This is a genomic window from Tardiphaga sp. P9-11 (assembly GCF_008329525.1).
Taxonomy (GTDB): Bacteria; Pseudomonadota; Alphaproteobacteria; order Rhizobiales; family Xanthobacteraceae; genus Tardiphaga.
Window position 1 is genome coordinate 1 of record NZ_NPKQ01000016.1, and the last position, 57,330, is coordinate 57,330.

General features: G+C 57.7%; 52 protein-coding genes, 1 tRNA gene and 6 pseudogenes (1 of these 59 only partly in view). 34 read left to right on the forward strand and 25 right to left on the reverse strand.

Translation table 11 applies throughout. From position 1 onward, the window contains the following. The first annotated feature begins 701 nt into the window (after positions 1-701). The 3 genes from CIW50_RS27895 to CIW50_RS27900 all read left to right on the forward strand — a co-directional run bounded on the left by CIW50_RS27895 (position 702) and on the right by CIW50_RS27900 (position 1,982). Positions 702-953 carry a hypothetical protein gene (locus CIW50_RS27895; RefSeq protein WP_149534419.1) on the forward strand — a complete coding sequence of 84 codons (252 nt, stop codon included), beginning with the start codon at positions 702-704 and terminating at the stop codon, positions 951-953. 15 nt (positions 954-968) lie between these two features. Then, positions 969-1,130: a hypothetical protein gene (locus CIW50_RS29265; RefSeq protein ID WP_172980496.1), complete on the forward strand. Its 162-nt coding sequence runs from the start codon at positions 969-971 to the stop codon at positions 1,128-1,130. A gap of 648 nt (positions 1,131-1,778) precedes the next feature. Next, positions 1,779-1,982, forward strand: coding sequence for a CsbD family protein (locus CIW50_RS27900; protein ID WP_068738686.1), 204 nt, complete (start codon positions 1,779-1,781; stop codon positions 1,980-1,982). A 119-nt stretch (positions 1,983-2,101) separates the two neighbouring features. Here the strand turns inward: CIW50_RS27900 and CIW50_RS27905 are convergent, their stop codons facing one another. Continuing rightward, a complete protein-coding gene (locus CIW50_RS27905; protein WP_149534420.1) occupies positions 2,102-2,638 on the reverse strand; it encodes a DUF4142 domain-containing protein in 537 nt (178 codons plus the stop codon). A 275-nt stretch (positions 2,639-2,913) separates the two neighbouring features. Beyond that, complete coding sequence (gene katE, locus CIW50_RS27910) at positions 2,914-5,025, reverse strand: catalase (protein WP_149534421.1); 2,112 nt, start codon at positions 5,023-5,025, stop codon at positions 2,914-2,916. 1,146 nt (positions 5,026-6,171) lie between these two features. Between katE and CIW50_RS27915 the strand changes: the two genes are divergently transcribed. Further along, positions 6,172-6,882, forward strand: coding sequence for an outer membrane protein (locus CIW50_RS27915; protein WP_149534422.1), 711 nt, complete (start codon positions 6,172-6,174; stop codon positions 6,880-6,882). Positions 6,883-7,130: 248 nt separating this feature from the next. Here CIW50_RS27915 and CIW50_RS27920 read toward each other — a convergent pair whose 3' ends face one another. From CIW50_RS27920 to CIW50_RS27935, 4 genes are all read right to left on the reverse strand, one after another. Continuing rightward, complete coding sequence (locus CIW50_RS27920) at positions 7,131-7,856, reverse strand: Crp/Fnr family transcriptional regulator (protein WP_149534423.1); 726 nt, start codon at positions 7,854-7,856, stop codon at positions 7,131-7,133. A 1,168-nt stretch (positions 7,857-9,024) separates the two neighbouring features. Then, positions 9,025-9,234: a hypothetical protein gene (locus CIW50_RS27925; RefSeq protein ID WP_149534424.1), complete on the reverse strand. Its 210-nt coding sequence runs from the start codon at positions 9,232-9,234 to the stop codon at positions 9,025-9,027. 278 nt (positions 9,235-9,512) lie between these two features. Continuing rightward, a complete protein-coding gene (locus tag CIW50_RS27930) occupies positions 9,513-9,776 on the reverse strand; it encodes a PepSY domain-containing protein (RefSeq protein ID WP_149534425.1) in 264 nt (87 codons plus the stop codon). Positions 9,777-9,843: 67 nt separating this feature from the next. Then, positions 9,844-10,023 carry a hypothetical protein gene (locus tag CIW50_RS27935; protein ID WP_068738675.1) on the reverse strand — a complete coding sequence of 60 codons (180 nt, stop codon included), beginning with the start codon at positions 10,021-10,023 and terminating at the stop codon, positions 9,844-9,846. A gap of 426 nt (positions 10,024-10,449) precedes the next feature. On the opposite strand from CIW50_RS27935, the gene CIW50_RS27940 reads away from it, so the two are divergent. Beyond that, positions 10,450-10,725: a hypothetical protein gene (locus tag CIW50_RS27940; RefSeq protein ID WP_149534426.1), complete on the forward strand. Its 276-nt coding sequence runs from the start codon at positions 10,450-10,452 to the stop codon at positions 10,723-10,725. 84 nt (positions 10,726-10,809) lie between these two features. Here CIW50_RS27940 and CIW50_RS29270 read toward each other — a convergent pair whose 3' ends face one another. Then, positions 10,810-11,031 (reverse strand): hypothetical protein, encoded by a 222-nt coding sequence (locus tag CIW50_RS29270; RefSeq protein WP_172980497.1) that lies wholly within the window; start codon positions 11,029-11,031, stop codon positions 10,810-10,812. A 201-nt stretch (positions 11,032-11,232) separates the two neighbouring features. Here CIW50_RS29270 and CIW50_RS27950 point away from each other — a divergent pair, with 201 nt between their 5' ends. The 5 genes from CIW50_RS27950 to CIW50_RS29275 all read left to right on the forward strand — a co-directional run bounded on the left by CIW50_RS27950 (position 11,233) and on the right by CIW50_RS29275 (position 13,592). Continuing rightward, on the forward strand, positions 11,233-11,742 hold the full coding sequence (locus CIW50_RS27950; protein ID WP_149534428.1) for a YciE/YciF ferroxidase family protein: 510 nt from the start codon (positions 11,233-11,235) through the stop codon (positions 11,740-11,742). A 393-nt stretch (positions 11,743-12,135) separates the two neighbouring features. Continuing rightward, a complete protein-coding gene (locus CIW50_RS27955; protein ID WP_149534429.1) occupies positions 12,136-12,330 on the forward strand; it encodes a hypothetical protein in 195 nt (64 codons plus the stop codon). Between the two features lie 460 nt (positions 12,331-12,790). Continuing rightward, a complete protein-coding gene (locus CIW50_RS27960) occupies positions 12,791-12,907 on the forward strand; it encodes a DUF3606 domain-containing protein (protein ID WP_149534430.1) in 117 nt (38 codons plus the stop codon). Positions 12,908-13,136: 229 nt separating this feature from the next. Further along, entirely contained in the window at positions 13,137-13,358 is a 222-nt protein-coding gene (locus CIW50_RS27965) for a hypothetical protein (RefSeq protein WP_149534431.1), read from the forward strand. A gap of 57 nt (positions 13,359-13,415) precedes the next feature. Continuing rightward, the gene (locus CIW50_RS29275) at positions 13,416-13,592 is read left to right on the forward strand and encodes a hypothetical protein (protein WP_172980498.1); all 177 of its coding nucleotides are present in this window, start codon (positions 13,416-13,418) and stop codon (positions 13,590-13,592) included. Positions 13,593-14,016: 424 nt separating this feature from the next. On the opposite strand, the pseudogene CIW50_RS27970 reads toward CIW50_RS29275, so the two are convergent. From CIW50_RS27970 to CIW50_RS27985, 4 genes and pseudogenes are all read right to left on the reverse strand, one after another. Next, positions 14,017-14,457 (reverse strand): annotated as a pseudogene (locus CIW50_RS27970) (transposase family protein); the annotation flags it as partial. 13 nt (positions 14,458-14,470) lie between these two features. Continuing rightward, entirely contained in the window at positions 14,471-15,064 is a 594-nt protein-coding gene (locus CIW50_RS29670) for a GGDEF domain-containing protein (protein WP_149534432.1), read from the reverse strand. After that, a pseudogene (locus CIW50_RS29675) lies at positions 15,027-15,544 on the reverse strand (transposase); the annotation flags it as partial. The gene CIW50_RS29670 and the pseudogene CIW50_RS29675, both read right to left, overlap by 38 nt. Before the next feature lie 217 nt (positions 15,545-15,761). Beyond that, entirely contained in the window at positions 15,762-16,655 is an 894-nt protein-coding gene (locus tag CIW50_RS27985; RefSeq protein ID WP_149534433.1) for a dihydrodipicolinate synthase family protein, read from the reverse strand. A 498-nt stretch (positions 16,656-17,153) separates the two neighbouring features. Between CIW50_RS27985 and CIW50_RS27990 the strand changes: the two genes are divergently transcribed. The 6 genes from CIW50_RS27990 to CIW50_RS28015 all read left to right on the forward strand — a co-directional run bounded on the left by CIW50_RS27990 (position 17,154) and on the right by CIW50_RS28015 (position 23,031). Next, positions 17,154-18,722, forward strand: coding sequence for a 2-isopropylmalate synthase (locus tag CIW50_RS27990; RefSeq protein WP_149534434.1), 1,569 nt, complete (start codon positions 17,154-17,156; stop codon positions 18,720-18,722). Between the two features lie 196 nt (positions 18,723-18,918). Next, a complete protein-coding gene (locus CIW50_RS27995; RefSeq protein WP_149534435.1) occupies positions 18,919-19,920 on the forward strand; it encodes a TRAP transporter substrate-binding protein in 1,002 nt (333 codons plus the stop codon). A 159-nt stretch (positions 19,921-20,079) separates the two neighbouring features. Beyond that, the gene (locus CIW50_RS28000; RefSeq protein WP_149534436.1) at positions 20,080-20,691 is read left to right on the forward strand and encodes a TRAP transporter small permease; all 612 of its coding nucleotides are present in this window, start codon (positions 20,080-20,082) and stop codon (positions 20,689-20,691) included. After that, positions 20,688-22,013, forward strand: a complete 1,326-nt coding sequence (locus CIW50_RS28005; RefSeq protein WP_149534437.1) for a TRAP transporter large permease — start codon at positions 20,688-20,690, stop codon at positions 22,011-22,013. The genes CIW50_RS28000 and CIW50_RS28005 overlap by 4 nt, the downstream gene beginning before the upstream one ends. 118 nt (positions 22,014-22,131) lie before the next feature. Next, positions 22,132-22,782, forward strand: a complete 651-nt coding sequence (locus tag CIW50_RS28010; RefSeq protein WP_149534438.1) for a Spy/CpxP family protein refolding chaperone — start codon at positions 22,132-22,134, stop codon at positions 22,780-22,782. Positions 22,783-22,955: 173 nt separating this feature from the next. Beyond that, positions 22,956-23,031: transfer RNA gene (locus CIW50_RS28015), tRNA-Lys, on the forward strand. Between the two features lie 104 nt (positions 23,032-23,135). On the opposite strand, the gene CIW50_RS28020 is transcribed toward CIW50_RS28015, so the two are convergent. Then, entirely contained in the window at positions 23,136-23,690 is a 555-nt protein-coding gene (locus tag CIW50_RS28020) for a sensor histidine kinase (protein WP_149534439.1), read from the reverse strand. Between the two features lie 505 nt (positions 23,691-24,195). Here CIW50_RS28020 and CIW50_RS28025 point away from each other — a divergent pair. Next, complete coding sequence (locus tag CIW50_RS28025) at positions 24,196-25,371, forward strand: tetratricopeptide repeat protein (protein ID WP_246664495.1); 1,176 nt, start codon at positions 24,196-24,198, stop codon at positions 25,369-25,371. 281 nt (positions 25,372-25,652) lie between these two features. Beyond that, complete coding sequence (locus CIW50_RS29280) at positions 25,653-25,808, forward strand: hypothetical protein (protein WP_172980500.1); 156 nt, start codon at positions 25,653-25,655, stop codon at positions 25,806-25,808. A gap of 56 nt (positions 25,809-25,864) precedes the next feature. On the opposite strand, the gene CIW50_RS28030 is transcribed toward CIW50_RS29280, so the two are convergent. Beyond that, the gene (locus tag CIW50_RS28030) at positions 25,865-26,440 is read right to left on the reverse strand and encodes an amino acid synthesis family protein (RefSeq protein WP_172980501.1); all 576 of its coding nucleotides are present in this window, start codon (positions 26,438-26,440) and stop codon (positions 25,865-25,867) included. 16 nt (positions 26,441-26,456) lie between these two features. Next, on the reverse strand, positions 26,457-27,134 hold the full coding sequence (locus CIW50_RS28035; protein ID WP_149534441.1) for a GntR family transcriptional regulator: 678 nt from the start codon (positions 27,132-27,134) through the stop codon (positions 26,457-26,459). Between the two features lie 293 nt (positions 27,135-27,427). On the opposite strand from CIW50_RS28035, the gene CIW50_RS28040 reads away from it, so the two are divergent. The 7 genes from CIW50_RS28040 (at position 27,428) to CIW50_RS28070 (ending at position 33,457) form a co-directional block, all read left to right on the forward strand. After that, entirely contained in the window at positions 27,428-28,267 is an 840-nt protein-coding gene (locus CIW50_RS28040; RefSeq protein ID WP_149534442.1) for an alpha/beta fold hydrolase, read from the forward strand. A 2-nt stretch (positions 28,268-28,269) separates the two neighbouring features. After that, the gene (locus CIW50_RS28045) at positions 28,270-29,166 is read left to right on the forward strand and encodes an ABC transporter permease (RefSeq protein ID WP_149534443.1); all 897 of its coding nucleotides are present in this window, start codon (positions 28,270-28,272) and stop codon (positions 29,164-29,166) included. Further along, positions 29,144-29,938 carry an ABC transporter permease gene (locus tag CIW50_RS28050; protein WP_149534444.1) on the forward strand — a complete coding sequence of 265 codons (795 nt, stop codon included), beginning with the start codon at positions 29,144-29,146 and terminating at the stop codon, positions 29,936-29,938. Before CIW50_RS28045 ends, CIW50_RS28050 begins: the two co-directional genes overlap by 23 nt. Positions 29,939-29,950: 12 nt before the next feature. Further along, a complete protein-coding gene (locus CIW50_RS28055) occupies positions 29,951-30,730 on the forward strand; it encodes an ABC transporter ATP-binding protein (RefSeq protein ID WP_149534445.1) in 780 nt (259 codons plus the stop codon). A gap of 26 nt (positions 30,731-30,756) precedes the next feature. Further along, the gene (locus tag CIW50_RS28060; protein ID WP_149534446.1) at positions 30,757-31,710 is read left to right on the forward strand and encodes an ABC transporter substrate-binding protein; all 954 of its coding nucleotides are present in this window, start codon (positions 30,757-30,759) and stop codon (positions 31,708-31,710) included. 56 nt (positions 31,711-31,766) lie between these two features. Next, on the forward strand, positions 31,767-32,900 hold the full coding sequence (locus CIW50_RS28065; RefSeq protein WP_149534447.1) for an FAD-dependent oxidoreductase: 1,134 nt from the start codon (positions 31,767-31,769) through the stop codon (positions 32,898-32,900). A gap of 101 nt (positions 32,901-33,001) precedes the next feature. Further along, entirely contained in the window at positions 33,002-33,457 is a 456-nt protein-coding gene (locus CIW50_RS28070) for a YbhB/YbcL family Raf kinase inhibitor-like protein (protein WP_149534448.1), read from the forward strand. Positions 33,458-34,349: 892 nt separating this feature from the next. Here the strand turns inward: CIW50_RS28070 and CIW50_RS28075 are convergent. Both CIW50_RS28075 and CIW50_RS28080 read right to left on the reverse strand, forming a co-directional pair. Continuing rightward, positions 34,350-35,075: a FadR/GntR family transcriptional regulator gene (locus CIW50_RS28075; RefSeq protein ID WP_149534449.1), complete on the reverse strand. Its 726-nt coding sequence runs from the start codon at positions 35,073-35,075 to the stop codon at positions 34,350-34,352. A gap of 140 nt (positions 35,076-35,215) precedes the next feature. Next, positions 35,216-36,226 carry a Gfo/Idh/MocA family protein gene (locus CIW50_RS28080; RefSeq protein WP_149534450.1) on the reverse strand — a complete coding sequence of 337 codons (1,011 nt, stop codon included), beginning with the start codon at positions 36,224-36,226 and terminating at the stop codon, positions 35,216-35,218. Between the two features lie 252 nt (positions 36,227-36,478). On the opposite strand from CIW50_RS28080, the gene CIW50_RS28085 reads away from it, so the two are divergent. The 5 genes and pseudogenes from CIW50_RS28085 to CIW50_RS28105 form a co-directional block, all read left to right on the forward strand. Then, a complete protein-coding gene (locus CIW50_RS28085) occupies positions 36,479-37,642 on the forward strand; it encodes an ABC transporter substrate-binding protein (protein ID WP_149534451.1) in 1,164 nt (387 codons plus the stop codon). A 42-nt stretch (positions 37,643-37,684) separates the two neighbouring features. Then, positions 37,685-38,797: an ABC transporter ATP-binding protein gene (locus CIW50_RS28090; protein WP_246664496.1), complete on the forward strand. Its 1,113-nt coding sequence runs from the start codon at positions 37,685-37,687 to the stop codon at positions 38,795-38,797. 11 nt (positions 38,798-38,808) lie between these two features. Further along, the gene (locus CIW50_RS28095; protein WP_149534452.1) at positions 38,809-39,693 is read left to right on the forward strand and encodes an ABC transporter permease; all 885 of its coding nucleotides are present in this window, start codon (positions 38,809-38,811) and stop codon (positions 39,691-39,693) included. Positions 39,694-39,702: 9 nt separating this feature from the next. Beyond that, the gene (locus CIW50_RS28100; RefSeq protein ID WP_149534453.1) at positions 39,703-40,515 is read left to right on the forward strand and encodes an ABC transporter permease; all 813 of its coding nucleotides are present in this window, start codon (positions 39,703-39,705) and stop codon (positions 40,513-40,515) included. A 38-nt stretch (positions 40,516-40,553) separates the two neighbouring features. Continuing rightward, positions 40,554-41,384: pseudogene (locus CIW50_RS28105) on the forward strand (autotransporter outer membrane beta-barrel domain-containing protein); the annotation flags it as partial. Here CIW50_RS28105 and CIW50_RS28110 read toward each other — a convergent pair. Both CIW50_RS28110 and CIW50_RS28115 read right to left on the reverse strand, forming a co-directional pair. Next, on the reverse strand, positions 41,375-41,779 hold the full coding sequence (locus CIW50_RS28110) for a hypothetical protein (protein ID WP_149534455.1): 405 nt from the start codon (positions 41,777-41,779) through the stop codon (positions 41,375-41,377). The pseudogene CIW50_RS28105 and the gene CIW50_RS28110 overlap by 10 nt on opposite strands. 2,124 nt (positions 41,780-43,903) lie before the next feature. Continuing rightward, positions 43,904-44,143: a hypothetical protein gene (locus CIW50_RS28115; protein ID WP_149534456.1), complete on the reverse strand. Its 240-nt coding sequence runs from the start codon at positions 44,141-44,143 to the stop codon at positions 43,904-43,906. Between the two features lie 258 nt (positions 44,144-44,401). Between CIW50_RS28115 and CIW50_RS28120 the strand changes: the two genes are divergently transcribed. Then, a complete protein-coding gene (locus tag CIW50_RS28120) occupies positions 44,402-44,581 on the forward strand; it encodes a hypothetical protein (protein ID WP_149534457.1) in 180 nt (59 codons plus the stop codon). Positions 44,582-45,446: 865 nt separating this feature from the next. Here CIW50_RS28120 and CIW50_RS29285 read toward each other — a convergent pair. Both CIW50_RS29285 and CIW50_RS28130 read right to left on the reverse strand, forming a co-directional pair. Next, positions 45,447-45,617, reverse strand: coding sequence for a hypothetical protein (locus tag CIW50_RS29285; protein ID WP_172980502.1), 171 nt, complete (start codon positions 45,615-45,617; stop codon positions 45,447-45,449). Between the two features lie 250 nt (positions 45,618-45,867). Continuing rightward, positions 45,868-46,056 (reverse strand): annotated as a pseudogene (locus CIW50_RS28130) (helix-turn-helix domain-containing protein); the annotation flags it as partial. Positions 46,057-49,560: 3,504 nt separating this feature from the next. Here CIW50_RS28130 and CIW50_RS28135 point away from each other — a divergent pair. Further along, positions 49,561-49,764, forward strand: a complete 204-nt coding sequence (locus tag CIW50_RS28135; protein ID WP_149534460.1) for a hypothetical protein — start codon at positions 49,561-49,563, stop codon at positions 49,762-49,764. 1,129 nt (positions 49,765-50,893) lie between these two features. Then, positions 50,894-51,289 (forward strand): hypothetical protein, encoded by a 396-nt coding sequence (locus CIW50_RS28145; RefSeq protein WP_149534461.1) that lies wholly within the window; start codon positions 50,894-50,896, stop codon positions 51,287-51,289. A 318-nt stretch (positions 51,290-51,607) separates the two neighbouring features. Here CIW50_RS28145 and CIW50_RS28150 read toward each other — a convergent pair whose 3' ends face one another. From CIW50_RS28150 to CIW50_RS28165, 4 genes and pseudogenes are all read right to left on the reverse strand, one after another. After that, positions 51,608-51,808, reverse strand: coding sequence for a hypothetical protein (locus tag CIW50_RS28150; protein ID WP_149534462.1), 201 nt, complete (start codon positions 51,806-51,808; stop codon positions 51,608-51,610). Positions 51,809-51,908: 100 nt separating this feature from the next. Beyond that, entirely contained in the window at positions 51,909-52,421 is a 513-nt protein-coding gene (locus CIW50_RS28155; protein ID WP_149534463.1) for a hypothetical protein, read from the reverse strand. A 238-nt stretch (positions 52,422-52,659) separates the two neighbouring features. Beyond that, positions 52,660-53,020: pseudogene (locus CIW50_RS28160) on the reverse strand (VOC family protein). An 861-nt stretch (positions 53,021-53,881) separates the two neighbouring features. Next, on the reverse strand, positions 53,882-54,166 hold the full coding sequence (locus CIW50_RS28165; protein ID WP_149534464.1) for a hypothetical protein: 285 nt from the start codon (positions 54,164-54,166) through the stop codon (positions 53,882-53,884). Positions 54,167-55,766: 1,600 nt separating this feature from the next. Here CIW50_RS28165 and CIW50_RS29680 point away from each other — a divergent pair. Further along, positions 55,767-56,027 (forward strand): annotated as a pseudogene (locus CIW50_RS29680) (transposase); the annotation flags it as partial. 1,203 nt (positions 56,028-57,230) lie between these two features. Here the strand turns inward: CIW50_RS29680 and CIW50_RS28170 are convergent. Continuing rightward, the coding region annotated (locus CIW50_RS28170; RefSeq protein ID WP_149534465.1) for an AAA family ATPase crosses the window boundary (this coding region is incomplete at its 5' end): on the reverse strand, positions 57,231-57,330 show 100 of its 375 nt. The annotated region continues 275 nt past the right edge of the window.

The window sequence follows — 57,330 nt, forward strand, 5'->3', positions numbered from 1 at the left end:
AAGGCCGCTATGCAGCTCGCCTTCTGGCTCACGGCTTCACTATTGATCGGCGCTTTCTCTGCCAGCCTGGCGGCGACCGAGGGTGGTGGACTTCGAGACGGAACCTGGAAAACGCGTCGCACGCGATGAGGAGAGAGCAATGCCTATTCTGCTATGGCTACTTGGAATTCCCCTACCACTGATCATTCTGGTACTGCTGCTTCGATGAAATTAGGCCCCCGCGGTGCGGGGCCTTTATTCATCGCGTAGGAGTGCAGGGAATAAGAGCCGGTCGCTTTACTTGACCTCCATCACTGCTCGGATCCTGGCTAATAATCAGTGATGAGAGCATATCTCCCGCCTGAGATGGGAGCGCAATATGTGCACCAAGTGCATCGGACTGGAAGATCAGATCACCCGATATCTTGGTTTTGCCAGGGGCGTAGACGCTTTGACGAGGGGGCGCATCTACGATCTGGTTTTGCATCTCCAGAATCATAAAGAAGTGATTATACACGGCCAGGATACTCTCCAGCCGCGGCTTCTTATGTAGCTCACCTCGCGCGCACGCTTCTCATTAGTTTATCTGACCGCCACGAGATGAGTTTGGCGGGCCGGTTCGGGCATGGCCACGAGGCATTTAGTGGGGCCCGATAAGGAACGAGTTAGCCTGCGCCACGTTCGACTGACAAGGGCGTCATGAACAGATTGGCTTTGGTCCAATGCAAAAGATTATAGCGATCAGCGCTACGGCGCTTCTCCTCGTCGGTGCCACGATGTCGCCGGCGTCCGCCGAAAAGTCCCGCCGGAACCACACTCAGCAAGGCGTCACGTCCGGTCAGGGCATGACCACCGGTACTGGCCGCACATATACTGGCGGCAATGCCGCTCTGAAGGGCAACAGCGGCAATTCGGGGCAAGGGGACAACTCGCTGGGCAACATCAAGGGCGGCAACATCGGCGCCGGCAAGTAACATTACGGAGGGACCATGAGCAAAGAAACTCCCAAAGATGATTCCCGCACGGAGTCAGATTGGGCTCCGACGAAACAGACCGAGAAGCCCTGGAAAGGCGTGCCGGAAAAGGAACAGTTTGCTCAGGACCGGGAAAAGCCGGACCTTGAAAAGTGGAAAAGGACCGACACTCATTGACGATTGCAGCGGACTTGCATCGATCTTTCGATGGTCGGCGATTGAGCCGCCCGAGCAGTATGCTCGGGCGGCTTCTTTGCGAAAATGGTTTCGCGCTTTATGGATGGATGTCCGCTAAACGGCGGCGTCGATCCTCTCCTGCGGTCTGGCCCACGGCTCGGACATGTATCGGTGCCTCCGGCAACGGCATTCGCGACGTCTTGGGTGGGGGATCGTCATCCTCATCAAGGGATCGGAGAGCTGCGAGAATATCACCGATCCTAACAGTCTCATGGGAGCCTGGAATCTGGCGCAGCCACGGCTTCCCTTCGACAGTAAACGCATCTGACGCCCAAGCGGCTAGGATGCATCTCTTTTGCAAGGTGTCTAAGAAGGGATTCGCAAGAACCTCCCGTGGGTGCGTGAAGGTGCTCGCAAGGAGAGAATTTGCGTGGATTTCATTCATCGACATGGCACTGCTTGTCATGTAGGGCCTCCTCACTCCTTTCGTTTAAAGGCGATTGTCGATGTAGATTTTCGCCGCTTTCGGTCAAGGGGGTGAAGCTAGATTTTTTCGCGGCGCTGTTGACTATCCGGCCCTGTCTTAGTGCCGCATGGGAAACAAAGACCCCATCACGACGTTCATCCCGCTAACAAGGGAGAGAAAAAATGGATTGGAACAGGGTCGAAGGAAATTGGAAACAGATGAAGGGCAAGGTCAAGGAGCAGTGGGGCAAGCTCACTGACGATGACCTTGACGTCATCAACGGCAAACGGGAGCAACTCGAGGGTCGTCTTCAAGAGCGTTATGGCTATGCCAAGGACCAGACAACGAAGGAAGTCGACGACTGGTATGGACGTCAGAGTTGGTAATCAGCACGTCTAAATGACGAAAGCCGTCCGGTGTATTGCCCGGGCGGCTCGCTGTGTTGGCCGGTGGCGGCCGGCTCGTCGAGCAGCCGGTAAAAGCCCACCGGGAGGGGCGGAGATTGTTACTTCTTCTTACTTAGATTTTGCGCCATTTCCAGATGGTGCTGCAAGTGCGGGAGCGTTTTACCCGCCCAGTCCTTCAGCTTCGGATTCTCGCCGCCCTTGGCATAGCGCTCGAAGAGCGAGACCGCATCCTTATGTGCGCTAACCTGCATAGCATCGAAGTCGGACGAAAAATCTTCCGCCTTGGCACTCTTCAGCTTATCGACCTTCTTCTGCGAAGCCTCATCCAGTCCGGCCGGAACGTCGGCCTTTATACCACCTGCGACAAGGGCCTTGAGCTCGGTGGACGTCTTTGTATGGTCAGCGATCATCTGTGCGGAAAACGTTTTCTCCGCCGCGTTTCCACGTTCTTGGCCGATTTTGCTAGCGGCAATTTCGGTCATGTCGCTGATAGCGGCCTGTTTGACGAAATCTACTGTGGTCGGAGCGACACCCAGGATTGAGTTAACGCCGGTCTTCTCGCCCACCGATTGAGCGAATGCAGCTGCCCCGAAAGCTATCGTCACGGCGGTGGCTACCATTGCAATTCTGAACATGTCGACTCCTAACGCTATCTGGCGCGGGATCGCGCTCGCTGGAACATGCAATGCCGAATTGAGGAACGAGTTCCACGTCCATATGTTCATGGGAGTTCTTGCGCTATTGGAGATCACGGCAAAGGCTACCTCGCTCGTTCCAATCAGCTCACATTACGCCACTTCTGAGCGCCAACTCTCACGCGTCCTTCTACGAGATTGACGAGACTGACTGCGTCGCATCGAGAGCAGAGGTGGGAACTCCGCTCCGCAATTGCGATCTTGAAAGTGCCAAGCTAACCCATCTTAACCTTAGCTTCCCGCTTCCAGAATCTAAGTTCGGTCAATCGCCCCACGAACGTTGCGATGTCCTTCTTGGCAGCCAACGGGATCACGCCATCGTCGAGCGCGTCCGCAATCCCAGCTTTGGCGAACAGTGGTATCGCGGCTTCGACATAGGCGATGAACTTGCAGTGCGAGAATGCGTCGGCAAGGAAATCGCGCGCCGTCGACTCCTGGAGCAGATCCGCCATTCCCGCTGCGCCCGGCAGCAGCGCCACTGCATCGTAAAGCACCGATGGGCCGCCATCTATCATCTCATCCGCTTCGACGAGGCTTCCGTCGTCAGCCTTCGCGCCCGTTACCTTTGGGGCCACAACTTCGCACACGGCTCCTTCCTTCACGATCGCCGCTTTCAGAGCGGTCAACAGGTTGGCATCGACGCCGTCGGTAACCAGGATGCCGAGCTTACGCCCCTCGAACCGCTGCGGCCCGTTTTTGACGATGCTGAGGGCAGGCGATACATCGAGGTCCTGCCTTGTCGGTACGGCTGCGTCGGCCGGCTTCGGCATCTTCGCTAGACCGAGTTTCTGTCCAACTTTGCCGGCCAGGTCGGTGTCGATGTTGAGGAGATGTGCCACCACGCGCTCGCGGATTTCCGGGAGCTTCACCTTACTGAGTTCGAATGTGAGCGCGGCAGCGATATGCTGCTGTTCGCCAACCGTCTGACTGACGAAGAACTGCCGTGCCTGGCTATAGTGATCGGCGAAGCTTTCTGGCCGCAATCTAGCCTTCTGACCTTCCTCCGCTTCGGCGAAGCTCCTAAAGCCCTTTGCAATCGATTCCCGCGGCCCTATCCCGTAGGAATTGGGCTGATAGTTCGCCCGGCCGACCGGATTGCGCATCGCCATGTGGCCGTCTTGCTGGAAATGGGCAAAGGGGCACTTTGGCGCGTTGATCGGAATATGGGTAAAGTTCGGGCTTCCGAGGCGCTTTAGTTGGGTATCGAGGTAAGAGAAATTGCGGCCTTGAAGGAGGGGATCATTGGAGAAGTCGATGCCCGGCGGGACATTTTGCGTCATGAAGGCGACTTGCTCGGTCTCCGCGAAGAAATTGTCGGGCATGCGGTTCAGAACGAGGCGTCCGACTGGGATCGGCGCCAAGATCTCTTCCGGAATAATCTTCGTCGGATCCAGAACGTCGAACTCGAATTCGTCGGCGAACGCTTGATCGAATAGCTGAACCTGGAGCTCCCATTCCGGATAGTTGCCCGATTGGATAGCGGTCCACAGATCGCGCCGATGAAAATCGGGATCCGCGCCGTTGATTTTCACGGCCTCGTTCCATAGCACCGATTGCAGACCAAGCTTCGGCTTCCAGAGGAACTTCACAAACGTCGACTCGTCCTTGGCGTTCACGAAGCGGAACGTATGAACCCCGAAGCCCTCCATGAAACGGAACGAACGCGGTATGGCACGGTCGGACATGACCCACATGATCATGTGCATGCTTTCGGGCGTCAGCGAGATGAAATCCCAAAAATTGTCATGCGCCGACTGGGCTTGCGGAAACGCCCTGTCGGGCTCCTCTTTGACCGCGTGAATGAGGTCGGGAAATTTGATTGCATCCTGGATGAAGAAGACTGGGATGTTGTTGCCGACCAAGTCCCAATTTCCTTCTTGCGTATAGAGTTTGACGGCGAAGCCGCGCACGTCCCTTGCAAGGTCGAACGATCCTTTGCTTCCAGCAACGGTCGAAAAGCGAACAAATGCCGGCGTCTTCTCGCCCGCGCGTGCGAAGAGGTCAGCGCGAGTGAATTTGGTCAACGGTTTGTAGTTCTCGAAGTAGCCGTGAGCTGCGTATCCGCGTGCGTGGACGACCCGCTCTGGGATTCGTTCGTGGTCGAAGTGGAAGATCTTCTCGCGGAAGTGGAAATCCTCGATCAGGGTAGGTCCCTTGGAACCAATCTTCAAAGTGTTCTGGTCGTCTAGCACCGGACCACCCTGTGCAGTCGTCAACACCTCGTCGCCGGTATCGGCGATCTGGTGAAGCTCTCCACCTTCACCCCGGATCAGCATTTGGTCATGGATCTTCACGCCACCGCTAGTTCGTTTTGCTGTTTTGGCCATTTGTTACCTGCCTCATTGAAGGTGTCGAACTTGTAAACTGCCAACGGAAGCCAACCGGTTCAGTTCCGCCGATCGCCGCAAGCTATGCGAGGTGTCAGCTCAGTCGAGGTGGAGGAAGATGTTTGCGCAGCGGGCAATTTGAGCGCGCTTGTTATTCTAGCGCCTTCAATCTCCCGACGTCGGTCGGGATGGGAACAGCTGGGCAAAAAACAGTACTGCCGAAAACGGCACTGTCTTCGCGAAGTCGACGTCTCAACCGACCCAGCCCCTTACATACGCGACTTAGCCAGCACACCTACCGGCCTTGATCATCATCGCCACTAACAATATGACCAAGACCGGCGAGTGCTTCGTCAATCGCCTCTAGACGCTGCTGTAGTTCCGTGCGGTATCGCTCCAGACGCCGCATAGTGAGGGAGTCCAACGACGCGGTCATGAGTCGATCAACAGTGTCGATATCCCTCATCGGGGATTTACGTTCATCCATGCGCCCCAAAACGCATTTAACTTATTGTCGTTCCGGCTTTCTGCGGCGAGGCCATTCTCCACACTCACTTGGCCTCGATATGGGCTCGTATTGACGCCCTGGAGTTCCGAACACTACCAACGGCTTCCCTCGCTCGCGGGCCTTGTTTTGCACCGCTGTCGCCGGCCGCCCGAGGGCGGCAGCGGCTCGCAGCACCGTTGCGCCGCTATCGGCAAGGCTGATCAATCGAGCAATGACTTCTGGAGTCCAGGTCCTGTTAATCGGGGATCTTGCCTTGGCATCACTCAGGGGATCTTCTGGTATCCGGTCTCGGTGAGCTGCACTTGATCGTTCACTACTTCAACGAGGCCCCACTCCAATAGCTCTCAGTTGGTCTTCCGTGATCGGTGACAGCTTCAGCCTGCCGCCGTGGATGTCGCGGAGCGTCCAGTCGAGCTCGAAATCGTCCTTCCAGTTTCTCAAAGAACTCTCGCTTCAAGGGATGGCTACCCTGCGTGGAGACATTGTTATCGGTTATTGCCGCAGTCGACTTAGCACATCGGTTGGTATTGGGGTGAGGTTGTGGTGCGGTAAAAACTCGCGCGTGTGGCGAAATGGTAACAGCTTCGAGATGCGCGCGGACATAGGATTGTGATCGCCGAACTTTCACAGGAGATCACATGAAACAGATTCTGATGGCCGCTGTCGTTTTAACCTTGGGCGCAGCTTCGGCTTCTGCCGCCGATCTAGCAGCTCGTCCCTACACTAAAGCCCCGCCCGCGCCGATTCCGGTAGGCTACAACTGGTCGGGCTTCTATCTCGGTGTCATGGGTGGTTACGGCTGGTCTGATCGCGTCAACGTCGGCGGTGTCACGACCACGAGCAGCGACCTGCAGGGCGGCTTCGGCGGCGGCACTATAGGCTATAACTGGCAGACGCCCGGTAGCATTTGGGTCTGGGGTCTTGAAGCAGACGCGGCAGCGTCAGACATCTCATATAGCCAGACCGGCTTGTTCGGCATTTTTCCGGTCACGCTTGAGGATAAGATTCGTTCATTCGGGAGTGTCACCGGTCGCGTCGGTGTGACGTCAGGCGCAGCGCTGTTTTACGCCAAGGGCGGTTACGCATGGGCCGATAATCGCTTTTCGATCGCCGGCCTGGGCGGCAGCTTCAGCGAGAGCAAAGTGCTGTCGGGCTGGACCGTCGGCGCTGGCGTGGAATACATGTTCGCCCCCAACTGGTCGCTCAAGGGTGAGTACATGTACGCCGACTATGGCAGCGAACGTTATCTGACTGCATTTGCTCCGGGCGGTCTGGAGCTTGGTGCCACCACCCACACTGTGAAGGGCGGCATCAACTATCACTTCAACTGGGGCGGCTCAAACTTCTAAGTCCGAACACTGAATTCAGCAGACCGGGGCCCGGCGAAAGCCGGGCCTTTTCCCTGCCTACGCATAATCTCCGCCAATGCCGGGAAGGCGTTACCGGGATTTGGTCAGAGGCTAGTGTCGGTCAGACCGCGACGACCGCCGAGATGCTAAGAACCGTGATCGCGTTGTGCAGCCTCTCTACAAACTCGACAGCGGTCTTGAGATTGGCATAGGTGCCGCCATTGTGCTGTTCGTTGACATTCGCGATGTCAGAACGGCTCGCGTCGCAGATGCAAGTAGCGAGGATTGAACTCGCCGCAGTCCGCCAGACCCGCCCAATTTCTGATGGTGAGAGACCCGCTCTTGAAGTCGGCAAGATCGGTGTCTCGAAGGTTGGCCAAAGCGCGGTTTACGGTAGCTAGCGACAGCCCGAGAGCCTCTCCCAGCTGATTAAGACCTATCGGCAGAATACACGTATCGTCACGCGTCAAGCCGAAAGCCCGCGATCGGTAGAAGAGTTCGCAGAAGAGATGAGCCATGCGGGCAGGGGCGGACCGCGCGCTGTTGTTCGTGATCGCTTCACGGAAGATGGCTGCGTCGATCAGGGTTTCACGCCAGATTGCAGCGCCAACCTTTGGTCTACTATCGAATAACTTCATCAAGTCCCGATGCGGGACCGAGGCGACGACGGCCTTGCCGATCGCGCAGACGGCATGATCCATCACCTCGATGAAAAGACACTGTGAATCCGGCATGTCGCCAGCGAGATGAAAGGACAAATACTGGCGTGCGCCGTTCGGCAGGAGATGATAGCGAGCCAGCATTCCTTCGACGACGATTGCGGACACCTTGGGTCGATCGCCTTGCCGAATGAAGTCCTCATGACTATCCAATTCGCGGACAGAGCACGGCAGCCGGCGGATCTCCAAAAGGTCCTCTTGGCTCAGGTACGAGTGCTCTTTCAGTTTTTTTATAAGGACGACTAGAGGGTCGATTTTAGCCTCCTACGCGGCTGAACCTGTTCGGCTGCGCTGATCATCCTAGTCATCTTGACGGTGGCTTCAACTCGCTCGAAAGCCAACCCTTGCTGCGCTCCATCGGATCGACCTCGCACCTCGCGCATCTAAACTCCGAATCTCCCTTTTCAAATGACGTCATCTTGCGATTGCACTTCGGGCATTTCGGCGCTGTAGACCCAATAACTGTCATTGGGTTTGCTCGCGAGCGCTGATCTCCCGCCGAACTTCTCGAACACTTGCGAAATGCTGGCCAAGTTCACGAGCACGTTTTTTGACGGAAGCCCTTGGTCGCTTCATAGCCGCACATGCTCGTAGAAGCGTAGCCCCCTCTGCATGCAACTGTTTGAGCTTCTCCAAGTCCGCATCTTGCCATGCGCGGGTTATCAGCTGACGCTCATTCATGTCGGTTCCTCCGACGGTTCCTCGGGAGGGAACCACAAGCCAGGAGGTGGCGTCGTCTCATTTGAGACGAATTACCGGAAAGCGGTCTCGATGTTGGTGCACCTTTCGCCCGTTTGCCACCCTGGATCCTTGCCACCCGCGGCGCCGTCTCCACGATGCTGGCGATGTAATCGCGTCAGGTGCCTTCCATGTCAGGCTTCCGAAGTGTCCTCGACCGGCTCAACGCGGAAGTTGAGGCAACAGAAGCTTGCGATCGAAGAGTGACGTCCTTGGAAGGTAGGCATTGCGCGTTGAGCCTTACTGGCTTGTCGATACTGGGGATGCTGTCTGGTTGCTCGAACAGCAACGTTAGGGAACATCGTTGCTTAAAGGCCCGGCGAGTAGGTCGCTCTACCGCCGGGCCGACCAAAGCGAGGCTTCTGGGGTCAAGATTCGGTCGCTATCATCCTGCGTTAACTCCAACCGTAAATCCATCAGCCGTTAGATTGAGGCAACTCGCTCAATCCTGTTCTCGAAAAGTGAACGTGGAACAACTTTGGAGCGAAGCGCCGTCGCCAACATCTTGCAGACGCACATCGGTTCGCCTTTGACGGTAATGCACCTGCATGTGTCGCCGTATGCAAATTTTATCAATCTATCGATGTCCTGATCTGCAATCGCTGTTTCGATCTGATCGTCATAAGTCAAAAACGTGCTCCTCGCGGTATGATCAATCCGGATACGACACGGGCGCAAGAAAGTTTCAGTTCTTTTCTGGATCGGGATCGGGCATGCTGCGCGGCAGATCAGTTTTCGGCGAAGTCTCGCCATCGAGCCAGTCCTCTTCTTCGGCCAATGCGAGCCATGCCGTTTCCATGCGCATGAACCGATTCCTGGCCGGCTCGTTGTCGGCTGCCGCAGCCATCTCGGCGCAGTTGTGTGCGTTCGCGCGGTAAGTGTCGGACTGTTTCATCCCGGAAGCCTACGCTGTCCGGAGGGCGTGCGATAGGACCGCCCAGCAGGTGGAACTACTTCCCGGCTTGCGGCATAACTTCCGTATGAAACCAACCAAGTCGCTCAGGAAGCAGGCTGGGAAAGCCGAGGCCGCCGCTCATCGCACGGAAGACACCGGCATGCTGAGCGGATGCACAACCTGGCTGAAGCATTCCGCGCGCAAGCCGAGGCTCTGAAAGCTGAAAAGAAAAAAGGGAAGGTGAGGAAGTAGCTCCCCTTCACCGCAGACCGCGAAGACTAGTCATCAAGCTTCTCAGAGACGATCACGCCAGTCTTCGGATCTGCGCGAAAGTCCATCCTTCGACCTTTCTTGATGCCTTCACCTTCCCATCGGCCATCATCAGCCTCGAGCTTGGTAACCTGCGAGTAGCCGGACTGCAGGACTTTCGCATTTACTTGCTCAATGGGCATCCAATCCGGTCCAGGCTGATCAGCTCGCGCCATAGTCGATGCGCCGATTAGTATGACTCCACAGAGAACAACTGCAGCAAGCCTGTTCATCGCAACCTCCCTTGTTCTGTGTGAGCCAAATTAGAACACCGGAAGATCGTCCTTCGGTGGGAAGGCTTCACTGGATCTTCCGATTTCCGGCCTCCGTCAGTTTGACCTGGTCGTCCACGATTTCGACGAGGCCCATCTCCAAGAGTTCGCTGAGTTGGTCTTCCGTGATCGGGGACAGCTTCAGCCGGCCGCCACCGATATCGCGGAGCGTCCAATGGAGCTCGAAATCATCTCTCCAGTATTTCATCTAGTTGAGCCGTTGCCGGCAGAGGTTGAAAAATTAAAAGGCCGACGGATCGTCCGCGGGGGCTTTCACTATCTAATGCCGAAAGCCAACGTAGAGACCAATCATGGTAATGGCCGATACCAAGATGAAGCAAAAAAGCCCCCACGCAATAATAGTGGCTTCATCTGGGGGATTCCGATTCGTCTTCTGAAGAACGTTCAATGGTCTCTCCCTTTAATCTCTATCGTCGGCGCTCGCATCTCGAGGCGAACTTGTGCAAAGCGTAGCGACGGTAGATCGCAGGGTCCAGAATGAATTGATGGTGCGCTGCAGCGTGGCGCGTAATCAATGGGCTGCCAGGTCGGTAGGTGCCGCAAGCACCGCAGGCCCCATTGAAGGAACCAAAACACCGAACGCGCGATATAGGAGAAAACAAGGGAGGTCGTCATGTTGATGGAAGATGGAAGTGCCGGACGGCCAGTCGCCAGCGCACCGCCATTGGTCGCGCAGACGGTCGACAAGCGAACAATTCTCGAGATGGAGATAGCCCTTACCAAAGCGTGCGAGGTCTTGCCGCGCGAGTTGGACAACCACAAGAACCGCTGCTTCGTCGCCAAGAAAATACTGAAGCGCGTGAATGCGGGTGAGCGCACGTTCGGCGGCATGGTGTCCGCGGGGATGGCGGCAGTGGAGACGCTACGGCGCAGGCAACAGCAGGTTTGAGGGCGTTTCCTGAACAGTCATTCAGGAAATTTATCCTGAGACGACGGAACGGGCCCTACAGTCGCGCATTCAATCTCCGCTCGTTCAAAGGAGAAGATAATGCGCAAAGTTCTTTTGGCTATCGCTGCCTTCGCTTCGATCGGCATCGCTGTTCCTGCCGCTACTCCACAGGCTGATGCTCAGACCGTAGTGGTTCGGCATGGCGGCGGCCATCACGGCGGCTACCATCGCGGTCATCGTGCCAACAAGGTTGTTATCGTGAAGCGCGGTCATGGTCACATGCATCGTGGAATCCACCACGGCCATCGCTGAACGCGTCGCTCTTCAAATCAAAAGGCTCCCTCCCGGGGGCCTTTTTCGTTGGGCGCTAGAAAGGGCAACTGAACAGAGGCCATCGCGTTTTGGAAAGAAGAGCGCAGCTCCTCATCGGAACTTAAGTTCCAGCGGTCTGTTGGGCTGGCGTGATAAGCCGCCCCAGCTCACCGGGGCTACTGGAGGAAATTTCCCATGGCCAAAAAGCCAAAGCTTCTTGCCGACCTTTTCCATGACACGCTCAAGGATGTCTATTTCGCCGAGAAGAAGATTCTCGCCACGCTGCCGAAGATGGCAAAAGCCGCACAATCGAAAGAACTCAAGGCCGCCTTTCTGAAGCATCAGAAGGAGACCGTTGGTCAGATCAAGCGGCTCGAAGGCGTGTTCAAGATATTAGGCAAGAAGCCGACCGCCAAGAAGTGTGAAGCCATCATGGGTATTACCAAGGAAGGCGCAGAGATCATGACCGAATACAAGGGCATGCCTGCTCTCGATGCCGGTCTTGCTGCCGCGGCACAGGCGGTGGAGCACTATGAGATCTCCCGCTACGGAACGCTGGCGACCTGGGCGAAGGAGCTGGGGATGCCTGAAGCTGTCTCGCTTCTCGATGCCACGTTGAAGGAAGAGAAGGCCACCGACGTTGCGTTGACCGCGCTGGCAAAATCTGTCGTCAACGTCGAAGCAGAGCAAGATCTCCAAGGCTAAATGTCCGGCTCCGTCACTGGAGCCGGACTATGTAAGTCCTCCCACCCGTCGAAGAAACCTTTAGCGCAACAGTGGCTTATGTTTTCGCTGAAATGGAGAGCGAAAATGCGCCAAGGTACGTCGTTTCGGTTGATGGCATCCGATGCAGCGAGACAGGCAAAAGAAGCCACGGACCAGGCTGAAGCTCTCCGGCTTTTACAGATGGCACACTACTGGATCTCAGCTGCAGACAACGAGGACTGGCTGAATGCCAACTCGATCCATCATCCGGTAAGATCACCTGGCTCCGACTGAGAACGGTGAAACTTGGAACGATCGGAAGTAGCGGGACTTGACTCCGACAACTGTCGCACAGGGCGACGGTGAACGGCTGTGGCCATCAGAAAGCTCGCCATGAACATCCCGGCCCTCGACCGCGCCATCGATATTTATGGAGCCCTCTCAGGACATTCAGAAGCACCGGGCGTCCGCGCCCAGCTTTCCCCGCATCTTGACCAACTGCACAGTGAGGGGGAGACCGATCATCACCGCCTTACGGTGCATGGCCTCTCGTTCCTTCGGCAGAACGATCTTCAGCGCAACAGCTAGCCGCGCTGCATGGCTCGCTGCTTCTGCAATGACTTACGGAGCGTCGCTTTCGCAGAGTGAGCGCGCTCCTTTTCGCTCGCCGATTTCTTGATCGGACGAAATGGGCCGGTCTTGGAATTTCCGGCCATCGGCATTGCTGGCATCATCTGGGAGCAGGATTCCGACTGGGAAGGTTGAAGGCCCATAGGGGCCGATGTCCGTGTGCGCTTGGGCATATTTCTCAACCCGCCACTCAACCCAAAGTTCATTCGTGCAGATCAAGCGGCGGCAAAAAGACACCTCGTCCCTCTAGAAGGCCGGCATCAGTACCGCGAAGAGGCGCGGCGACCTACCGCGGCGGCGGCCATACTGGCCGCGCAGGAACAAGAAAGTCAGAAATGCGTTCCTTTAGGCATCCAACACTGGAGGATGCCATGGACGATCTGAAGAACAAGGGCAGCCCGATCGCAGCAAGATCAACATGCACGAGGCGCATGAGGTCAAGTATTGGACCAAGGAGCTCGGCGTGGATAAAGACAAGCTGCAGAAGACGGTCGGCAACTCAGCCGCCGCAGTTCGCAAGGAGTTGGCAGCCTGAGCCAGTCAACGGAATCCCTGCACGAGCAATCTGTAAAGATCGCGCTGGATTACCTGGCGGGGGTTGGCCGCTTGCGCGACCCGCAAGAAGCGTTTGAATTTATTGGAAAGCATGTCGCGTACCAGATCGGGCAGGGAGTCGTCAGTCCTCTGCTACTGTCGAACCAGGCGATTGCAGCCTACGAGCGCCATAGGGAAAAGACGCCGCTTCGATTGGTGGAGTATGAGTGATGATGCCGCTAATCCGGCCTTGGTCGGCCGAAGAAAGTGAAAAACTTAAAGCCATGGCTGAAGCGGGTGCATCGCCGATCAAAATTGCTGCGGCCATGAAACGTAATGTGCAGGCCGTGAGACGTCAGGCGAATCGATTGGGGATCTCTTTGCCCACAACGCGAGAGACGCGCAAACGACAGCGTGCGTTAGAGGCGGAAGCCATAAGGTCTTCAGCATGACATCGCAATTAGGAACAAGCTGCGCGTTCCGTAGTTGCTAGGGAAATGGAGGTTCCCATGCTTACAGACGATCAACTGATGGTTCTGCGGGAAATCGATAACGCCTTTGCTTTTGACGATACAGCCAAAGCTGAAGAGTTGGTGCTGGACGGCTATGTCCAGAAGGACGGCGATCTTTATCAGCTTACGCCAAAGGGTGAGAAAAGCCTGCTCGACAATGGCGTCTCGGCATAGACTGCATCGTGAAGGGATTCCAGACCTCACACAGAAGCTCAGGGAGGACGACGAGGCGCTCCGGGACCGGTCGTCGCTCCAGAGGCGTCAAATTATATCGCACAATTGAGGGACATTGAGCCAACCGAAAGCTGCCGGGTTCTGCGACTATGGCTAAGCACGATGTTGCCGACGATAGGTTTAGTTTGCCCCTTGCACCGTATCGGTCACAACTAGCCCTCCGCAACTTCACAGGAGGCTGTGAGATAGCATAGATCTCGGTAAGCAAGCATGACAGCCGCCATGCCCGCCGCGACTCATTGTTGTGGCTGATGCGGTCAGTGAAAATTCTCTCCGGATATGCTCGAAAAGTCCGTCGAAGTACGCTGTTGTACGCGAGGGCCATCGGTTGTTCGCATTGACGTTGCTCGTCGCGCGGTCAGCCACGCCTTCGAACGACCCTGAGCAACGTATCATTGCTAACCGGCAGCATCAGCCGACGGGCGATGTTTGCCGCCGGCCGCCCGCCCAATGCGAGGCCTAGCTGATGGACGACGTAGTCGAGTCGGGCTGTTCGCCGCGCCCAGGGCGCCAGGATGCCTTCAACGAAGCGCTCGGTGAAGACACGTCGCCCGCACAGAACTGCATCGCAGCGGAAACGCCGCGCCGCGACCACAAGCTGAACCCTCCGTCCAGCCAGAGGCAAATCCGCAAGGCATCGCCGATATCGGCTATGGATTCGTCTCGATCCTGCTCCACACCCCGGGCAGAGACTCATGTCGCTGGTGGAACGGACGGTGATCACGGTCGTGTCGCCGTCGCAGATGGCGCTCTCTACATCGAACCCGCGAGGGACCAGCGCCGATGGAGGTAAGGCTCGCTGCATCATGTTGATTCCCTTATGAAACCAACGCGAGCCGACTCTCGAACTTCATCAAAAGTGAGTCAGAGCCAAATTTGAACGCCGATTGACACCCCGAGGCCTTCGCGCGATACATCGCATCATCTGCACTTCGCAGCATTCGGCCGGCGTCTTCAAAGGCATCGCTTGCCACCGCGATTCCGATGCTCGCTTCAATTCCGAGGCTGTCTCCCGGCCGACCATTAGGCTCGCCGAATGCATCGAGTATGCTGGCTGCGAGGTCGCGGGCCTCGGCGGTAACCGAAATGCCGCATTGAAGTACGGCGAATTCATCTCCTCCGAGCCGTGCCACCAGATCTCGTTCGCCTACGCAGCTGCGAAGGCGGCGGGCGACAGTTACCAATAGCTCGTCGCCTGCCGAATGCCCGAAGGTGTCGTTCACCGCCTTGAACCCGTCGAGATCGATGAATAGCACCGCGAAGGTAGGACCGCCGCGTGGTCGGTCACACTCTGTTTGCAGCCTGTCGAGAAAAAGCGCGCGGTTCGGCAGCCGTGAGGGGATCGTGATGTGCGAGGTGCGCCACCCGCTCGTCCAGACGCCGCAGCTTCTTGTGATTGATCGAAACGCCATCGATGCGCAACAGCAGGAGCAGGCGACGGTAGCCAAACCGCCGCCTGATATTGGCCAGTTCGCGCAACCTCGCGCGAATGACAACATCGTCGGGCCGCACGCTGCGATAGCGTACCGAGGTTCGATCCGCTCCGATGACCGCACACGCCCGCCGCTGGCTGACCTCAAAACTTGAACAAAGGTGAGCCACAGCTTGTCGCTTCGCGACGGGCGTCGCCATTTTTTTGAAGTGAGATCCTTCAACATGGCGTTGTCGAGCATCGCTTCGGCCAGCAGCTTCTTTAGCTTGGCATTCTCGTCGGTCAGAACCTTCAGGCGGCGGGCCTCGGACACATCGAGCCCGCCGTACTTCGCCTTCCATTTGTAGAACGTCGCGCTGCTGTTCCCGTACTTGCGACAAACGTCCCCGGTCTTCGAGCCTGCCTCGTGCTCCCGCAGCACCGCGATGATCCGCTCTTCCGTGAACCTCGACTGCTTCATCTCCGTCTCCCTTCAGGTGACGGATTCTACCTATTTTTGGCGGAAGTTCAGGGGCTCAGGTCACTCCGTGCAGCCAGTCGACATTGATACATCCGAGTGATACCCAGAGCTGAAATGCGGTGGCCTTAAGTCATTGTTTTTACTGAGCTTGAAGGGCTTGTGAGACAACCCGCCCTTGGGCACTCCAATTGGTGTACCGGGGAATGACAGTGTGGGCTTAACTCAGCTTCAATTCCTTCAACACTGCCGCGACCTTGTCCTGCGCCGCATCGTTCAATGGCAGCACCGGACGCGGTGGCTTTGCATCCGTCAGCCCTACGATATCCGCAGCCGCATACATCACACGCAGGCTGGAGAATTGCTTGAACAGATCCCAGAGCGGCTGCATGGCGTTGTTGAGGCGGCGTGCTTCGTCCGCATTGCCGGCTTGTGCAGCGCGGGTGATGGCGAGGCAGCTGTTGGGAAATAGGCCGGCAGCGACGCAATACCAGGCATCGCCGCCGGCAAGCAGCGTCTCCATCGAATTCCAGTCCCCGGCATAGCCCACCGAAAAGCCTGATGGTACGGCGGCGCGCATCTGCTTCAGGTGACCTGCGGCGAGGCCGGCTTCGGGGGAAGTGCCTTTCACCGCGACAACGCCGGGAATCCGCGCGATGCGACCGACGAGGTCGGGCGTGAACTTGAAATGCGTGGTGGCGAAATTGTCGTAGATCACGATCGGCAATTTGCTCTCATCGGCCACCACCTTGAAGTGCTCGAACACCTCGTCCTCGGTGAGCGGCGTATAGGACACCGGCGCCAGCAGGCCTGCGGCAGCGCCTGCCGCCTTGGCATCGCGGGCGAGTTCGATCGTCTCGTCGGTGCGCAGCGCGCCGATACCGACCAGCACGGGAACCCGGCCGTTGACCTCCGCAATGGCGGCTTCAGTGGCGCGCCGGCGCTCGTCACGGCTGAGAAACGGATACGATCCGGTGCTGCCCAGCAACCCGATGGAATCGACCTTGGCGGTCGCCAGCGGCGCTACCATACGTCGCAGCGCAGGGGTATCGACCCTGCCATTCGTATTCATTAGCGTGATCGGGAAAGCGGATAATCCCTTGGCGAAAGTCATCGTTCTGTCCTTGCGATTGCCGTTCGGTCTTAGGGTAAAAGTCTGGCTGGGAAAACGTCCAGTTCCGCTGTTCTGGCTGGGCCAGTCGGCCAGGCGCCCGAACGTCTCCAGGATGGATTTAGGTCAGTCTTCCTGACCCTCTTTGCCGTTGCAGGCCCCCGCATTTGTCGTCTAGAACGACCCAAGGCTCTCGTCGGCAACGAACCATCAAGGGTTTTCCTTGAGACTGGTTTTGGCCGAGGATGAGGGCCTGAAGGTGTGGCAATGCTGATTCGCAGCGATATGGTTGGAATTTCCGGGGGAGTGGCTGTTGCCGCTGGTCCCGACGCGATTCCGGCTGCGTTGCGCTCCAACCTCCTTCTCGGCGGGCTGCTTCTGCTTATCTGCCCCTGAGCGCCGTCTGGGCCATTTGGCCTGGGTACTCAGGGGATCATGACACGCAGACCATCAGCTTCCCCTGGCGCCACACAGACCGCGCCCCGACTTAAGGAATATTCCATGACCGCGACCACGAAGTCCGACAAGGACCGCGTCTTCATTTTCGACACCACCTTGCGCGACGGCGAGCAGTGCCCCGGCGCTACCATGACGTTTGAAGAGAAGCTGGAAATCGCCGAGATGCTCGACGACATGGGCGTCGATATTATCGAGGCCGGCTTCCCGATCTCGTCGGAAGGCGATTTCGAGGCGGTGCAGGAGATTGCCAAGCGCTCGAAGAACTCGGTCATCGCCGGCCTCGGCCGCGTCAATCCGAAGGACATCGATCGCTGCGCTGAAGCGGTGAAGCCCGCCGGTGATCGCGCCCGCGTCCACATGGTGATCGCGACCTCGCCGTTGCATATGCGCGTCAAGCTCAACATGACCCCGGAGCAGGTGATCGACGCCTCGGTCGCCGGCGTCACCCGCGCGCGCAACATGGTCAGCAATGTCGAATGGTCGGCTGAAGACGCCACCCGCAGCGACATCGATTTCCTGTGCCGCATCACCGAGGCCGTCATCAAGGCCGGCGCCACCACGGTGAACATTCCCGACACCGTCGGCTACACCACGCCGGAGGAATACACCCGCATCATTCGCACCCTGCGCGAGCGCGTTCCGAATTCCGATCAGGCGATCTTCTCCGTCCATTGCCATAACGATCTCGGCATGGCGGTGGCGAATACGCTGGCCGGTATCGACGGTGGTGCGCGCCAGGTCGAATGCACCATCAACGGCATCGGCGAACGCGCCGGCAATGCGGCACTCGAAGAAGTCGTGATGGCGATCAATGTGCGCAACGACAAATTCCCATACTGGAACAGGATCGACCCGACGATGCTCACCCGCGCGTCCAAGGTGGTCTCGGCCGCGACCTCGTTCCCGGTGCAGTACAACAAGGCGATCGTCGGACGGAACGCCTTCGCGCATGAGAGCGGCATCCACCAGGATGGCGTGCTGAAGGACGCCTCGACCTACGAGATCATGACTCCGGCCTCGGTGGGCCTGAAGCAGTCGTCGATCGTGCTGGGCAAGCACTCCGGCCGTCATGCCTTCATCCATCGCCTGGAGGAGCTGGGCTACAAGCTGGGCAAGAACCAGATCGAGGACGCCTTCATTCGCATGAAGGCCTTGGCGGATCGCAAGAAGGATATCTACGACGAGGATATCGAGGCACTTGTCGATCAGGAGATCGTGCAGGCCCATGACCGCATCAAGCTGGTCTCGCTGACGGTGATCGCCGGCACCCATGGTCCGCAGCGCGCGACCATGAAGCTGAATGTGGAAGGCGTGGTGAAGATCGAGGAGGCCGAAGGCAACGGCCCGGTCGACGCCGTCTTCAACTGCATCAAGGCGCTGGTGCCGCATGAAGCCAAGCTGGAACTGTATCAGGTCCATGCCGTGACCGAAGGCACCGACGCGCAGGCCGAAGTGTCGGTGCGGCTGGCTCATGAAGGCCGCTCGATGACCTCGCGTGCCGCCGATCCGGATACGCTGGTCGCTTCGGCCAAGGCCTACCTCGGCGCCTTGAACAAGATCGTCATGAAGCGCGAGCGCGACATGCCGACGCCGGTTGCTGCCGCGAGCTGATCGCTTCCCAAAACCTATACGCGCAACGAAACGCGGTGCCGCAAGGCGCCGCGTTTTTGCATTGCAGTAAAGCTTTTGCTCCAACCCCTGCGAAGGGAGCGATGGCGTTTGATCGCCGATGACGATAAAGCTGCCCGTGGCATCCAAGCGCAGCGACTTTTTGAAACAGCTCCGCGCGACCAACAGGGAGAACATCATGCGCAAGTTTATTTTGGCGGCAGCGTCGATCGCAGCGCTCGCGCTGGCCGGCCCGGCCTCCGCTCAATCGCCCGTCGTCATCAAATTCAGCCACGTCGTCGCGCCGAACACGCCGAAGGGGCAGGGCGCGGAGAAGTTCAAGGAACTCGCCGAGAAATACACCAATGGCAAGGTGAAGGTTGAGGTCTATCCGAATTCGCAGCTCTACAAGGATAAAGAAGAGGTCGAGGCGTTGCAGCTCGGTGCCGTGCAGATGCTGGCGCCGTCGCTCGCCAAGTTCGGCCCGCTTGGCGTCAAGGAATTCGAGGTGTTCGATCTTCCGTACATCCTGCCGGACAAGGCGGCGCTGACCCGCATCACCACCGGGCCGATCGGCAAGGGCCTGCTGGCAAAGCTCGAGCCCAAGGGTATCAAGGGTCTCGCCTACTGGGACAACGGCTTCAAGATCATGACCTCAAACAAGCCGATGCATAAGGTCGCCGACTTCCAGGGCATGAAGATGCGTATCCAGTCGTCGAAGGTGCTCGAAGCCGAAATGCGTGCGCTCGGTGCCATCCCGCAGGTGCTGGCCTTCTCGGAAGTCTATCAGGCGATGCAGACCGGCGTTGTCGACGGTAACGAGAACACGCCGTCCAACGTCTATACCCAGAAGATGCACGAAGTGCAGAAGCACATAACGCTCTCGAACCACGGCTATATCGGCTACGCCGTGATCGTGAACAAGAAGTTCTGGGACGGTCTGCCGGCGGATGTGAAGCCGCAGGTCGAGAAGGCGATGGATGATGCCACCACCTATGCCAACGGCTTGTCACAGAAGGAAAACGACGACGCCATCGTCGCGATGAAGAAGGCCGGTACCACCACCTTCTACGAGCTGAAGCCGGAAGAGCGTGCCGAATGGATGAAGGCGCTGGAGCCGGTGACCGCGGACATGGCATCGCGCGTCGGCAAGGATCTGATCGCGGCATTCCAGAAGGAAGCCAACGCGAAGACCAATTGAGGCGCAACTTAGCTGAGACCTTATCCTGAGGAGCGGCCTGATTGGGCCGCGTCTCGCAGGGTGAGTGAACGATATTCATGGTTCGAGACGCGCGCCAGGAGGCGCGCTCCTCACCATGAGGCCGCCGCCAGGCGGCCCAGGGGGAAGGGGACATATTCCGTGCGGTTCTTGTTACGCATCCTCGATCGGCTCGAGGAAACCCTGATCGCGACGCTGATCGGCGCTGCGACGGTGGTGATCTTTGTCGCCGTGGCGCATCGCTACACTACCGATTTCGTGGTGTCGTATCGCAATCTGCCCGGCGCGATGGCGGCCTACAAGTTTCTCGCCGGCATCCATCTGTCCTGGGCGCAGGAACTTTGCATCTACATGTTCGTGTGGATGGCGAAGTTCGGCGCCGCCTACGGCGTGCGCACCGGCATCCATGTCGGCGTCGACGTGCTGGTGCTGCAACTGCCGCCGAAATGGCGCAAGGGCACCATCCTGTTCGGCCTGCTCTGCGGCGCGTTGTTCACCGGCATTATCGGCACCATGGGCGCGAGCTTCGTGATGGGTCTGTCGCAGACCGACCAGACATCGCCAGATCTCGAGCTGCCGAGCTGGATCGTCTATCTCTGCATTCCGCTTGGCTCCTATCTGATGTGCTTCCGCTTTCTGCAGGTCGCCTACAGCTATTTCCGTTTCGACGATCTGCCGCATCATGATCACACCCATGTGGAGGGCATCGACGTCGACACGGCGATTGGTCCGACGCCGGAGGGCGTCCGATGACCACGTTGATTATCTTCGCGCTGCTGATTGCGCTGATGCTCACCGGCATGCCGATCTCGATCGCGCTCGGCCTGACGGTGCTGACCTTCCTGTTCTTTCTGACGCAGGTGCCGATCGAGGCGGTGGCGCTGAAACTGTTCACCGGCATCGAGAATTTCGAGATCATGGCGATCCCGTTCTTTATTCTCGCCGGCAACTTCCTGACCCATGGCGGCGTCGCCCGCCGTATGATCAATTTCGCGACCTCGATGGTCGGACACTGGTATGGCGGCCTCGGTCTCGCGGGCGTGATGGCTTGCGCGTTGTTCGCGGCGATCTCCGGCTCGTCGCCGGCGACCGTGATTGCGATCGGCTCGATCCTGCTGCCTGCGATGGTCGCGCAGGGCTTTCCGAAGCGGTTTGGCGCAGGCGTCATCACGACGTCTGGCGCATTGGGCATCCTGATCCCGCCGTCGATCGTGATGGTGATCTATGCGGTGGCGACCGGCGGCAGCGTCGCGCTCGGCCCCGATGGCGCGCGCGTCACCTCGGCATCCGTCGGCCAGTTGTTCATCGCCGGCGTCATTCCCGGCCTGATGCTGGCGACGCTGCTCGGCGCCACCACGGTGTATCGCGCCTGGAAGTTCGATTATCCGCGGTTGCCACGGGCGTCATGGGGCGAGCGCTTCAGGGCGTTCCGCGAATGTATCTGGGGCCTGCTGCTGATCTTTCTCGTGCTCGGCGGCATCTATCGCGGCTGGTTCACGCCTACGGAAGCCGCGGCGGTCAGCGCCGTCTATGCCTTCATCATCGCGGTTTTCGTCTACAAGGACATGGGCCTGAAGGACGTGCCGCGGGTACTGCTCGGCTCCGCCAGCATGAGCGCGATGATCCTCTACATCATCACCAATGCAGTACTGTTCTCGTTCCTGATGACGTCGGAACAGATCCCGCAACAGCTCACCGCCTGGATCGTCGACATCGGCGTCAACTGGTGGACGTTCCTGATCTTCGTCAACATCCTGCTGCTGGTCGCCGGCAATGTGATGGAGGCGTCGTCGATCGTGCTGATCACTGCGCCGATCCTGTTTCCGATCGCCGTCAAGCTCGGCGTGCATCCGGTGCATCTCGGTATCCTGATGGTGGTCAATATGGAGGTCGGCATGTGCCATCCTCCAGTGGGCCTCAATCTCTATGTCGCTTCGGGCATTGCCAAGATGGGCATCACGGAACTCACCATCGCGGTTTGGCCGTGGCTGCTGACCATGCTGATGTTCCTCGTTGCGGTGACCTTCATCCCGGAGATCTCCCTGTGGCTGCCGCGCATGCTCGGAATGCTGTGACGAAATCTCGGCGCCGGAAATATTGCGACAACATATCGCGACACCACATGGCCAAAGCGTAAGTTGAACGCACGGCAGTGCGGGATCATCTTCAGGCAACTTTCCAAAGGAGGTTGCCATGAAGAAGATCTTGCTGGCCGGTGCCGCTGCCGCCGTGATCGCCGGTTCCACCGCGGTCTATGCCCAGCATCGGCCTTGGATGCATCATCAAACCCGGATGAATCCGGAAGACCGCGCCGCGTTCGCCGATGCGCGCATCGCTGCCGTGAAGGCCGGGCTCAAGCTGACGCCAGACCAGGAGAAGCTGTGGCCGGCGGTGGAGAGCGCGGTGCGCGATTTCGCCAAGCTGCGCATCGACCGCGCCAACGCGCGCATGGAAGAGCGCAAGAGCCGCGACGACGACGCGAAGCGGACCGACATGCCTGACAATCCGGTCGCCCGCCTGCAGCAGCGTGCCGGCGACATGGCCACGACGGCCGCCGCGCTGAAGGAGATCGCCGATGCCGCCGACCCGCTCTACAAGACCCTCGACGATGGCCAGAAGCGCCGGCTGACAGCGCTGACCCATATGGGCGGTCGCTTCGGTGGCGGGGAAGGTTGGCATCATCGCGGGCCGCGGTCTGGCTATGAGCGCGGCAGCTTCGAGGGCGAGGGATTCGGCCCGCGCGGCTTCGATCGCCCAGGTTTCGGCGACGATGATGACCGCAGTCCAGGCCGCTCCGGCGACAGATTCGGCCGCGACGCCGCGCCAGGCGCCGAGCGGCTCTGACGCGACGCAGTTTTCCACTGTCGCAATGACGAAGAAGCCGCTGAATTTCAGCGGCTTTTTCGCATTCTTGCGATTGCGAAAATCGGTGCAATTTTTGTGACAGCGTCGCTGGACATCCCGGGATCGCTTTGCTAAACGACGCCGTCCCCACGGGGATATCCGGATCTGGATCCGGGCGCATAGCTCAGTTGGTAGAGCAGGTGACTCTTAATCACCGGGTCCTAGGTTCGAGCCCTAGTGCGCCCACCAAAAATCTCAACAAATCAATCTGTTAGAATTTCGGTGGTCAGTCATTCCAACCGGGTTTCGGTTTTCATTCCGACCCATAACCTGCTTTTGTTCTTGGACAGGCCCTATTTGCTCATCGAAACAATGGGTACTTCCAGAGTGTAAGTGAAGCCCGATGGCGGGTAAGCCAGATGGACAGACCCGCTCAATTGCTGCCCGAGCAATTCCATCATGCGAGTGCCGAAGCTTCGGCGAGTGGGCGAGTAGACATGCGGGCCGCCGGTTTCGATCCATCTTAAAGTGAGCCGCTGAGATGGATGGTCAACCGGCCATTCAATCTTCACGCGACCTGCAGGGTCTAACAGAGCTCCGAATTTCGTGGCATTGGTGCAAAGTTCGTTGATCGTCATCGCAAGTGCGATCACTGCAGCCGAAGCAATATCAAGTTCCGGCCCTGATAAAACGAAACGGCCAGCAATCCTCGTGGCAAAAGGCTCTATAGCTTTGCGGAGTGTCATTCCAAGCTCCGCGCCGGCCCAGCTCACCTGCATCAACAGATCATGCGCTCGACCGAGAGCGAGAAGCCGCCCCTCGATGGCTTGCTGTGCATGCTGCACACTCGTGGCGGTTCGCAGGCTTTGAGACGCGATAGCGCTGACCGTCGCAAGCGTGTTTTTGATGCGATGACCCGTTGATGCGCGGCTCGATCAGGTGCAGATAGGCGAGGTCGAGTGTTTAGATCGAGGTGTGCGGGGCCGATGACGCCATTGATCTGTAGTAAAAGAGACATATAGCGATTACGAAACATGGAATAACGAGGGCCGTGACACTCCAGGTGCCAAGCGCAATCAACGTCACCTGACTTACTATCGCTAGAGACGTGTAAGCGATAATGCTCCATCGCCTCATCATCCAAAGACCTCCAAAGCAAATGAGCCCAAGAGCGGCGCTCAGTAGTAGGAATAGCGGATACAGGTGACCGATTGCTTGGGCTTGTGGTGAAAGCGCCATAGGCATGGCAGTAAGTCCGCCTACAAAACCGATGCAGCAGATGATGGTGATAGCTAATGGCCGCTTACGGATCATTGATGCTTTCTCTCACTTCAACATTCTTCTGACTCTTAACTTCGGCCCTGCGCGTTCGACATGCATTTTCGGAAACCAAAAAGTGTTTCGAACAAACGAATGATCGGGGAAGACGGACACGGCCATTCGAACGACGGTGAGGCCACACAGCACGAGCTCGCAGTAATTGGACCCGATGTGTTTCATGTAGATGTCGTCGGATTGAGAGTTTCGTTTCAAACCGGAGCTTTGCGTTGCGTGAACCTTTCTGACCTTCGAAAGCACAAACGGGGCATCGATCCCAAAACCGTAACAGAGGAGCGGGCTGTGACAGCGTCGAAAACACCAGTTTATATGATTGTCGTCGCCATGGCGCTCGGACTACCGCTCGGCGCACCGTCCTATGCGGGAGAGGACGAGGCGGGCATTTTGAGCAATAAAGTGGAAAAGCTCTATCAGACCGGGAAATACATGGAAGCGCTGCCGCTGGCGCAGAAGTCCCTAACTCTCCGCGAAGAACAATTCGGTCCCGACGACGCGAGCGTCGCGACGTCGCTCATTGACCTCGGTATGCTTCATTATCAGTTAGCGCAATACGCGGTTGCAGAAGCGCTGTACAGGCGCTCGCTTCCAATTATTGAGAAGACTGTCGGCCCTGATAATTTGAAAGTCGCATTGGTGCTCAACAATCTAGGCGATCTATATCGAGCTCAAGGACGCTACGGTGAAGCCGTGTCGTTCCTAAAACGCTCCATAGCCATGAATGAAAAACTAGATGGTCCGAGCAATCTGTCAATCGTCACTGCGCTCGGCAATCTTGCCGCGGTCTACAGCATGCAAGGTCAAAATGACAAAGCCGCGCCAATGTTCGAAAAGGGGTTGATGATCATTGAAAAGGCGCGTGGGGCTAACGATCCCGAAGCTACTAATATAATGAGCAACTTAGCCGTCGTGTATATTCAGAAAAACCGGTTGGATGATGCAGCGCGCTTGCTCAAGAGATCGATTGTCATAAATACCAAAGCGTTGGGTTATGAAAGTGCCGATATCGCACAGGCACAGAACAGTCTCGCCGAGGTGTACTCCCGACAAGGGCGAAATGCGGGCGCTGAGTATCTTTTCAAGAGATCGGCTGCGGTGTACGAGAAGACGCTTGGACCGGATCATCCGGAGCTCGCGGGCGTACTATCAAACTTGGCAGGCTTTTACAAAGATCAGGGGCGGTTTGCCGAAGCGCAGTTGTACATGAAGCGGTCAATGGCTATTCGAGCTAAAGCGGAATCGAAGCCGATTTAGTGTTTATATGAAGAAAGCGGGATTGCAGCATTCCGCCGACGCTCGGTCAGATGCTGCACCGTGTTCGCTATTTCACGTCGGCGTGAAGCCAGCATTGAGATAATCACAACATTGACTCGACTATCCGCCGATACCGAAAGCTGCTTGCATCGAGGCCGCCTCAGGGGGGGGCGATCTCTTTAGTTTCCGAAGCCGATAGCGGGGAGGGCGTCTCGTTGGGGTCTGCTTACTGGCGGCTTTGGCAACTTGAACCGGTCAGGCCGTATTCGCGACCTAACGGCATGAAAAATATCATCTGCACCATCTGGCATAAAGTTGCCGACTGGATCGATGCTGTCATCGAACTTTATGACTGGATCACTGATATGCCCGGTCCTAACAACAGATTCGCCAAACCAGATAAGATTCTGGCTTCTCCAAAGAAGTCAGCTCAATGAGTCACATTGTTGATCGCGAAAAAGCACTGGTGCGTTGAGGACGGTAAGCAATAAGCCTATTCTTGCTTCATGACTTCCTCATGTGTGAGTCCGCCGACACGGGCATTCAGCCGCGCACCGCTAGTCAAGCAGAAGATGATGGCGATCTCATCCGGCATCGGAGTGTCCTGCAGTGACAGTGTCACCCCATCGTAATGCGAGCGGACATAGACGTCGTCAATGTGGTTCATTGGAATGTCAATGGTAGCGCCCGGCGCGGCCTGTTTCACCATTGACGAAATCCAGGCTTTACCCCCACCGATCGCTGCGCGGATCGGGCCGGCAAAAGCCGTCGTCAGGAGAGCGCTTGCATGCTCGGCCTCACCTTGGAGGCCGACGAGGCCACCTTTTCCGTAGCCCTGCGGCTTGTGTGAGCCGAGCGCATCGAGTGCCATCTGCGCCATTAACTTACCGAGATCGACGCTTGCCTCGATCAAAGGGCCGAGGTCCTCGACATAGCGGCCGACATAAGGATTTTCGAGAACGGTGACAACCGATATTTTGCGGACGGGAGAGGAGATACGGCGTCCTGCTAATTCGTTCTTGTCTTCAATTTGAGAGTAGGAGCGGCGGATATTGAGTATTGGGTGCATCGATGAGTCCTGTAATTTAAGCTTCGTTGTCTTTCTGGCCTTCTTTGAAAGCCTCACGAGCTGCCTCGCGCGCGTTCTGAACATGCTGTTGCGCAATCTTCCGCGCCGCTTTCGGATCACGATCCTTGATAGCGAGATAAAGCGCGTTCATCTCCTCGTAGCTCGCCTTGGTGCGGCCGGGGAGAGACATAGATCTGGCGCGGAGAAAGTTAATGCGCGCGTGCAACCCATTGAGCGTCTGCTTGATCATCTCGTTCCCGCAGTTGTGCAGCAGCACGTCATAGAATGCCGTCGCACATTTCAGTTTGTCTGCCGAGTTGTTCGTCTTGACGACGCGGCGTAGCGTATGAACCGTCGCTGATAGCGAGCTGATGTCGTGATCGCCGATTGCAGAAGCGCAGCGTGCCGCCGCCTCGCCCTCGAGGAGCGCGCGCAGATCGTAAATGTCTTCTGCTTCCTTCCAGGACAGGACCGGAATCTGCGGCCCGCGGTTTGGAATGAAATCGATCAGCCGTTCGGACTGTAAGCTGCGTAATGCCTCGCGGAGCGAGGCGCGGCTGACGCCGAGTTGCTCGCACAGGTTGGCCTCCACCAGCCTTTCGCCGGGCTGAAAGACGCCAGCCAGGATTGCGTCCTTGAGCTTCTCGAACGTGCCTTGTTGAACGGTTTTGCGGCTGACGCGCAGGTCCATCATCAAATCGTCTCGGTTGTAGATCCGTTACCAGTGAAGAGTGGACGCGAAGTCGCACTTAACTGGTCGCAAGCGAGTCTATAGCAGTGCGCGCATCACGTAGGGCGAAATTTCTTGCGCTACGCTGAAAATATGTGCAGCATATCCACATAACGTCCGATTGTCGGACAATAAGAACATAATCAGCGTTTGTCTAGTGCGCTGATTTCTTTGAGGAAACGTCTCCATCTCGCGCTTTGGCGGCTTTGGCACGTGCCTTGCTGTGAAGTGGAGGAGACTGAAGAGGGATAGACGACATGCCCACGACTGCGTCTGCATCAACCGCGCCGTTCATCAAGGAGCGCGTCATCGATACGCGACGTATCGCGCTCAACGTCCGCGAGGTCGGTGACGGGCCTGTCGCCATTTTTCTCCATGGCATCACGGCTGCGGGTGCTGTTTGGGATCCGGTCCTGCAACTCGTCGCGTCGAAATTCCGAGCAATCGCGGTCGATCAACGCGGGCATGGGCGCAGCGACAAGCCGGATGGCGAATACTCGGCGGATGCATTCGCGCAGGACGTCGTGGCTCTGATCAGGACGCTGGATTGCGGCCCTGCTGTAGTGGTCGGTCATTCGCTCGGTGCGCGAAATGCCGTCGTCGCTGCCGTTCAACACCCGGATCTCGTGCGGGCAGTCGTCGCTGTCGATTTCACTCCCTTTATCGAGGACGAAGTGTTCGAAGCCCTTGAGGCACGGGTGAACGGCGGCGATCGCCCGTTCGCTTCGCTTGAGGAAATCGAATCCTATTTGCAGAACAGATACGTCAACCTGCCTCCCGATGCCGTGCGCAGGCGCGCGCTGCACGCTTATCATCGAGTCGGTGAGCAATTCCGCCCACTTGCGAGCCCGTCGGCTATGGCCGCGACGGCTCGCGGTCTGCGCGAGGAACTGGCTTCGGCGTTAGAAAGTGTAAAGGTGCCGGTGCAGCTCGTCAGAGGAGCCGAGAGCAAATTGGTCTCTCCGGCGGCCTGGGACCGCACGAAGAAGCTGCGTCCGGATCTTCCTGCCATCGAGGTTCGGGGAACCGACCATTATGTTCCAGAAGAGGCGCCTGCGGCGATCGCCACGACTGTACTGAAGGCAGGAGCGGTCTGATCGTGGTCGCGGTCACTCCTCCGGGAAGCGTTAGGGGATCAGGTGCACCGGCGCCGTTGATCGCATCGTTTGAGGCCGCAGCAGGACTCGGCCGCCATCATCCTGGAGGCGCTGTATTGCGAGTGTTGAATCATAAAGTCGCCGGCAAGTACGCCGGAGCGCTGGGCGGCTTCGGTGTGTGCATTATCTGTTGGGAGATTGTTCGCGGTCTACAATTGATCGATCCGCGCGATCTCCCATCAGTCGTCGCCATCGTACGGACCGCGATCCGCGAGTTGATCGGCGGCCCGTTAGCGCTGGCGGTGCTAACCAGCTTGCTCGCCTGGGCGCCCGGACTGCTTCTCGCTGCAGTGATCGGGACGGTCATGGGCATCGCTCTGGCAATGCTCCCGAATCTGGACGTGGCGTCGCGACCGATCCTGGAATTCCTGAGGCCGATTCCATCCGTTGCACTCATTCCGATCGCTCTGCTGACGCTGGGCGTCGGCATCGAGATGCAACTAACAATGATCGCCTTTGCGAGCGTCTGGCCGATCGTGTTCAGCGTCAAGGCCGGCGTCGAAGGAATCGATCCGCGCTTTCAGGAAACGGGCCGGATTTTCGGAGTGACCAAAGGCACGGGCATCATAAGGATCGTCATTCCGAGTATGTTGCCATCGCTCGCAACCGGCGTCCGCACAGCATCGGCAATTGCGCTCGTGCTGACCATCACGGTCGAAATGCTGATAGGACGCCCCGGCATCGGCCGTTATCTCGACGAAGCGCGCCTCAATGGTCTCGTCACCGAGATGTGGGCGGCGATCTTCGTCACCGGAATTGTCGGCTACATCGTCAATGGAGTGATGCTGGCCGCCGAACGTCACCTCCTGCCTTGGAGTGCTGAAAACCGTGACCAATAGCGTACAGCGGATCCGCGCTTTGTCATTGCAGATAATGTTGATCGCCGGACTGCTGGCGATATGGCAATGGGCCGCGGTCACATTCCCGGGGCCTACGCTGCCCCCACTGCTGGCGGTCTGGCGATCCTACTGGCGGCTGGTGCAGGGCGACCTCCTTCACACAGCCGTCCTGCCCAGCCTGTATCGGTTGCTTATCGGCTTTCTGATCGCCGCCGTGGGAGGCGCCCTTATCGGGCTGGCGATCGGCTGTTCGCGTTCGCTCGATGCCTGGTCCCGTCCGGTGCTTGAATATCTTCGTTACATCCCAGCCATCGCAATTCTTCCGCCCGCGCTTCTCATTCTCGGCCCGACCGATACGATGCGCATCTTCGTGATCGCCTTCGGGTGCATATTCCCCGTGTTGCTCGCAGCGATCGACGGCGCCAAGCGGGTTGAACCTACGTTTCTTGACACGGCACGCGTCAACGGCCTGGGAGCAATTGCGCGCATTCGCCGTGTCGTTCTCTTTGCGGCGATGCCATCGCTTTTCGCCGGGCTGCGTATCGCGCTGGGGCTGGGTCTCATCATGATGGTGATCTCGGAGCTGATCGCGGCCGATAACGGCATCGGCTTCTTCATCCTGCGCAGCCAGCGCCTGTTCCAGAGCGCTGGCGTCTATGCAGGCGTACTGGTCATTGGAACCATTGGCTGGCTGCTGACCGCTGGCCTGTTGTTGGTGGAACGACGGGTCCTTCATTGGCATCGCGGCTGGCGCGGACTGCCGGTCGACTAGGGAGCGTGCAACATGATTGCGGAAACAGACGGCGCCATCCTCACGGTCGACAACATTTCGCGCAGCTATCCCGGTGCGCCGGTGCCCATTCTCGATGGACTGACATTCCGGCAGAAGCGTGGGGAGTTCGTTGCCATCGTTGGCCCATCAGGATGCGGCAAGACCACATTGCTGCGATGCTGTGCCGCCCTAATGCAACCCGACGCCGGCAGCGTCCTGCATGCCGGGCAGATCCTCAGCGATCCGCCGCCGTGGTTGTCAATCGTGTTTCAAGATTACAACCGCAGCCTGTTTCCGTGGCTTTCGGTGAAACAGAATGTGGGCTTCGGTCTGGCGCATGTCGGCAAGCACGAGCGTGACGAGCGCGTAGCCGCCGCATTGCGCGCGGTGCGCCTCGACCACGCAGCCGAGCTCTATCCCTGGCAACTGTCGGGCGGCATGCAACAACGATGCGCGCTTGCACGTTCGATCGTTGTCAGGCCGAAACTGCTGTTGCTCGACGAGCCGTTCGCCTCCGTCGACGCTCAAACGCGTTTCGACTTGCAGGATCTCGTCATGGAAATCTGCCGCGACATGTCGCTATCGACGTTGCTGGTCACCCACGACATGGAAGAGGCGGTGTTCATGGCCGACAAGGTGGTCGTGCTGTCGACGAAGCCGGCACGGGTTGTCGATGAAGTTGCGATCAATATCCCATATCCGCGCGACCAACTCGCGACCAAGGAGACCCCCGAATTCCTGAGGCTGCGGCATCAGGTCTATACGCTGGTACGCCAGCAAATCCGTCATTGACATCAATCTTCAATCTGGAGGCTATTATGACTCTGAGAGCATTTGGCGTAGGTCTCGCCTTGCTGGCGTCCGCATTCACCACCGCGCCAACGCAAACGGCGCGCGCTCAGGACGCGGTCGTGACGAAGTTGCGTGTCGGCTACATCCCCATCGGGATCTACTCGTATTTCTGGCGCGCCCGTGACGCCGGATATTTCAAGGACGAGAAGCTTGAAGTCGAACTCGTGCCCATGGCCGGCGGCGGACAAATCATTCCTGCCTTGCAGTCAGGTTCGCTGCAGTTCGGCATCTCCGATGCGCTCGGTGTGCTGAATGCGCGCAACGGCGGCATTCCCGCCACTTACGTATCGTTCAATTTCTCGCAGGCGGCCGCAGATCCGGTTCATGCCGTCCTTACGACGGACCCTAATATCAAGACAGCGGCCGACCTCAAGGGCAAGTCCGTGGCGACCAATCTCAGCTACAATACGGATTGGACAATGATGCGCGCTTGGCTGCGCAAGAACGACGTCGACCTGAAGTCGATCACGTTCCGTGAGGTACCGTTCCCCGACATGCTGTCCGCGTTGCGCAACAACGCGGTGTCGGCGGTCGGCGCGAGCGAGCCCTTCATCACCATGGGTAAGGAGCAGGGAGCACGGGTGCTCGGCTATTACTTCACAGATGTCCAGAGCCCAGTCGTCCTATCAGGGATCGTCGCGCTCACCCCCTATATTGAAAAGAACAAGGACGTGGTGAAGCGCTTCGTGCGCGCCATCAACCGCGCGATCGATGACTACAACAAAGATCCGATGATCGCCCGTAAGACGATCGAGGCCAACACCAAGATCCCGCCAACCGTGGTGGAGAAAATGGGTCTCGGTAAGTGGCAGACCAGCGTTCCTGCCGAGCAGATGCAATTTTGGGTAGATGCCGCCAAGAAGGAGGGCGTCATCAGCGACGCCGCCGATCTGAACAGCCTAGTCTGGCAAGACAAGTGACCGCCAATGCCGCGCTCAGCGCGGCATTCCGTTCCATATCTGGGTGATGAAGAGTGATGACAAACATAAACAAGCACAGCGGCAAGACACGGCATGCAGAGATCGCCGGCGCAGGCTTTGCCGGTCTGACAGCGGCAATTGCACTCCGGCAGCGGGGCTGGAGCGTCCGACTTCACGAAAAAGGGCCAGAACTCCGTGCCTTCGGCGCCGGCATCTACCTTTGGCATAACGGGCTTCGCGTTCTTGAAGGCCTTGGAGTGCTTGAGGACGTACTCAACGGAACGCATACGCCGCCGACCTACGAAACCTGGATGCATAACAAGAGCGTTTCTCGGGAGACGTTCAATGGTCTGCCCTGGCGGATCATGACCCGTCAGCACCTGCATCACGCTTTGGCGAATAAGGCGCGTGCAGAGGGCGTCGAGATTTCAGTGAACTCTGAAGTGATCAAGGCTGCTCCGTCCGGACAGGTCACCCTCGCTTCGGGTGAGGTGAGGGAGGCGGACCTCGTCGTCGGCGCGGATGGCGTCGGATCCAAGGTGCGGGACTCGATCGGCTTCGAGCAGGACCGCTGGGTCTCGACCGACGGATTGATCCGCCTGATCGTACCACGCAAGAAGAAAGAGCTCGGTCATGGCGAATGGGACAACACTATCGACATGTGGAACTTTTGGCCACGTGTGCAACGCATTCTCTACTCGCCCTGCAACGACGAAGAACTCTATCTCGGGCTGATGGCACCGGCTGCAGATCCCAACGGTTCGCGGGTGCCCATTCACCTCGATTGTTGGGTCGAGATGTTTCCATTTCTCGAGCCGGTCCTGGTCGAAGCCGCGAAACTGCAGACCGCGCGTTATGATCGGTACGAGACCACCAAACTGGACGTGTGGACGAAGGGCAAGGTTGCCTTGGTCGGCGACGCTGCGCACGCAATGTGTCCGGCGCTTGCACAGGGCGCCGGTTGCGCGATGGTCAATGCCTACAGCCTGGCCATGGAGCTCGACGAGATCGCCAATGTCGGCGATGCCTTGCCGTCGTGGGAGAAGCGCATTCGCCCGATCACCGATCGGTGTCAGGAGATTTCCGGCGAATATGCCGCAAACCGCTCGCTGTCGAAGGGCAATATGTTCACCCCGCGGGCGTTGGAGGCAGCGCGATACGATCCGACCCGGCGCGTCTTTTCTTGGTGAGCCTGGCCGTCCGCCGCTGACCCCAATCCCCAAGAAACGCATTGATCTATCGCCGTTTCGCCGGCCGATACATTTTACGCGTCCACAACAAGGAGTGCAGAGTGCCTCTCAACATCAAAGACCTCAAAATCGAAAGTCCCGATTTCAAAATGCTCGGGCTAATGGACGACCGACATGCTGGCGACAAAGGTAACGTCATCCCTCGTCTTATGATTTCGGGCGTACCGTCCGGCACGGTCGAGCTCGCGGTCATCTGTCACGACCCCGATGCGCCACTCGCCCATGGTTTTACACACTGGACGCTGTACAACGTTCCACCATCGGTAACGAACCTCGAAAACGCCGAGGAACGCTACACGGTCGGTCCCAATGGGGCAGGGCAGCACAGCTATTTTGGCCCCCAGCCCCCCGCCGGTCACGGACTGCACCATTACTATTTCTGGGTCTATGCTCTTGATACGAGGGTTGACGGCACGCCGACTCGCGAGCAATTTTTTGATCGGTACGGTGCGAATGTCATCGAGCAAGCGCGGTTAGTCGGTACATACAAGAATTGATGGGATTAGCGAAGCGCGAGCATCGCGCTGGCAAACGCGTCGCTTAGAGGACCACAACGGAATTGCTGCCGTCCGAGCAATTGCTCGGGCGGCTTTTTGCATTTCCTGAAGTGTCGGCCTTATGGATGAATGTCCGCGAATCTTCGGCGTCGATCCTCTAGTGCGGTCTGACCCACGGCTCGGACACGTATGGGTGCCTCCGGCAGCGGCATTCGTGAAGTCTTCGGCTGGGGATTGTCGTCCTCATCAAGTGAGCTAAGAACTGCGAGAGTATCGCCGATCCTGACAGTCTCGTTGGAGCCCGGGATCTGGCATAGCCATAGCTTCCCTTGGACAGTAAAAGCATCCGATGCCCAAGCCGCAAGAATGCATCGCTTTTGGAGCGTGTCTAAGAAGGGATTCGCGAGCACCTCCCGCGGATGCGTAAAGGTGCCGGCGAGCAGCGAATTTGCGTGGATTTCATTGAGCGACATGGCAGACGTTGTCAGGTGGGCCTCCTAACTCCTTTCGTTTAAAGGCGATCGTCGATGTGGATCTCCACAATCGTCGGTCAAGATGGGACCAAAAATTCTTGGGATGTTGTTGAATCGCTTCTACCCGCTCAACTGCCTCTAAAGGCCGCGGCGGTACAGCATAGTGGACCTACGAAGGCGTGGGCTTCGCAAACCAAGAGTCGCATAACTTACATTATGGGAGAGAGCCCGCAGGTAAACAGAGCTCGCTCGAGCCTTAGCTGCCGTCGTCGCAGCAGCGATGCGTTTCGCCGCTGCGGTTTGCGGAAGCAGCATACAGATTCGCTAGCTCAGAACCGCCAACTCAGCGTCTATCGACGCGCCAAGATGCAGCCGTGGCCGCTGTTGCGCAAAGCAAGCGTGTGGAAACGTGCACTTTGCTACCCGCCTTCGAACACTCTCTTGCGCGCGTTCTCGATGTGCGACCGCATCGCTTCGCGAGCTCGGGTCTCGTCCCTTGAGACGATTGCATCCAGCACGGCACGGTGCTCCTTTTGCCCACGCAGAAGGCGATCGCGAGGTTGGATCAAGGAGAGATTTCGATTGAGCGAGATACCCACGCTCACCTGGGACTGAATCGCGGCGAGAGTCGCTGTGAAGAAGCGGTTGCCGGTGGCCTCTGCGACCGAGCGGTGAAACGCAATGTCTTCCTCCACGCCGAGCGCGGCATCCACGATCACTTGATCAAGTGCAGTGATTGCGTCGCGGATCCGGCGCAGTCCTTCGGAGTCGTGATCGCGCGCGGCAAGCGCAGCGGCTTCTCCTTCGATGCCGATCCGAAATACGAAACAGCGCTGTATATCGGCAATGCTTCCCACGGGAGCGTAGTTGTAAACGTCTGCCGCGGGACGTCGCATCACGAATGAGCCGGCACCCTGCCGCGACGCGACGACGCCGTCATCGCGCAGGCGCATCAGCGCTTCACGGACGACCGGGCGTGAAACGCCAAGCTGATCTGCCAGGCGTGTCTCAGGAGGAAGTCGCGAATTGACTGGGTAGATTCCGACCGTGATCTGGCTGAGGACATGATCGTAAACCCGGTCGCTAAGCTTTCCCGTCACAGCCGGGCGCTCCGGAATGTCGTCCGGTTTGACCGTTGAGCCCATGTTCACCTCGTCCTTGCTCCGAACACGCTCCAGTCCTTGGCAACATTACATCTTTTTGACAAGTCGGTCACTGCTGCTGACAATCCGGGATTACAGCGCCGGTCAAACTGCTTAGCAGCGAGCGGCCGTGAGGGCGTCGGTCAAGGGCGGGCAGCGGCTTCTGACAGCCAGGCTTCGATAAGCCGCTGCACGTGAAGCGCAGAGCGCACGCTATTGGACGGCTCGCGTTGTTGTTCGATTGCATCCAGCATCTCGGTGATCACGCCCCGATGTGGCCCGTGATCGAATGCCATCGGATCGGCGCCTCCGCCGCCCGATTGCGCGGTCCCAACCGTCTCAGGCGGGCCTTCGTGGCGATGAATGGCCAACTGGAACGTCTCGAGATAGGCCGAGCCGCGTGTGCCAGCGATTTCAATGCGCTCCGGATAGCCGGGCCGCGCGACACTGGTGGCATCGAGCACGCCGATGGCACCGCTCTGGAAGCGCACGGCCGCCGCCGTCACGTCTTCAGTATCGATCGTTCGGAGCGACGAGGTCGATGCAAAGCCCGCGACGTCCTTGTGCGGCCCCACGAAATGCAACAACAGGTCGAGCGTATGAATGGCCTGCGTAAGCAGTACGCCTCCGCCGTCGCGCGCCTTCATGCCGCGGCCGGGTTGACGGAAATAGGCAGCGTCGCGCCACCAGCGGATCGATGCACTCGCCGACAGAATATCGCCCAGATCTCCCTGATTGAGCACCGTCTTCAGACGCTGTGACGCTGGACGGAAGCGATGTTGCAGGCACACACCGCATCGCACGCCGGCAGCTTCGGTAACGGCCGCGAGCTCCTCGCCCCGCGCCACCGATATCTCGACGGGCTTCTCGACCAGAACATGCTTTCCCGCTGCGGCTGCAGCCTGCGCAGTTGCGAGATGCGTTCCGGGCGGCGTCAGTATCAGGACCAGGTCGAGATCCGCGTGCGACAGCAGATCGTCTTGTCTCTCGAAAACCGGAGCGCCCCACTGCTGTGAAAATGCTGTTCGCCGGTCCGCGGACGGCGCGAATCCACCGATGATTGTGATCCGTCCTTCTGCCTGCAGTTCTAGTAGCGACAAAATATGCGGCTTCACCGCCATTCCCAGCCCAATCAGACCGACACCAATTGGCATGCGTCTCTCCCGATGGCCCACCTGCTCAAGGCGCCGAATGGTTGGCTCCCGGCGGCGGTATGAAGTCACAGATTGATATGCGAACGAGCAAAACCGGCAAGGTGCGACATCGCGACCTTAACAAGTGCTGCTCATGATCGGCTGATTGCGATCTCCCAATGCTTGACAGATGTCGTCCAACTCGTCGATGCTGTGTTTACAAATAAATGACAACCGCGCACGACGCGGGTGCATGCCAGGGAGGAATCGGAAATGCGGATCTGTCCGAATGCATTGTTGCGCCCGTTTGCTGGCGCCGTGGTTGTCTTTGCTGCTTCGATGCTATCCGGCGCGCCGCTGCGAGCTGCCGAGCCGATCGTTCTCTCGATCATCGATACGGGAGGTGACCTCGCCTCTACCCAGGTCATCATTGAGAACTACAAAAAGGCCAATCCGGACAAGATCAAGGAAATCAGAATCCAGCGCGCGCCGGCGCCGGAATTGCCGGCTAAGATCAAAGCGCAGCAGGACGCCGGACGGCTGGACATCAACCTCGTGCTGACCGGCCAGGATGGTGGTGCATTCCTCGCGGCCAATAACCAGCTGATCAAGATTCCCGACTTCCAGAAGCAGTTTCGGCGCGACGAGATGACGCCTGCGGGCAAAGCGCTTTATGATGAGGGGGGCGAGTACATGGTGCCGTCGGTGGGCAACGCTGGCGGACCGGTCTTCGTCTATAATCCCAGCAAGGTCCCGAACCCGCCCAAGACGGCCGAAGAACTGCTCGCTTGGGCAAAGGCAAATCCCGGTCGGTTGATGTATGCGCGGCCGGCGAACAGCGGACCAGGCCGATCGATCGTGCTGGGCATGGCCCACATTCTGAACGACTCCAAGCCACTCGATCCCGACAAAGGGTGGGACAAGACCTGGGCTTATCTGAAGGAGCTCGGGCAGTACGTCGAATACTATCCGACTGGCACCGCGATCACGTTGAAGGAATTCGCACAGGGGCAGCGCTGGATCATCGCCGGCATCATGGAATGGGACATGAAGCCCCGTGCCCAGAGCGTGATCCCCCCGGATTCCAAGATCACGATCCTTCAGAATACGACCTTCGTGGTCGACGGGCATTACTGGTGCATCCCCACAGGCGTGCCGAAAGAGCAGGTCGATGTCATTCTCGATCTCATGAAGTTCATGCGCCAGCCCGAGCAGCAGGTCCTTTCCTGGCCGGGCTTCATTGGGCCGACGATCACCGCCGCCACCATGGAAAAGGCACCCAAGGAGATCCAGGAACTGGTGAAGGAGTTTTGGCGGCCCGAATACGACGAAGTCGGCACCAAATGGAAAGTATCCCCGCCGCTCGGCGTGAAGGAATTGAGCTACGCGATGGATCGTTGGGACCGGGAAGTGGGCGCAAACCAGGTCAAGAAGTAATCAATTCGATGAACGCGCGGGTCCCCACGTACGGATCCGCCGGTGGCTTTGTTGCTTCTTACTCAGAAACGGGACGACATGAACGGGCCGGGAGATACGTTGGACTCGCTGAAGCTTGGAATCACCAAGCGCTATGGCAACAAGACCGTGCTGGACAACCTTGAACTCGATATCCAAAAGGGCGAGTTCGTCACCTTCCTTGGGCCGAGCGGATGCGGAAAGTCGACGGCTTTGTCGATCGTCGCCGGCCTTATTGCGGCCACCGAGGGCGAGATCAGGCTTAATGGAGCGCGGGTCGATCATCTGCCGCCGGAGAAGCGCGCGTTCGGAATGGTGTTTCAAAACTACGCGCTTTTTCCGCACATGACAGTGTTCGACAACGTCTCGTTCGGACTTACCTTGAAGCCGTTGTCTAAGGAAGAGATCAAGAAGCGTACCGATGCTATGCTCAAACTGGTTCAATTGACCGGCTACGAGGACCGCTATCCCGGTCAACTCTCCGGTGGTCAGCAGCAACGCGTTGCGATTGCGCGGGCTCTCGTGCTGCATCCGCGCCTGATGCTGTTCGACGAGCCGCTTTCAAATCTCGACGCCAAGCTGAGAGTCGAGATGAGGGCGGAGATCAAGCAGATCCACGCCGCGCTGGGATTGACGTCGATCTACGTGACGCACGACCAGGCTGAGGCGTTGTCGCTGTCCGATAGGATCGTGGTGTTGCGCAATGGCGTATTGATGCAGTCGGGCACCCCGCAGGAAATTCATGATCGGCCCAAGAACGTCTTCGTGGCAGACTTCATGGGATTCCGGAATTTCTTCAAGGTCAGGATCGCGTCGGTGTCGGACGGGATCGCCGAGGGCGTCGGCGACGGAATCCGTATTCGAGCACGGGCAGGGTCCGTTGTGCGAGCGGATGCCGATATGGTCATGGCCATACGTCCAGACGATATTCGAGCCGGCACTGAAGTCGCACCGGGCACCGAGAATATTAGGGGGCAGGTCGAGGTTGTCGAGTATCTCGGCCGGGAACAGGAAGCCGCCATAAGGATCAATGACAACACGCGTGTGTGGCTGCGTACCGCTCAATCAATTCGAATGGCTGATACGATTGGCCTTCAATTTCCGATCGATAAAGTCGTCCTTCTTCCTGCGGAGTAGTTGGGAAAATCATGCGCGCCGTAGCGAATGACGAGAAGAACGAATTCGACGCGCTGGCATTCTTCTGTCTCCTGCCGTCGCTGCTCTATGTCCTGTGTATGTTCGTCTATCCGTTCCTGTACGGCGTCTATCTGAGCCTGCAGCCGCAAAAGATCGACGGCTTCAGTTTCGCGAACTATCTCGCGTTCTTCAGCGATCCCTATCAGTACGGCACGATCTGGATCACCTTCAGTCTGGCGATCCCCACCACGATTGTCGTTCTTCTTTTGGCGCTTTGGCTGGCCTACGGCATGCGCCGCGGCATCTTCATGGAACGGACCGTGACGACGATCTTGATCATGCCGATTTCGCTTGGCGTAATCCTGCTCTCGGAAGGCATTTTGGGTTTCTATGGCTCGCAAGGCTGGTTCAATCAGGTCCTTATCGGGCTCGGCATCATCAAGGAGCCTTTCATCCTGACCCATAACTACGCTGGCGTCATGCTGGCGTTGTTCATGCAACAATTCCCGTTCTGCTTTTTGATGCTGCTTGGATATATATCCGGTATCGATCCGAGCCTCGAACGCTCTGCGCGCATGTTGGGCGCGACACCTTCGATCGTTTTCCGGCGCGTGATGCTGCCGCTTATTGCGCCCGGTCTCGCCATCGCATTTGCGTTGGTGTTCGTCATGAGTTTTGCGGTCTTTCCGTCCGCCATCATGCTTGGGCAGCCGGCCGGAACCACACGCACGATCTCGATTGCGGCCTATCAGAAGGCCTTCGAACAATATGACATGTCGGCTGCTTCCGCGATTGCGGTGGTGATGGGCCTGTGTCAGCTGGCGGCGTTGCTGGTCATCATCCTGTTTCGTCGCCGATTGTCGCCGGCAGCAACCATGGGCGTCGGAAAGAGATAGGGCCGCGCAATGCGAACCAGAATGTGGAAGCTCTCGCTCTACCTCTTCATCGTGGGCTTCATCCTCAACATGCTCGGGATCGTGTCCCATGTTGTCGTGAGCTCGTTCGCCAAGCGGTGGTTCGGCGGTCTGCTGCCGCCGGCCTATACGACGGACTGGTTCGCTTATGCATGGAAGAATTTCGATTTAGGGCAAGTCTTGGGCATCACGTTGCTAATCGTGGTTGTCGTTGTCTTCCTCGCACTAGCCATTGGATTTCCAGCCGCTTACATTCTTGCGCGACGAAGTTTCCGGTTCAAGTCGGCTATTCTGCTGCTGTATTTTCTGCCGTTGGTAATCCCGCAGATGACCTATGGTATCCCGCTCGCAACCACACTCTACCGGTATGGAGTCGGCGGATCCATCGTTGGCGTGATTCTGGCGGTCCTGGTGCCGATGGTCCCGTTGGCGGTCTTCGTGTTGATGCCATTTTTCGAGCAGATCAGTGTCAATCTGGAATGGAGCGGGTCGATGCTTGGCGCAAGCCGGGCTCAGATTTTTAGGCGGATTCTGTTTCCTCTAATGATACCGGGAATACTGACCGCCGGCGTCCTTGTACTCGTCAATACGATATCGAATTTTGAGCTCGCCTTCCTGCTCGGAGGCGGTGGATCCCAGACGCTTGTGGTCGCGCTGTTCTACAATATGTTCGCTGGTGGCGTTCGACCGGTCTACTCGATCGACGCCATGGCCGTCATCTACATGGTGATGGTCATGACGCTGCTTCTGATCGCATTGCGGTTCGTACGCCCGACGCAGATGGTGTTCAAGCTCGACAAATAGGTTCCAACTGTCACGCTTCACGTCGCGCGCAACCCTTGGCGGCCGGCTACGGTGGCTCGCAGACGACCAGCGGCAGCAGCACACTCGGTTCCAGCAACGCCACCTCGCGTATCGGCGGCCTCGCCGTCGGGGCCGACTACTGGATGGCACCGACCACTGTGGCTGGCTTCGCGCTCGCTGGTGGCGGCACCAGCTTCTCGGTGGCAAACGCCGGCAGTGGCCAATCTGATTTGTTTCAGACCGGCGCTTTCATCCGGCACAACGTAGCGTCCGCCTATATCACCGCGGCTGCAGCCTATGGCTGGCAGGACATCACCACCGACCGCACGGTAACGATCGCCGGTACCGATCGCCTGCGTGCCGAGTATAATGCCAGCAGCTACTCGGCGCGTGTCGAGGGCGGCGACCGTTTTGTCGTGCCATCTTTTGGTGGCGTCGGCGTCACGCCGTATGCGGCTGTGCAGGTGACTGCATTCGATCTGCCCGCCTATGCGGAAAGCGCCAACGGTGGCGGGGGCACGTTTGCGCTGAACTACGCCGCGAAGACGGTGACCGACACCCGCACCGAACTGGGCCTGCGCTCGGACAATTCCTTCGCCGTTAACGACGCGATGCTGACCCTCCGCGGCCGTGCCGCCTGGGTGCACGACACCAACACCGACCGCTCGGCCTCTGCAACGTTCCAGTCATTGCCCGGCGCGAGCTTCGTCGTGAATGGTGCGGCGGTCGCGCATGATGCAGCCCTCACGACGGCCGCTGCCGAAATGACGTTCCGCAACGGCGTCTCGCTCGCTGCGACCTTCGAAGGCGAGTTCTCCGACGTCACGCGATCTTACGCCGGAAAGGGTGTGGTGAGGTATCAATGGTAACACCCCGGCGGAAACACAAGAGATTCATTTTCCGGATATTGGCTTAGCTCGACTGGCCGTTTCGCTTTTTCGTAGGCGGGCGTCGAAGAACTCAAGTACTCGCGCGAGATGAACGGGATTGAGTCGGCGACGAACGGTGTTTCTTTCGCTCGACTTTGAAGAAAGCAGCTGTAGGCGCTGACCTCACGATTGAGGGCCGTGAGACTCATCCCGTCCTCCCATGCCCTAGCCCGGATCTCGTCGAAATAGGGCTCATCCCAATGCACGGGTGGTTTTCGCCGGATCACGACTGATAGACCGAGATGGCGTCCCTGCGCGCTGATTCCGGCTTGAGGTCTGTTCGGCAAAACAGATTCGACATACTGCCAGTCCCGAGATCGAAACGCGTTTTTCAACAGTTGGATCTCGTTCTGGCTCCAAAATTTGTTCGGCCGGCTTAAACGAAGTTTCGCTTATCGCGCGTGAATCGCGCCGACAGTATGCCTCGGAAAGAGCGAACGAATAGGATCACGCGACGAGCAACTGCCTCTGTGATGTTTCCATCCTTTGTTCGCTTTCGATCAGCGTTCCTCGAACAGATCCGACAACGCTGCTTCTCACCCGTCGAAGTATTAAATATGACAATTTTTCGCCGACCATGGCATGGCCATCGATACAAGCACTTTGGCCTGTCGCAGGCAGGTATTGCGAATTGCTTGACGTTTACGCCCGGTGAGTGCGTCATGCGGGAATGGCCCAAGCGCCGCGTCTTCTAGATGTCCAAGTTTCCGCTCGCGGTGCCGAGTGGGAATGGCAACTGCTTCATCAAGCGGTCGTCATTATGAGCGGCGTCAAACCAAGCTGTGAAGAGGCTCAGAAGGAGGGCCACAGCGCCTTATTCGAAGTATTGTCGGCTGGCTATGCGCAGCCCTTCAAGAAGGATCGAGAATGAAACTAGTAATTGTGGCTACCGCGATGCTGGCGTTTTGCTCGGCGGCACAAGCGGCTTCCGAGTGCAGCGCTCTTAAGAACGGAAAAGCTCGTCTGGCTTGTTTCGACAAAGAGTACCCGGCGAATATGAAAGCGATGCCTGTCGCTGCTGGGAAAGCGAATCCATTCGCCAAAGAGGACGCCTTGACCACCGCAAAGCTCAACGGGATATGTCGCGGGTGCTAGTGGTGGCCTTCGCCCCTGTACCTTGCCCACTCCGTCCAGCGCATCACTGCAGCACCTTCGGTTCGACCTTTAAGGCTGTGAGATACGCCGACGTAGCTGCCGCTGGCAATCCAAACGCACTTTGATTTCTGATCAGTGACGACTTCACACGGTACGCCCCAGACCAACACTGAAAAAGAAGCCACCCAAACCTCATCTTAAAGAACTGACCATGTCACGGGAGCGACTGCTTAGCCGTCACCTAAACAGGTGAGGCGGGATGACGCATTGGGATCCCCAACTGGAAGCTTTGGCGGTTTGCAAAAGACGTAACCCATTGATGTCGTTTGCCGTCAGATGCGGTTAGTTTGAAAAAATCTGAAATGATTTCAATGATGCCAGCCGGCTCTTAATCACCGGATCCTAGGTTCGAGCCCTAGTGTACCCACCAAAAAATCTCAACAAATCAATCTGTTAGAATTTCGGTGGTTATTCATTCCGACCGGGTTTCGATTTTCATCCTGACCCGTCACCTGCTTTTGTTCTTGGACAGGCTCTATTTGTTCATCGAAGCAACGGGCACTTCCAGAGTGTAAGTGAAACCTGATGGCGGGTAACCAAAGCTTCGCGGCGACTTATCGTTCCCAAGTCGCGAGAGCGACAAAGTGATCGATGTGCAGCAGTCCATATTTCTCCGTATGACGCGCGCACGATGTTCTATGATTGAGCGCTTAGTCCTCCAACGTATAACGTTCCGAGAGAAGAATGCTCGCCGATATCACGTTATTTCTGAAGTCGGGCTGGTCGTCGTGGCGAGCAGACATGGCACGCCAAGTGTCGTTCAAGGCGAGTATCTTGATTTGCTCGGACCTGTGGTCTCCGAACGGCATACCAAGCCATTCCGATACGAGCACTTGGAGCTCACGAGCTGTCTTTCCCTGTTTTGCCATCGCCCGCCGCATCCTTCCAGTTCTACCGCCTTGCGCGCGAGGTCTATCGATCATGAACGTTAAGCCAAAGTTCGACTGCCCGCATAGCTCTCAGCCACTCGCTAGAGCCTTGGAACGCGCTTCTCCCATGCTGATGTCCGGCAAGCTCTCGGATCGAGACCAGAGCGGCTCGCTCTGCCTGAGCCATCGGACCGGACGTGTCCAATGTCGGTTGCTCGGTGGCAAGACCGTTCAGCAGAATGCTGACTTCCTGATCCGTGCTGATCGCAGCGACTTTCAAAATCGATCTGCAGTGGCGCGCCTTAATAAGGCTCTGGCCGTCGCTCATTCAATTGAAGTCATTCGTCATGTTCACAATTCGATTTTGGTCATAGGGCCTTGCAACAAGCGAACGGCGATTTCGTTCCGAGGGACAATCGCGCAGTCCATCCAATGTCAATCGTCGGACAGCTCGTACTTCCGCCGAAGCTCAAGGGTGAGAGCTCCAACGATACGAGCGCACTTGAAATAGGCCAAGCTATCGGCTGTGCTCGTCACCGCGCTCCAGCCAGGGCCTTCGGAGGTCCTCACCTCTCGAATCTCGACGGATACTGTCGCCGGACATTCCGGATGCTCGTCCATGCGCTCGCGAAAAAGCGTCGCAAGCTCGGCTTTGCAAATCGGCTTCTTTCCCATCGGTTTCTGCCTTCTGGCAGAAAGCATAGCAGCAAAAGGACGCAGCCGGCGGAATTAGCATCGCGTGACCCGAACAGTCCCTTTTCAAACTGTAGCGCTCCCGCAGCAGCGCTTCTATGCTGGCACTCGCAAATTTTGGAAATTGCCGGCACTCCCTTGCATTCGACAGTGTTCTCCAATCCCCGGTGCCGGGAACCACTGCTATCCGGGCATTGCACATGTTGGCGCCAGCAAGCCTCTCATCTGTCAGATTTTCGGATGCGTGCCGAGAAGGACCATGACGATCCCAAGGAATTAGTCGGCCGCCATGAAGCCCAGTTCGACTATCTGCGCGAGGATTTGCCAATGGTCGATCGGTGCGGTCCGGATCGCGGCCCGTTCATCGAAGGGTGCTATACTGATCTGTCGCGAGCACGCCATCGCCATCGGCATCGATAGCATAACTAAGGTGGCCGTCCCGTAACGCCCTAGGCCTAGCGACGGCGTGAGAGGCCCGCAAATTTAATCGAATTAAATGGTTACTTGACCCGCGTGAATATAGTTTATATATTTAAAATATGTCTTTTGTGATAAACATTGCACTCTTGCGAAGGAGAGGTTGATGTCGAATCCAGTTGAACGAGAGACAGCCTCAATAGAGGACCGACGGAAATTTTTGGCTGCTTGCGGAAGATTCGCTGTGGTCACACCACCGGCGGTTACAATGTTGTTGTCTACCTCACTGACTTCTACGGCGATTGCAAAATCGGGAAGTGGCAACAATGGCTGGGGAAACGGCGGTGGTGATGGAAGCCCCAATGGTAAAGACGACCAAGGTCGATAGCAGTCCAGATATGCACGGGTCGTACGCGTCACCGTCAAGCAGCCCCTGATAAGCCGCAGGGCGACCGCACGACCCGGTCCTATTTGTCTCTGTATATTTGCCCGTCCCGGAGCTCCGCAGGGCGGGCTTTTTATTGTGAGTAGGGCCGCCGCTTTGCTGTCGGTCTGGCGGACACCAGACGTGTGGATTCAAGCTGGGCGATCTGTTGCCGGAGCTCTATTACGGCCTTCAGTTCGCATCCAAGTCTTCTCGTGGCCTCAAGAGCAGCGGCCAGCCGGGCAACGCAGACGCTCATCGATGCTCCCAGATCATTGCTCATCCTACGATCCTAAGTCTCCCGTAGCCCTTGCGCAGCCGTTCTTGCGGCGACGACCTCCCGTTCCAGCAGGACGGCCAGCGGATCGAGAGGCCCAGACTTGACGTAATCGTGGAGCACCCTGAGGGTCTTCCGTCGCTTTCTTATGATGTCGATTTCGCACATTACCGATCCCTCACCGGCTTGGGCCGGTTGCGGTACTTCGGGTCTTTGTCGACTGAGTGGTAGACCGGCGTTCCTTTCGGGAAGAGTGCTTGCAGCATGCCGAGGCGGGCAAACTCCATCGGGCCGGCGTGATCCGCGCTCGGATGAGGACGTGCATCGCGTTTTGCCATGGCGCACTGTCGTGGATCTGCTCGGCGATTTGGCGATGCAAGAGCCGGCATTCTGCAGGGTGGTCAGCTTTCCGCCGGTGGGCAGGGCTGTGGGCTCGGAAAATCTGGTCGACCAGGACACAACACAACTCCGCGGCTGAACGGCAGATTCAAGCGTCGAGAGTCCGATTCGTTCCTGTCCTTTACGAGCGGTAGCTGGCTCCGAAAATATGCCTTCAATCAGAGTTTCGAGTGCCTGATAGATTGCTTACAGCGTGCTGGCGCTGATCCGGTTAGCGGCGCGTTCGTACTTCTGAATCTGCTGGAAGGACACGCCAACGGCTTCTCCAATCTCGGCTTGGCTGAGCCGCTTCTCAATGCGAATCTCGCGGATGCGCTCCCGGATCAGGACGTCGATATCTCTTATGCTACGCGCAGGAGCTCGGGTCGATTTTGGCATTTTCTATCCTTGGCTTCGACGTAAGCAGCATCTTTTCTTCCACATGGACATGCTGTCGCATTCATGCATTACGATGATGCCGTCAGCGTCCCGGCCAAAGGTGTACTGCGAGGTCGTGGATGCAAGTGGTGTCCACATGCGGGAGTTCAGCCAGGCTGCCGTCGCGTTTTGCCCGGCATCTTGGGCATTCAATTTCGAGCCATGGGATGCCGCCGTTCAAGGCTCGGTCGACGGTCGGAGAGGGGGCGATCGGCGCGTCATCCGCCCGCATGCGTTCGTTTCAGCTTTCACTCGACGGCTTGTCGGCGTCCTGGGTCAGAGCGTCGCCCTTGGCACGCAGGTCGTCCGATTGCCGGGCCAGCATATCCGCGTTAACTACCAGTCATGATGGGCCTCCGCATCGCCCAAACGGGGCATTTTCGTTTTTCTGTGGCGTGGTACTTGCATCGCAAACTCGCGATAAAGCGAGAGCTGGGGTGGTAAATGAGTGTGAGTATTGAGCGGGCCGTCGCAGCCGCGGAGGCTGCTGAGTTGCTTTCTGCTAGCCTGAGAGATTTGGCGATACTTCGTGAACGCGTCGCGCTAGCCGAGTCGATCAGCCCCGCCGCGCGAGCATGCAGACGAGCTCGACATCCCAATCGATATGAACAGAAGCGCAGTCATTTGTATCCGCGAGCGGCGTGGCAGAGGTAGTAGCCGAAGCGGCACGAATGCGTCACTAGATTCTGCTGTAGCCTGCGTCTGTCAGTTCGTCTGATCGTCCACGACTTCGGCCAAGTCCATCTTAGGAGTTCGCTCAGTTGCTTTTCCGATCGGGGAAAGCTTCAGCGCCGCCGATATCGCGGAGGGTCCAGAGAAGCTCTATATCGTCTAACCAGTTTTTCACAACGACGTGCTTGCTAATCGCGTTTGCCCCAAGGGTAGCATCAACTCCTGGCGGCAATGTCGCAAGGATAAATTACGTCCGAACGTCGGTCGCATAGTGTAATCGCGTGTGTGTTACCGATGTGGGCGATAGTGAAGCCGCTAGCGGCGGGTAACCCAATTGGGTGATGCTTCTTCGGTGGCAAAGGAGCCAGCACGCTTCATTAAGTTTTGGGGTAGAGGCTAGCCTCAAGCGGCCCTCGTATTCGCCCCGCGACTGAAGACCCGCCGGATTCGTCCCCGGCGGGTCTTTTCTGTCCATAGTGCATCCTGTTCAGCGATGAGGTGCGTGCGATCGGATCTCAAACAACCAGATTAAGAGCCCTGCGCAAATTCCAAGCATGAGCACGCTCGCGCCTAGCGACGCCAAGTCGAAAGGCGGCCAGCCTTCAGGCACGGCACTGATGATTTGCGCTATGGACAAGTTCACCTCCCTTAGAGCTCTCGGCTATTATAGCAGTGAACAATGTCCAGCGGATCTTAACGGTCTATTGCGATAGAAGAATACCAAGAAGGTATCGGACGGCGCCTCGGACAGTTCGTGACGGCGCGTTCCCCGCCTTTGGGGCGGACGCCACCGGGACTATCGATTGGTCACCCTCGGAGGGCGAACACGCCGAGCGCCGCTAGCCGGCCTTTGAGCGGCCAAAAGACGAGTCCAATTCAGGAGTTTGGCTGGGACGGGCGCGTGATCGGCCTGCGGATTGCCGTCATTGATAAATGAGCGGTTTGCAGCTCCTAACGTTCCCGTCACACCATTTGAGCGGATAACGAGATGCCGAAGCCTATTCTGGCACCGGCGCATGCTCTTAACGATCCGACAGGGAACGCTTTGCCGACTGCTTCCATCACCGTTACATATTTAGCACGCTAGATGCATTTATCCTGCTTGCAGAAAGCTCGATGCGCATTCGAGCACTTACGCATTCGAGCAGTATGATAGGCATTCCTCAACCCGCAAGCGGGATGGGGCAGCATATGCAGATGCAAATCGACAAGCTTAAGTCAGCGCTCGAAACGGCAGAACGACTTTCGGCCGAACTGGAGCAGTTAGTAGAGCTGCGAGACCATCTCAGATTGGTAGAAGCTATGGAAGTGGCCCGACGCAATGGATACGGATCGCGTAAATGTGCGCCATTCGCGTATTGAATTGTGTCGCTGGCCGCCAATAATTCGGTCATTCGTTTGCTTCACGCAAACGCGAATAATGACCCACCGCATGACGTCGCGGTGGAGATCGAGTGCTCTGAAGTGCATAGATAATTTCTCTAGCCCTTTTCAGAAGTTTTTCGCGCTCATCCCCCGCTTCAGGGTACGGCAGCAGATTACTGCCCTCGGTCTGAAGCCACAGAACCTTTGCGACAGCTTCGACTTCCGTTCGGTTCATGCATGCCCCCCCTCGGTTCATGCTAGGTTTACGCCCGGCCCGCTCGCAGAAGCTCTGATTCCTGCCAAACGATCAACTACGATCTCTGTGCCATCTGCCCGCTTGTCGATTGAGGTACGCAGGTAGCGTGGTCTCGTGACTTACTTCGTCATTCAAGCCTCGCTCAAAGCCCATCCACGATTTCTTCGAAGCACTGGATTATCACGTCAACACGCGAGACGTCGCTCTTTTGGTCAGGAACGCGTGGGTGCGGCGCGAATGGCGGCGAGCGTTTCATCACAAGCGCTTTTTATGCTCGGCGCTATCTTTGCGCCTGAAGCCGACTAGGCAGTCCAGATCGTTCGCTCCCAAGTTTCGAGCCGCGACCCAAACATCGACCTCGCGGACAGGATCGCCTGACTTCCGAGCCACGTTCGTGTCTGCATTAGACTGCTCCTCGCTATTGGTTGCGATAGGTGACCCGGCCGCGCTGAACGGCCTCGATCTTGTCTTCCGCATCGCGGCTGACGTGATAGTGCAGACCGAGGAGCGACGACACCCGATCGGCGTCGGTTTAGTCTGTCCGCGCCATCGGTAAAGCCGCCGTGCTTGGACGACGTGAAGGGCAACTCGTCACGTAGGCCGGCGTGTAACATGATCTCTTTGACATCCCGCATATTGCGAAGATCGCCCTTATCCATGATCCACGGTTTTTGACACAGCGTGGCTGCTTCGGGCACGCTCCCGCTCAGGCCAGCACGCGAACGGATGAGGACGCCGCTGCGTCACTCATTCTCAGCGGATCGTGCTGCAGCTGGTTTGAGTAACTAACAAAGCGCTTGCTTTGGGGAAGATCATCGATATGGCGCGGATAGTCTAGATTTCTCTGAAACAGCAATCCGCCCGGCGCTCGCCGAGGCGGGTTTCGCATTTGTTGGCCGTTCGTCTTTCATCAGGCAATGAAGGTTCACGCATTCTATGCGTCAAGGGATTGTCGTGGTCAGGGTAGATGACCTACGCCTTGATGCGCTCGAACGTCAGTTTCTTGTGAACGTCGGCGCCAAGCTCTTCAGATTGAAGGTAAGCGGAGGCCGCGGATAGTAAGTCTCTACCGCTGCTCACCGTTTTCGTCACCAACACGCCGTAATCCTATCGTGAGAACGCGCGATTTGGTCCGTACGCGATTGCCGTGTATCGGCTCGTTAGGAAGAATAATGATAAAGAACGTTGTTGTGCCATTGGATACCGAGTATCTCGAAGAAGCTGCCAAGGTTCGCGGCATATCGCGGACGCGGCTTGTAAAAGTAGTGATGGACAAGGTAATCGCCGATCGGTTGGTGCCGGTTGTCTTAGATGACGGCGATCAAAAGATGTCCGTACCGAAGCCGGTGAGGTATCGGCGCTACGCGAAGAAGTAATCGCTGGCTATGCTGTAGCTCTTGGTGATGTAGAGATGCAAGGCAGTGAGCCGGCAGATACGAACGTCATCCGTGCGGCATTCACGCCCCAGGTCGTGGTTGGGGCAAGGCTAGGCTCAAGGCCATCGTCACCCATCTTCCGCACAAAGGCGCCTGCGACCTGTCCATGATATGTGCTGAACTGTATCTTGTGATCGTACTTAACTGGATGGATATAGTCGATTCAAAAGACTGCAGAACGCCTTGGCGCGCTCTTCGCTCGTAGAGCGGAGCAGATGTGTTCCGACTTCGGCGAAATTGTCCTCGATCCGATCCCAAACTATCCAGTTGTTATTCGGGTCGGGAAACACTTCGAACCGTTGATCAACCTCGTCCATTCGCGCCTCTTATAACCGGGTGCTTGCGGACTTGATCGTCAAGAAAAAGGGCGGCACTTTGGCCGCGAGCGCAGTTGCCCACAACCTTGGGATCCATGCGGCGCTAAGCTTGGTCTATCCGTCTCTGCGACGATCGCAACGAACCGACTTTGTCAGTCAGGTGAAGAGTTCTCTGTCTACCGTCGGAACTTGGCGTCTGCTGCACGGTTGGAGAAGAGGCCCGCATCCTCACAAGGAGTTTTCCATGCAGGCCTTTCCTAAGGGAGAGACAGATGAAACTAACAAGGAAAATTGTGCTCATTTGTGCAGCCGCACTTGGGCTCGGTAACGCGACGACTTACGCTGGCCCCTGTAACACTGACAAAACGACGGCAATGCGTGACGCAGGTTCCGGCCCAACACAAGGCAATACAGGCTCGACTGTCGGTGCAAATTCCAAGACTGACCAGCACCCGCCGACGAGCGCCATGAACCAGCAGTCCGGGGGTACGCCTGCCTCGTCAGAAGATGCGCAGAAGCAGATGCAGGGGAAGCCAACTGCAGCAGAACAGGCCGAAGGGGCGAAGGCTCAAGGCAACGACTGCTGATCTTTAACTAGGCGGATTTCAGCAAGCGGAACATCATCGCTCAGGGTGGCGAGCACGTTCGACAGCGGTGATCCGCTCCTTCTTATTCTTGCTTGCGGTGTTCCGCGAGAGGAAGAGCGCACTTAACTGCACGATGGCTGTGTCGAGCCGCATATTGCCGTACGCGTGGCATGGTTCGATCGCGTGGGGTGTCTTTCAGCAAATGTGGCCCACATTTCGAGCGTGGTCTCGGTCTTCTTGTTTGGGCATAGTCAGGCCTTCTTATTTCGGTTCGGCTTTGGGGGTGGCGGCTGGGGTGTCGATCAAAATATCATGTCATCGATGATATGCCGCTCTGACGTCTCGATGCAGTCCGCAGTAAAGACCAGCGGATCGCGCCAATACCGGCCCATGCGCGCCATCACCGGCACGAGTGACGCACTGTCCTCGAACGACAATCCCTTTATCGAAATGGCGCACGAGATCGTGCGGCGCTATCTGGACCTGAATGGGAACGTGGGCTGGTACAACCACGATGGCATCCCATGCTGCAGGTCGGTGCATCGGCTGTTTTCAGAGTAAACGGCATCAAGCTGGCCGGCGCGCCGCTCTCAGCGGTTGCTTGGGCGACCTGGGCCCACGCCTCAAAGTCCAGACGCCCGGCGCCGTGATGGTCCAGAGCCGACCGTGGCGACCGTGTCACGCCTATCTGTCCGAGGACGCGAAATATTACTACTGCCGCGGCGGCGATCAGTCCGACAGCGTCAACGTGACCAATATCCCCAAGTCGAGGGTCACCAAGGCTATTCGCTGGCCCGTGCGCGTTCCGCTGCCGACGGCTGACCGGAAGATGGGCGCAACCGGGCGGGCGGTGAAGGAGCCGCCGGCTCCGAAGCCTAATTACGCGACGATCACTTCGGCCGATGGGCATTCAGGCAAAATGAGCGGGGATGCGGACGCAGCAAGAGCATCCAATTTTGACTGCTCTTCATCAAGCCGCCTTTCGATAAACCCGCGCTCAAGATCCGTCAGTTCTGTTGTGAGCAGCCGACGGTACCTGTGAATATTGCTCCGGTAGCAACGCAGAAGTGCGTCAATCATCATCGTCACCCTAGATGGTCGCTTGCCAACCTACGAAGTGAAGCGGACTTCGAGATCGAAAGTTAGTTCGGCCTCTCTAGGCGAGTCCAGAATAATCTTCTCAACTGCCGCGGGACGGTATCGCGCACAACGTCAGAATCAAAGGTGAACTATGAAGCGCTTTGTTTTGGCGCCCCTTGCGGCTGACCTCTTTGTCGCGGCCGTTCCGGTGCTGGTATTCGCTGCCGACGGTGCGGCCCCGGAAGCCGTGGCTCAGTCCGTCCCCGAAACCACCAAGGTGACGTGGGCGTGGGGGGGCGACTGTGTCGCAGGCCGTGTAGGCGATCGCCTCGCTGCTGGCCTCTGTCGCCATGGTGATGCTCTGGAAGCTGCGGTCTGCTTTCATGCCCGCCATTTTAGCCGATGGCGCGGAGGTGTCACGAACTAGCAAATCGCTAGGTGTTAAGGTTACAATTTTAGCATCCCAGACAAGATGCGTGGTCTCGCGCAGTCGCGGGGTTGCATGACACCGCTGATAAAGAGAAGTACATGGTAGATCCACCTCGCAACTCGCGATAACGGCGAGATTGAGGTGCCGGATGCGTGACAGCAATAAGATAGCTATCGCCGCCATGGAAGCGTTCGAAAAGACGTCTGCCGAAATGCGAGACCTAATTGAGATTCGAGAACGCATAAAGTTAGTGGAAGAGGAGTTGGACGCCGCTCGCGGTCGAGGACCTGCGAAGAGGAAAAAGGAGATCAGACCTTAGGAGGGAGCCTTAGCATCATTACACCTTCTAGCGGATCGCGGGATGGCGTCATCCTCGCCCGCGGGCACGGTACCTAGGGCCAGACTCAGTTGAGTGTCACAACTACGGCGAATGCAAATGTGTGAGGATATTAATGAGACGGCCGAACGGGTCGCGAACGTAGAAGCGCCTAACGCCCAGGGTTCTTTTTGCGGTCCCTATTCGATGGCCATTCCCGCTGCCTCAACGCGCTTTAGCACGTGGTCAAAGTCATCGACCTCAACCGAAGATCGGGAATAGCAGTGCCAGAACCTCCCCCGCTTGCGATGCTGACCTGTGGTCTGGACAGAACTTCTGGCGCGGCAAAGGTGACAATCCAGCCATGGTCCATGACAGGTTCGAGGCCCAGGATCTCGCCATAGAAAGCGCGCGCGACTTCAGGTTGCAGGGATGCGATGTTGGCGATAAAACGTTTAACGCCCATTATTCTCTCCGCTGGTCCATAACATGCATTATCCGTTTACGGCCAGAAGGCGGCGATGGCAGCGAACTTGTCGTAGTGGGTCTCGCGTTCTCTTAGGCTCGCCAGATCATCACGGCGCCAACGCTACTGATGATGGCGCTCGCGCTGTGTATGAACGTCAACAATGCCCAAACGGCGATTCGAATTCGTGGGCTTAGCTTCTCGTCACTTGTTCATCAATTGGGCGTGCCCCTAGGAGGTCTTTCGCGATTTTTGCGATGGACAAAACCGCAAGATCGGTCGACCACGTTATGGCCAATCCGGCATCTTGGTAGCGAGTTCAACGAAGCTCTCGCCTAAAGGATCGCTGAAAACGAACGAGTCGTGTGGCTCCTGTAGGAACTAGTCTGGGATCGCTCGGAGGATTTGCCTCCAACTGTAGCGGAGGCTCAGCGCTACTGATGCAGCCGCGTTTCAAGCACCCCGCCGCCTCGATCCAGCGCGCTTATGCGTGCGATGACGTATCCGCTTTCGCGCCATCGGTGGCTGTGCTTCGAACCGCACGACGCGTCCTCGCAGAGCGATCAGTTCGCGCATTGTCACTGCAAGACTCTCCACTGCTTCTAACGCGTCTAAGAACTGCTTTTCCCGCATGTTCACCCGCCAATCCACCCTCGCTTCATGCGAGTTGTCGATCAGCCTACACGTGAACAGGGGCGTCAGAAGATGGAACCCGGTCTGCGGTCGAAAGATTTGGCGAAGATGCTGAAGTTGTAACCTTAATACCGCGCAGCCAGGTTAACCGGCGCGATGCGGGCAGAACGAGCGCCCCAAAAAAATTCCCCGCATGACGCAGGCACGATCTGCGCCGAGGGCTGAAGTCTAACCATTGTGAATGTTCAGCCAAAGCTCGATGGCCCGCATAGCGCGCAGCCACTCGGTGGAACTTTGGGACGCGGTTCTTCCATGTTGATATTTGCCAAGCTCTCGGATGGTGGCCAAAGCGGCTCGTTCTGCCCGGGCCATGGGAGCAGACGCGTCTGACGTCGGTTGCTCGGTGGCCAGACCGTCCAGCAGTCCCCGCGCTTCCTGCTCGGTGCTGATCGCAGCAACTTTCAGAATCGATCTGCAGTAACGGGCTTTGATAAGGCTTTCGTCGTCGCCCATTTAAATGAAGCCGTTCATTATGTTCAAGATATAGCTTCGGTCATTGTGAGCTCAGAACCTGCCGCGAGCGGGTTAGTTCCGAGCAGCATTGGCCGGTCGCTCCGAGCAGATCTACGAGTCGTTCGGAGCAGCAGATTGAAATACGTGCGGTTGCTCCAGCTCGTCTGGCATCGCCCATCCCTCAGCCATCAAGGCGACATGCAGTGCGGTTCGAACTTCAGGCGGATCAATTCGTCCGGCAGTCGCGTCATTCAAAACGGCGATCAGCTTAACCCATCGCGGCGTGGTCTTGGCTTCGCTGTTGACGTAACGCTGGACCCATCTAATTGCCGCTAGGAGAGAAAAGATGGTGCGGTCCTTCGCCGGGGGTTGCCCGGGTGCGCCAGGCATCAATCGAATGGGCTCAAATATCATTTACGCACAAACCCGCTGCTGAAATCGGGTTATCGTGCCACAGGGGCGCCATTACGCAATGGGTGCCGGTATGAATCCGAGGCAAATGCGACCCGATCTCGGCACTGGATCATCAGCGGTTTGCGCTCGGCACCGAAGTCGCTGCCACGTGAGGGCCGCAAGCGGCCTTCGCGTCTACGCGGTAGACCCGAGCGCGGCCTTCGAAGGCGGTTGCCTCCGGCCGGCCCGCCGCATCGCCGGCCGCCCAATCTGCGCCATCAGCGTCGGCGGCGGGTTGGCCGAGCGCGGCATTGAGGGCACCGGGAGCGCGATGGCGCATTCCTATGATCGCTGGGGCAGGGTGGCGCAGCCAGTTCCAGGAGCCGTGGCACTGACTGGCGAGGGGGAGGCTAGGGCGGGCTTTTCCGTTTCAGAGCCAATGTCTGAGAGTGAGAACTCCGCATAACATCAGGAAAACGACGGTACCAAACAGAATTTGCTTCTGATCTGTATCCATATCGAGGCCCTCCGGCCCCGCGGAAGTTACGACCGATTGCAAATTCCGACAATGGCTCTCGCAGGTATCATTTGACTGGTCTGGTCACTCTGCGGCGGTTCAGCCGATCGAGGGCGTGGCAGGGATTGCGCCGCTCGTCATTCTCCGAAGCCTTGGCGCGTCGTAGGCGTAGACCACTTCTCTGGTTCGCCCCATCTACTCATCGCGCGCATGTCCAGTGTCCGGGAACGGCACAAAGATATCTCTCGATGATGGAGCCATAACACTTCTACCTTCTTGCTGGTTGATCGGCGTTTCCTGCTCATGACGCATGTACGACGACGCAAGAATTCCTCAGGTTCCCGCTACGTGAGAACTAAGGATTCTAAGTTCCGTTAGCTCTCGAAAAAATGACCGAACTCTGTGTTTGAACACGGTTTTAAAGTTTTCAACCTCGCAACTTTTTGCCAGAATTGAGGCGATTTTGGAGGACGTATTTTTTAAGGAGGGGTCATGAGTATCTCCGTTGATCGCGCGGCCGAGGCTGCTCGGGTTGCAGTGAAGATGTTGTCCGACCTCGAAGAAATTTTGGAGCTCCATGCCAACTTAGCTGCCCATCAAGCGCGAACGAAAGAACGGAGTGACACGAAAAGCCGGGCTGGATCAGAAGGCCGGGGGCTCCTTCATAGGCTCTAAGATGAATTCGCAGTTATTCTTCACGTGCTGAGAACTGGCTGTCGCTGGCTGATGTGCCGCCGGCCTATGGTCCGCCAACCACGATCTACAATCGCTATCGCCGGTTTCGCAGCGCCGCATTTGGCAACGGATCTTCGAGAGGATGGCGGCGGCGGGATTTGTGCCGGGCGAGCTGTCCATCGACAGCACTCACGTGAGAGCGCACTGTTCGACCCAAAGCTCAGAAGGGAGGCTTGGGCGCAACCGGTCGGCACGTCGCGCGGTAGAATGACCGCGGCAGATTGATCGCCTTCACGCTGACGCCAAACTCTTTCGAACATGCAGCATGGGGCTGTTTGACCGGTAATGCCGAAAGAGCGCCAGCGATCAATGTGAGCGCGAACGCGAATAATCCAGTGGCCCAGAGGCCTGGAATAGACTCGCTGTCAGTTGTCGAATGGGAACGCGTAAAGGGAAACACCGGACGAGTATATCAAGTCGGGAGCCGCCCATGATGGCAGAGGCAGATCGTTCAGGAAGACGCATGCTGGGGCGATTGCTACAAGTGCCATCGTCTCGATCTGCCCACAAAAAAGTTGAATCACAGAGATGAGATCGAAGGATGTGGTAGAAGCAGTCTTGTTGCTGCAGCCTTCTACTAGTGCGACGCCCGGGCCACTGGCGAAAAAGGATCGCGCAAGTCAGGCGTCGGTGACTGAGCCAGATGGGCGATAGGTCCTGCCAAGTCGCTTGCGCACCGTAGCTGATATTCGCATGACAGAGACGCAGACGGCACCGCTCGGTGCGGTTTTCGCCCTCGGCCCGCGGGGACTTCCACAAAACACGATCCTTTCTTTGAACTCCGGATGAAGGCAATCCTCGATAGGCGCAATTTGGCAGGGGGCATGTGATCCAGTTCACTTACAATACAGAGTTTGCGCGGGAAGGTGTGTGGGCCGCTCAAATGGAATGTAAAGTGGGGTGCCATGAAGATCGACGTAGGCCAGCTAGCTATCATGGCAACGACCGCCGAAAGGCTCGCAACGGAGCTAAGGGATTTGATTGCGCTTAGGGAGCGCTTAGGAAGCGAGCCTCAAGAGAAGTCCCCGCGACCCCCAGTACATTATGCCCCTTCGCTTCAAAGAACTCGCGAGAATTAATACCGGCGCCGTCATCACGTCACCCATGGATCCGCCTTTCTAAGGTGGGTACGGAAAAGCGCCTTATGAAATGCTCCGTGGAACGACTATAATCGACCAGCGGATGACGCATAAGTGCCCCGTCATTACAATCGACAATATCGCGGATCGGAGCCGTTTGCTGCCATCGGACCGTATCTTTAGCTTTGCGTAGGTCTGATCAGCCGCGCCCGGCGTGATGCTGGTCAGCGGCAGACTGCCCAAAGCGACGGCCGTCCTTGAGTTCATCTTTGGCCACGCGGACTCCGTTGCGTTGTCGCTGGCAAGTCCAGAAATCTTGATGACGCTTGATATACGTCGATCAGCCAATCAAATGTGCCACATACCGCCTGATCATGACGCCGAAGAGCTCGCGTATGAACGTGCTGACGGGATAGTAGCTGGAGTTGGCATGTTGAGAA

Coding starts and splice junctions, on each gene's coding strand:
- CIW50_RS28135 (WP_149534460.1), top strand. CDS start 49,561: ATGATAAAGAACGTTGTTGTGCCATTGGATACCGAGTATCTCGAAGAA.
- CIW50_RS27895 (WP_149534419.1), top strand. CDS start 702: ATGCAAAAGATTATAGCGATCAGCGCTACGGCGCTTCTCCTCGTCGGT.
- CIW50_RS27960 (WP_149534430.1), top strand. CDS start 12,791: ATGCACGAGGCGCATGAGGTCAAGTATTGGACCAAGGAGCTCGGCGTG.
- CIW50_RS27965 (WP_149534431.1), top strand. CDS start 13,137: ATGATGCCGCTAATCCGGCCTTGGTCGGCCGAAGAAAGTGAAAAACTT.
- CIW50_RS28155 (WP_149534463.1), bottom strand. CDS start 52,421: ATGGCGGCGATAGCTATCTTATTGCTGTCACGCATCCGGCACCTCAAT.
- CIW50_RS27915 (WP_149534422.1), top strand. CDS start 6,172: ATGAAACAGATTCTGATGGCCGCTGTCGTTTTAACCTTGGGCGCAGCT.
- CIW50_RS27935 (WP_068738675.1), bottom strand. CDS start 10,023: ATGAAATACTGGAGAGATGATTTCGAGCTCCATTGGACGCTCCGCGAT.
- CIW50_RS29670 (WP_149534432.1), bottom strand. CDS start 15,064: ATGGCGTTTCGATCAATCACAAGAAGCTGCGGCGTCTGGACGAGCGGG.
- CIW50_RS28115 (WP_149534456.1), bottom strand. CDS start 44,143: ATGGGAAAGAAGCCGATTTGCAAAGCCGAGCTTGCGACGCTTTTTCGC.
- CIW50_RS28080 (WP_149534450.1), bottom strand. CDS start 36,226: ATGCCAATTGGTGTCGGTCTGATTGGGCTGGGAATGGCGGTGAAGCCG.
- CIW50_RS28040 (WP_149534442.1), top strand. CDS start 27,428: ATGCCCACGACTGCGTCTGCATCAACCGCGCCGTTCATCAAGGAGCGC.
- CIW50_RS28055 (WP_149534445.1), top strand. CDS start 29,951: ATGATTGCGGAAACAGACGGCGCCATCCTCACGGTCGACAACATTTCG.
- CIW50_RS28165 (WP_149534464.1), bottom strand. CDS start 54,166: ATGGGCGACGACGAAAGCCTTATCAAAGCCCGTTACTGCAGATCGATT.
- CIW50_RS27995 (WP_149534435.1), top strand. CDS start 18,919: ATGCGCAAGTTTATTTTGGCGGCAGCGTCGATCGCAGCGCTCGCGCTG.
- CIW50_RS28010 (WP_149534438.1), top strand. CDS start 22,132: ATGAAGAAGATCTTGCTGGCCGGTGCCGCTGCCGCCGTGATCGCCGGT.
- CIW50_RS28025 (WP_246664495.1), top strand. CDS start 24,196: ATGATCGGGGAAGACGGACACGGCCATTCGAACGACGGTGAGGCCACA.
- CIW50_RS28150 (WP_149534462.1), bottom strand. CDS start 51,808: ATGATTGACGCACTTCTGCGTTGCTACCGGAGCAATATTCACAGGTAC.
- CIW50_RS27940 (WP_149534426.1), top strand. CDS start 10,450: ATGTTGATGGAAGATGGAAGTGCCGGACGGCCAGTCGCCAGCGCACCG.
- CIW50_RS27950 (WP_149534428.1), top strand. CDS start 11,233: ATGGCCAAAAAGCCAAAGCTTCTTGCCGACCTTTTCCATGACACGCTC.
- CIW50_RS28065 (WP_149534447.1), top strand. CDS start 31,767: ATGACAAACATAAACAAGCACAGCGGCAAGACACGGCATGCAGAGATC.
- CIW50_RS28100 (WP_149534453.1), top strand. CDS start 39,703: ATGCGAACCAGAATGTGGAAGCTCTCGCTCTACCTCTTCATCGTGGGC.
- CIW50_RS27985 (WP_149534433.1), bottom strand. CDS start 16,655: ATGACTTTCGCCAAGGGATTATCCGCTTTCCCGATCACGCTAATGAAT.
- CIW50_RS28085 (WP_149534451.1), top strand. CDS start 36,479: ATGCGGATCTGTCCGAATGCATTGTTGCGCCCGTTTGCTGGCGCCGTG.
- CIW50_RS27925 (WP_149534424.1), bottom strand. CDS start 9,234: ATGAAACAGTCCGACACTTACCGCGCGAACGCACACAACTGCGCCGAG.
- katE (WP_149534421.1), bottom strand. CDS start 5,025: ATGGCCAAAACAGCAAAACGAACTAGCGGTGGCGTGAAGATCCATGAC.
- CIW50_RS27930 (WP_149534425.1), bottom strand. CDS start 9,776: ATGAACAGGCTTGCTGCAGTTGTTCTCTGTGGAGTCATACTAATCGGC.
- CIW50_RS29280 (WP_172980500.1), top strand. CDS start 25,653: ATGAAAAATATCATCTGCACCATCTGGCATAAAGTTGCCGACTGGATC.
- CIW50_RS29275 (WP_172980498.1), top strand. CDS start 13,416: ATGCTTACAGACGATCAACTGATGGTTCTGCGGGAAATCGATAACGCC.
- CIW50_RS27955 (WP_149534429.1), top strand. CDS start 12,136: ATGAACATCCCGGCCCTCGACCGCGCCATCGATATTTATGGAGCCCTC.
- CIW50_RS28005 (WP_149534437.1), top strand. CDS start 20,688: ATGACCACGTTGATTATCTTCGCGCTGCTGATTGCGCTGATGCTCACC.
- CIW50_RS28095 (WP_149534452.1), top strand. CDS start 38,809: ATGCGCGCCGTAGCGAATGACGAGAAGAACGAATTCGACGCGCTGGCA.
- CIW50_RS28035 (WP_149534441.1), bottom strand. CDS start 27,134: ATGATGGACCTGCGCGTCAGCCGCAAAACCGTTCAACAAGGCACGTTC.
- CIW50_RS28120 (WP_149534457.1), top strand. CDS start 44,402: ATGCGTGCCGAGAAGGACCATGACGATCCCAAGGAATTAGTCGGCCGC.
- CIW50_RS29270 (WP_172980497.1), bottom strand. CDS start 11,031: ATGGCCGTGGTGGATTCCACGATGCATGTGACCATGACCGCGCTTCAC.
- CIW50_RS28075 (WP_149534449.1), bottom strand. CDS start 35,075: ATGGGCTCAACGGTCAAACCGGACGACATTCCGGAGCGCCCGGCTGTG.
- CIW50_RS29265 (WP_172980496.1), top strand. CDS start 969: ATGAGCAAAGAAACTCCCAAAGATGATTCCCGCACGGAGTCAGATTGG.
- CIW50_RS29285 (WP_172980502.1), bottom strand. CDS start 45,617: ATGGCAAAACGCGATGCACGTCCTCATCCGAGCGCGGATCACGCCGGC.
- CIW50_RS27905 (WP_149534420.1), bottom strand. CDS start 2,638: ATGTTCAGAATTGCAATGGTAGCCACCGCCGTGACGATAGCTTTCGGG.
- CIW50_RS28060 (WP_149534446.1), top strand. CDS start 30,757: ATGACTCTGAGAGCATTTGGCGTAGGTCTCGCCTTGCTGGCGTCCGCA.
- CIW50_RS28030 (WP_172980501.1), bottom strand. CDS start 26,440: ATGCACCCAATACTCAATATCCGCCGCTCCTACTCTCAAATTGAAGAC.
- CIW50_RS27900 (WP_068738686.1), top strand. CDS start 1,779: ATGGATTGGAACAGGGTCGAAGGAAATTGGAAACAGATGAAGGGCAAG.
- CIW50_RS27990 (WP_149534434.1), top strand. CDS start 17,154: ATGACCGCGACCACGAAGTCCGACAAGGACCGCGTCTTCATTTTCGAC.